The sequence below is a fragment of the Paenibacillus sp. WLX2291 genome, assembly GCF_046603665.1.
Classification (GTDB): Bacteria; Bacillota; Bacilli; order Paenibacillales; family Paenibacillaceae; genus Saccharibacillus.
Genome location: NZ_CP176755.1, coordinates 5,401,885 through 5,459,555 on the forward strand (window position 1 = coordinate 5,401,885; position 57,671 = coordinate 5,459,555).

The 57,671-nt window shown below is 47.0% G+C and carries 51 protein-coding genes (1 of these 51 running past the window's edge); 33 read left to right on the plus strand and 18 right to left on the minus strand.

Going from position 1 to position 57,671, the window contains the following annotated elements:
• Positions 1–437 precede the first annotated feature (437 nt).
• The 5 genes from ACDE64_RS23080 (at position 438) to ACDE64_RS23100 (ending at position 4,429) form a co-directional block, all read left to right on the plus strand.
• Positions 438–1,247: a sulfite exporter TauE/SafE family protein gene (locus ACDE64_RS23080; RefSeq protein ID WP_411348463.1), complete on the plus strand. Its 810-nt coding sequence runs from the start codon at positions 438–440 to the stop codon at positions 1,245–1,247.
• Positions 1,248–1,370: 123 nt separating this feature from the next.
• Entirely contained in the window at positions 1,371–2,213 is an 843-nt protein-coding gene (gene nudC / locus ACDE64_RS23085; protein WP_411348464.1) for an NAD(+) diphosphatase, read from the plus strand.
• A 122-nt stretch (positions 2,214–2,335) separates the two neighbouring features.
• Complete coding sequence (locus tag ACDE64_RS23090) at positions 2,336–2,515, plus strand: hypothetical protein (RefSeq protein ID WP_411348465.1); 180 nt, start codon at positions 2,336–2,338, stop codon at positions 2,513–2,515.
• A 383-nt stretch (positions 2,516–2,898) separates the two neighbouring features.
• Positions 2,899–3,342, plus strand: coding sequence for a hypothetical protein (locus ACDE64_RS23095; RefSeq protein WP_411348466.1), 444 nt, complete (start codon positions 2,899–2,901; stop codon positions 3,340–3,342).
• A gap of 334 nt (positions 3,343–3,676) precedes the next feature.
• Positions 3,677–4,429 carry a hypothetical protein gene (locus tag ACDE64_RS23100; protein ID WP_411348467.1) on the plus strand — a complete coding sequence of 251 codons (753 nt, stop codon included), beginning with the start codon at positions 3,677–3,679 and terminating at the stop codon, positions 4,427–4,429.
• Positions 4,430–4,599: 170 nt separating this feature from the next.
• On the opposite strand, the gene ACDE64_RS23105 is transcribed toward ACDE64_RS23100, so the two are convergent.
• The 3 genes from ACDE64_RS23105 to ACDE64_RS23115 all read right to left on the minus strand — a co-directional run bounded on the left by ACDE64_RS23105 (position 4,600) and on the right by ACDE64_RS23115 (position 5,776).
• Positions 4,600–4,962 (minus strand): hypothetical protein, encoded by a 363-nt coding sequence (locus ACDE64_RS23105; RefSeq protein WP_411348468.1) that lies wholly within the window; start codon positions 4,960–4,962, stop codon positions 4,600–4,602.
• Positions 4,963–5,234: 272 nt separating this feature from the next.
• Entirely contained in the window at positions 5,235–5,480 is a 246-nt protein-coding gene (locus tag ACDE64_RS23110) for a hypothetical protein (RefSeq protein WP_411348469.1), read from the minus strand.
• A gap of 56 nt (positions 5,481–5,536) precedes the next feature.
• On the minus strand, positions 5,537–5,776 hold the full coding sequence (locus tag ACDE64_RS23115) for a hypothetical protein (RefSeq protein ID WP_411348470.1): 240 nt from the start codon (positions 5,774–5,776) through the stop codon (positions 5,537–5,539).
• Between the two features lie 213 nt (positions 5,777–5,989).
• On the opposite strand from ACDE64_RS23115, the gene ACDE64_RS23120 reads away from it, so the two are divergent.
• Positions 5,990–6,235, plus strand: a complete 246-nt coding sequence (locus ACDE64_RS23120) for a hypothetical protein (protein WP_411348471.1) — start codon at positions 5,990–5,992, stop codon at positions 6,233–6,235.
• A 9-nt stretch (positions 6,236–6,244) separates the two neighbouring features.
• Complete coding sequence (locus ACDE64_RS23125) at positions 6,245–6,715, plus strand: IS982 family transposase (protein ID WP_411350381.1); 471 nt, start codon at positions 6,245–6,247, stop codon at positions 6,713–6,715.
• 707 nt (positions 6,716–7,422) lie between these two features.
• Here the strand turns inward: ACDE64_RS23125 and ACDE64_RS23130 are convergent.
• Positions 7,423–8,064, minus strand: a complete 642-nt coding sequence (locus ACDE64_RS23130) for a FusB/FusC family EF-G-binding protein (protein ID WP_411348472.1) — start codon at positions 8,062–8,064, stop codon at positions 7,423–7,425.
• A 604-nt stretch (positions 8,065–8,668) separates the two neighbouring features.
• On the opposite strand from ACDE64_RS23130, the gene ACDE64_RS23135 reads away from it, so the two are divergent.
• The gene (locus ACDE64_RS23135) at positions 8,669–8,974 is read left to right on the plus strand and encodes a hypothetical protein (RefSeq protein WP_411348473.1); all 306 of its coding nucleotides are present in this window, start codon (positions 8,669–8,671) and stop codon (positions 8,972–8,974) included.
• A gap of 64 nt (positions 8,975–9,038) precedes the next feature.
• Here ACDE64_RS23135 and ACDE64_RS23140 read toward each other — a convergent pair whose 3' ends face one another.
• Together ACDE64_RS23140 and ACDE64_RS23145 are read right to left on the minus strand one after the other, a co-directional pair.
• Positions 9,039–9,530, minus strand: coding sequence for a hypothetical protein (locus ACDE64_RS23140; RefSeq protein WP_411348474.1), 492 nt, complete (start codon positions 9,528–9,530; stop codon positions 9,039–9,041).
• A gap of 575 nt (positions 9,531–10,105) precedes the next feature.
• Complete coding sequence (locus ACDE64_RS23145; RefSeq protein WP_411348475.1) at positions 10,106–11,137, minus strand: hypothetical protein; 1,032 nt, start codon at positions 11,135–11,137, stop codon at positions 10,106–10,108.
• A gap of 464 nt (positions 11,138–11,601) precedes the next feature.
• On the opposite strand from ACDE64_RS23145, the gene ACDE64_RS23150 reads away from it, so the two are divergent.
• From ACDE64_RS23150 to ACDE64_RS23205, 12 genes are all read left to right on the plus strand, one after another.
• Positions 11,602–13,779 (plus strand): NAD-dependent epimerase/dehydratase family protein, encoded by a 2,178-nt coding sequence (locus ACDE64_RS23150; protein ID WP_411348476.1) that lies wholly within the window; start codon positions 11,602–11,604, stop codon positions 13,777–13,779.
• Positions 13,772–14,671 (plus strand): hypothetical protein, encoded by a 900-nt coding sequence (locus ACDE64_RS23155; protein ID WP_411348477.1) that lies wholly within the window; start codon positions 13,772–13,774, stop codon positions 14,669–14,671. Before ACDE64_RS23150 ends, ACDE64_RS23155 begins: the two co-directional genes overlap by 8 nt.
• A gap of 3 nt (positions 14,672–14,674) precedes the next feature.
• Positions 14,675–16,534, plus strand: a complete 1,860-nt coding sequence (locus ACDE64_RS23160; RefSeq protein ID WP_411348478.1) for a DUF2194 domain-containing protein — start codon at positions 14,675–14,677, stop codon at positions 16,532–16,534.
• A complete protein-coding gene (pelF, locus tag ACDE64_RS23165; RefSeq protein ID WP_411348479.1) occupies positions 16,531–17,970 on the plus strand; it encodes a GT4 family glycosyltransferase PelF in 1,440 nt (479 codons plus the stop codon). Before ACDE64_RS23160 ends, pelF begins: the two co-directional genes overlap by 4 nt.
• A complete protein-coding gene (pelG, locus tag ACDE64_RS23170; protein WP_411348480.1) occupies positions 17,946–19,367 on the plus strand; it encodes an exopolysaccharide Pel transporter PelG in 1,422 nt (473 codons plus the stop codon). Before pelF ends, pelG begins: the two co-directional genes overlap by 25 nt.
• 15 nt (positions 19,368–19,382) lie before the next feature.
• Positions 19,383–21,089 (plus strand): CotH kinase family protein, encoded by a 1,707-nt coding sequence (locus tag ACDE64_RS23175; protein ID WP_411348481.1) that lies wholly within the window; start codon positions 19,383–19,385, stop codon positions 21,087–21,089.
• Positions 21,079–22,779, plus strand: coding sequence for a CotH kinase family protein (locus tag ACDE64_RS23180; RefSeq protein ID WP_411348482.1), 1,701 nt, complete (start codon positions 21,079–21,081; stop codon positions 22,777–22,779). Before ACDE64_RS23175 ends, ACDE64_RS23180 begins: the two co-directional genes overlap by 11 nt.
• A 21-nt stretch (positions 22,780–22,800) precedes the next feature.
• Positions 22,801–23,508 carry a polyphosphate polymerase domain-containing protein gene (locus ACDE64_RS23185; protein ID WP_411348483.1) on the plus strand — a complete coding sequence of 236 codons (708 nt, stop codon included), beginning with the start codon at positions 22,801–22,803 and terminating at the stop codon, positions 23,506–23,508.
• A gap of 26 nt (positions 23,509–23,534) precedes the next feature.
• Positions 23,535–24,218 (plus strand): DUF4956 domain-containing protein, encoded by a 684-nt coding sequence (locus ACDE64_RS23190; protein WP_411348484.1) that lies wholly within the window; start codon positions 23,535–23,537, stop codon positions 24,216–24,218.
• Between the two features lie 236 nt (positions 24,219–24,454).
• Complete coding sequence (locus ACDE64_RS23195; RefSeq protein WP_411348485.1) at positions 24,455–24,820, plus strand: XRE family transcriptional regulator; 366 nt, start codon at positions 24,455–24,457, stop codon at positions 24,818–24,820.
• A gap of 17 nt (positions 24,821–24,837) precedes the next feature.
• Positions 24,838–25,656 (plus strand): hypothetical protein, encoded by an 819-nt coding sequence (locus tag ACDE64_RS23200; RefSeq protein WP_411348486.1) that lies wholly within the window; start codon positions 24,838–24,840, stop codon positions 25,654–25,656.
• Positions 25,649–26,488, plus strand: a complete 840-nt coding sequence (locus ACDE64_RS23205) for a hypothetical protein (protein WP_411348487.1) — start codon at positions 25,649–25,651, stop codon at positions 26,486–26,488. Before ACDE64_RS23200 ends, ACDE64_RS23205 begins: the two co-directional genes overlap by 8 nt.
• A 13-nt stretch (positions 26,489–26,501) precedes the next feature.
• On the opposite strand, the gene ACDE64_RS23210 is transcribed toward ACDE64_RS23205, so the two are convergent.
• Positions 26,502–27,410, minus strand: coding sequence for a helix-turn-helix domain-containing protein (locus ACDE64_RS23210; protein ID WP_411348488.1), 909 nt, complete (start codon positions 27,408–27,410; stop codon positions 26,502–26,504).
• A gap of 130 nt (positions 27,411–27,540) precedes the next feature.
• Here ACDE64_RS23210 and ACDE64_RS23215 point away from each other — a divergent pair, with 130 nt between their 5' ends.
• Both ACDE64_RS23215 and ACDE64_RS23220 read left to right on the plus strand, forming a co-directional pair.
• The gene (locus tag ACDE64_RS23215) at positions 27,541–29,583 is read left to right on the plus strand and encodes a beta-galactosidase (RefSeq protein ID WP_411348489.1); all 2,043 of its coding nucleotides are present in this window, start codon (positions 27,541–27,543) and stop codon (positions 29,581–29,583) included.
• Between the two features lie 103 nt (positions 29,584–29,686).
• Positions 29,687–31,075, plus strand: a complete 1,389-nt coding sequence (locus tag ACDE64_RS23220; protein ID WP_411348490.1) for an MFS transporter — start codon at positions 29,687–29,689, stop codon at positions 31,073–31,075.
• Between the two features lie 241 nt (positions 31,076–31,316).
• Here ACDE64_RS23220 and ACDE64_RS23225 read toward each other — a convergent pair whose 3' ends face one another.
• On the minus strand, positions 31,317–31,904 hold the full coding sequence (locus tag ACDE64_RS23225; RefSeq protein ID WP_411348491.1) for an NAD(P)H-dependent oxidoreductase: 588 nt from the start codon (positions 31,902–31,904) through the stop codon (positions 31,317–31,319).
• A 124-nt stretch (positions 31,905–32,028) separates the two neighbouring features.
• Here ACDE64_RS23225 and ACDE64_RS23230 point away from each other — a divergent pair, with 124 nt between their 5' ends.
• Complete coding sequence (locus tag ACDE64_RS23230; protein WP_411348492.1) at positions 32,029–32,457, plus strand: MarR family winged helix-turn-helix transcriptional regulator; 429 nt, start codon at positions 32,029–32,031, stop codon at positions 32,455–32,457.
• 333 nt (positions 32,458–32,790) lie between these two features.
• On the opposite strand, the gene ACDE64_RS23235 is transcribed toward ACDE64_RS23230, so the two are convergent.
• Positions 32,791–33,813 carry an SDR family oxidoreductase gene (locus ACDE64_RS23235; protein WP_411348493.1) on the minus strand — a complete coding sequence of 341 codons (1,023 nt, stop codon included), beginning with the start codon at positions 33,811–33,813 and terminating at the stop codon, positions 32,791–32,793.
• 260 nt (positions 33,814–34,073) lie between these two features.
• Between ACDE64_RS23235 and lepB the strand changes: the two genes are divergently transcribed.
• Positions 34,074–34,733, plus strand: a complete 660-nt coding sequence (gene lepB, locus ACDE64_RS23240) for a signal peptidase I (protein ID WP_411348494.1) — start codon at positions 34,074–34,076, stop codon at positions 34,731–34,733.
• Positions 34,734–35,105: 372 nt separating this feature from the next.
• Here the strand turns inward: lepB and ACDE64_RS23245 are convergent, their stop codons facing one another.
• Positions 35,106–36,182 (minus strand): LLM class flavin-dependent oxidoreductase, encoded by a 1,077-nt coding sequence (locus tag ACDE64_RS23245; RefSeq protein ID WP_411348495.1) that lies wholly within the window; start codon positions 36,180–36,182, stop codon positions 35,106–35,108.
• Positions 36,183–36,491: 309 nt separating this feature from the next.
• Positions 36,492–36,839: a zinc ribbon domain-containing protein YjdM gene (locus ACDE64_RS23250; protein WP_411344413.1), complete on the minus strand. Its 348-nt coding sequence runs from the start codon at positions 36,837–36,839 to the stop codon at positions 36,492–36,494.
• A gap of 206 nt (positions 36,840–37,045) precedes the next feature.
• Here ACDE64_RS23250 and ACDE64_RS23255 point away from each other — a divergent pair, with 206 nt between their 5' ends.
• Positions 37,046–37,981, plus strand: coding sequence for a prenyltransferase (locus tag ACDE64_RS23255; RefSeq protein WP_411348496.1), 936 nt, complete (start codon positions 37,046–37,048; stop codon positions 37,979–37,981).
• Positions 37,982–38,179: 198 nt separating this feature from the next.
• On the opposite strand, the gene ACDE64_RS23260 is transcribed toward ACDE64_RS23255, so the two are convergent.
• Together ACDE64_RS23260 and ACDE64_RS23265 are read right to left on the minus strand one after the other, a co-directional pair.
• Positions 38,180–39,205 (minus strand): Gfo/Idh/MocA family protein, encoded by a 1,026-nt coding sequence (locus ACDE64_RS23260; protein ID WP_411348497.1) that lies wholly within the window; start codon positions 39,203–39,205, stop codon positions 38,180–38,182.
• Positions 39,206–39,468: 263 nt separating this feature from the next.
• On the minus strand, positions 39,469–40,707 hold the full coding sequence (locus ACDE64_RS23265; RefSeq protein WP_411348498.1) for a type II asparaginase: 1,239 nt from the start codon (positions 40,705–40,707) through the stop codon (positions 39,469–39,471).
• A gap of 598 nt (positions 40,708–41,305) precedes the next feature.
• On the opposite strand from ACDE64_RS23265, the gene ACDE64_RS23270 reads away from it, so the two are divergent.
• Entirely contained in the window at positions 41,306–42,952 is a 1,647-nt protein-coding gene (locus ACDE64_RS23270) for a glycoside hydrolase (protein ID WP_411348499.1), read from the plus strand.
• A 219-nt stretch (positions 42,953–43,171) separates the two neighbouring features.
• Here ACDE64_RS23270 and ACDE64_RS23275 read toward each other — a convergent pair whose 3' ends face one another.
• The 4 genes from ACDE64_RS23275 to ACDE64_RS23290 all read right to left on the minus strand — a co-directional run bounded on the left by ACDE64_RS23275 (position 43,172) and on the right by ACDE64_RS23290 (position 48,883).
• Positions 43,172–44,725, minus strand: coding sequence for a methyl-accepting chemotaxis protein (locus ACDE64_RS23275; protein ID WP_411348500.1), 1,554 nt, complete (start codon positions 44,723–44,725; stop codon positions 43,172–43,174).
• A 183-nt stretch (positions 44,726–44,908) separates the two neighbouring features.
• Positions 44,909–47,245 (minus strand): carbohydrate-binding domain-containing protein, encoded by a 2,337-nt coding sequence (locus ACDE64_RS23280; protein ID WP_411348501.1) that lies wholly within the window; start codon positions 47,243–47,245, stop codon positions 44,909–44,911.
• A 137-nt stretch (positions 47,246–47,382) separates the two neighbouring features.
• Positions 47,383–48,075, minus strand: a complete 693-nt coding sequence (locus ACDE64_RS23285) for a DUF4956 domain-containing protein (protein WP_411348502.1) — start codon at positions 48,073–48,075, stop codon at positions 47,383–47,385.
• Positions 48,068–48,883, minus strand: a complete 816-nt coding sequence (locus ACDE64_RS23290) for a polyphosphate polymerase domain-containing protein (RefSeq protein WP_411348503.1) — start codon at positions 48,881–48,883, stop codon at positions 48,068–48,070. Before ACDE64_RS23290 ends, ACDE64_RS23285 begins: the two co-directional genes overlap by 8 nt.
• A gap of 495 nt (positions 48,884–49,378) precedes the next feature.
• Between ACDE64_RS23290 and ACDE64_RS23295 the strand changes: the two genes are divergently transcribed.
• Together ACDE64_RS23295 and ACDE64_RS23300 are read left to right on the plus strand one after the other, a co-directional pair.
• Entirely contained in the window at positions 49,379–49,870 is a 492-nt protein-coding gene (locus ACDE64_RS23295; protein ID WP_411348504.1) for a hypothetical protein, read from the plus strand.
• 13 nt (positions 49,871–49,883) lie between these two features.
• A complete protein-coding gene (locus ACDE64_RS23300) occupies positions 49,884–50,099 on the plus strand; it encodes a hypothetical protein (RefSeq protein ID WP_411348505.1) in 216 nt (71 codons plus the stop codon).
• Positions 50,100–50,327: 228 nt separating this feature from the next.
• Here ACDE64_RS23300 and spo0A read toward each other — a convergent pair whose 3' ends face one another.
• Complete coding sequence (spo0A, locus tag ACDE64_RS23305; RefSeq protein ID WP_411348506.1) at positions 50,328–51,164, minus strand: sporulation transcription factor Spo0A; 837 nt, start codon at positions 51,162–51,164, stop codon at positions 50,328–50,330.
• A 549-nt stretch (positions 51,165–51,713) separates the two neighbouring features.
• On the opposite strand from spo0A, the gene ACDE64_RS23310 reads away from it, so the two are divergent.
• From ACDE64_RS23310 to ACDE64_RS23330, 5 genes are all read left to right on the plus strand, one after another.
• Positions 51,714–52,391, plus strand: a complete 678-nt coding sequence (locus tag ACDE64_RS23310) for a response regulator transcription factor (protein WP_411348507.1) — start codon at positions 51,714–51,716, stop codon at positions 52,389–52,391.
• Positions 52,391–53,872 carry a sensor histidine kinase gene (locus ACDE64_RS23315; RefSeq protein WP_411348508.1) on the plus strand — a complete coding sequence of 494 codons (1,482 nt, stop codon included), beginning with the start codon at positions 52,391–52,393 and terminating at the stop codon, positions 53,870–53,872. Before ACDE64_RS23310 ends, ACDE64_RS23315 begins: the two co-directional genes overlap by 1 nt.
• A gap of 249 nt (positions 53,873–54,121) precedes the next feature.
• Positions 54,122–55,015, plus strand: a complete 894-nt coding sequence (locus ACDE64_RS23320; protein WP_411344427.1) for a diacylglycerol/lipid kinase family protein — start codon at positions 54,122–54,124, stop codon at positions 55,013–55,015.
• An 852-nt stretch (positions 55,016–55,867) separates the two neighbouring features.
• Positions 55,868–57,472, plus strand: a complete 1,605-nt coding sequence (locus tag ACDE64_RS23325; RefSeq protein WP_411348509.1) for an acyl CoA:acetate/3-ketoacid CoA transferase — start codon at positions 55,868–55,870, stop codon at positions 57,470–57,472.
• A gap of 123 nt (positions 57,473–57,595) precedes the next feature.
• Positions 57,596–57,671, plus strand: partial view of an OFA family MFS transporter gene (locus ACDE64_RS23330; RefSeq protein ID WP_411348510.1) — the beginning only. It continues 1,172 nt past the right edge of the window; the window shows 76 of its 1,248 coding nt (coding positions 1–76); it begins with the start codon at positions 57,596–57,598; the stop codon falls past the right edge of the window.

Genomic DNA, 57,671 nt, shown 5'->3' on the forward strand with positions numbered 1-57,671 from the left:
TGAGCGGCATGTAATCATAGCGCCATGAAGCTATACAACTACGCAGTCATGGAGCTATATAGCTACGTAGTTATGGATTTGGACATATATGGATATGTAAATGCTATACAGTTGTAGCTTCACAGAATGGTAGAGTGTTGGAAAGTCATAGTCACACGGTTAATGACTTGAGTAGCTACACTACATTGTGAATAGTGACTATCAGATAGTAATAAGCTAGCGATGTCAACAGGATCAAGGACGCTTATAGACAAGGCGGCTGTGATCCTGTTTTATTTTGTATCAGAATATACCAACCAATTATGCCAAAGCAAACATATGTTGCATACAGCAAAGTATTTTCATTTAGTGATATACTTGGTACAGATTGTCTGAACACGGATCATGCATTGGTACACAACATGTATAGACGGTACACGATAGAAAGGAACTCTACTATGGATACGACTTTGCTTTTGGAACACATTCTGCTGCTGGCGGTCGGGATGCTCGCTTCGATCTGTGGAGCGGTTGCCGGGCTGGGCGGCGGGTTTATTATTGTGCCGGTATTGGCGTTTCTGTATGTCATTCCGGTAGCGAATATTTCCGGTACGTCGATGGCGGTACTGTTCGTCAGCGCAATCTCCAGCACCCTCGCCTATGCTCGTCAGCGTAAAATCGACTACCGCAGCGGCATCGCCTTTTCGATTGCGATGATTCCAGGTTCGATTCTTGGTGCATGGACGACAAGCGTCGTTGGGAGCCGCGTGTTTTTTGTAGCACTTGGTATATTTCTCATGATTATGGCGGTGATGATCAACTTCAAGCCGACGCAGAGCAGAGACGGATTTTTGCGTCCGACGGTTACGCATCGGCTGACTGACAACACTGGTAGTGTACATGAATATTCATTTAATCTATGGTTTGGCTGCGGGGTTGCGTTCTTTGTCGGCTTTCTATCTAGCTTGTTCGGTATCGGCGGCGGCTCGGTGATGGTGCCAACGATGATTCTGTTTCTGACATTTCCACCACATATCGCGACTGCCACCTCAATGTTCTCGATTTTGCTATCGTCGTTTGTTGGTACGGTATCGCACGTAGCACTCGGACATGTGATGTGGGATCAATTCCTCTGGCTCGCCATCGGCGCACTGGTCGGCGGACAGATTGGCGCACGGATCGCATCCAAAATCCCTGCCAAAGCCATCGTGCGCGTGCTAGCAGTCTGCCTGTTCGTGGTCGCGATTCGGATGCTGTTCAAAGGGTAAAAAGAAGCTACCGGATGAGCTATGGAACGGTAAAATTATGAGCAAGCATGAAGGACAAACATCCATACATTCTTTCATTCATCATAGTATTCCTATTTTGGGACAGAGAAAGGTTCTGAGCATATGTCATTTGTCAAACAAAGCATCTATACACGCTACATCCCTGCTATGAAGCCTGCCGAGCAGGAGAATGAGACGGGATACTGGTTTATTTTCCGAGGAAATGAGATGCTGGTGCATCAGCAAAATGAACAGCTTGCCGTTCCAGTTGCCAAAGGGCTGGAGCAATACAAGCTAGAGCCGCTGCGTTCACTCTATCTCGGCTCGATTGAGCAGGCTTCGTGTTACACTGCTGAAGTTAGCAAAGATATACAAGCGCCGGAAGCTATGGCATTCATCCCGCTGTTCGGTCTGTTTGAACAGATCGATCAGGATCTGTTTCATGTCGCTGGACGTGCGGTGCAGATGCTCGGCTGGGATGCGACGCATCAGTTTTGCGGACGATGCGGTACGGCGCTCGAACATGCAGAGCATGAACGCAGCAAAGTTTGCCCGAACTGCGGTCTGAGTCAGTATCCACGCATCTCCCCGGCAGTCATCACGCTGATCACCAAAGGCGACAAGCTACTGCTGGCGCGCGCCGGACATTTCCCCGGGAATATGTATGGTCTGATCGCTGGTTTTGTTGAGGCGGGCGAAACGTTGGAGGATTGTGTACAGCGTGAGACGATGGAGGAAATCGGCATCAAGGTGAAAAATATTCGCTACTTCGACAGCCAACCGTGGCCGTTCCCGCATTCGCTAATGGTCGGTTATATCGCCGAATACGACAGCGGCGAGATTCAAGTCGATGGCGAGGAGATTGTGCATGCAGATTGGTTCGACCCGCATGATCTGCCGAATATTCCACCGCTAATCAGCATCGCGCGCAAGATGATTGACTGGTATGTGGAGCAGCAGAAATAAACGTTTTTACGTATTCACTAGTGAGGTTTATATGTGCTATAATCTTTGTATACAATCCTTGTACAGTTTGTAAAGTAAGTAAAAAATTTCAGTTTCATATATCATGAAGGGGAGTAACTTAAATGCGCGATAACATTTTACCTTTCAAACCTATAGAAAAAACCATCAAAATAAAACAGCCTGTCTCAAAATCTTCTTTTGATCGTTTTGATTGGATTACAGAAGAAGATTGGAAAGAGATTAATGAAGTTGATCAACGTGGAAGATATTCACATAGTACAGATGATGATCAGGAGGTTTAACAAAATTGACTGAACTCATCCATTTTTTTGAACGTAAAAATTGGCCTACCATAGGAGCCAATGATCACCTTCATAAAAATAAATTTGAAAATTCGATAAGACGAATCGTCCGACGCGTCTTATCGAATTTTCAAATTTAACGTTCCTTCACTATGCTTACCACTGAAGTATTTAACTTTTCCGAGCTTTGAAAAGCTATTTGCAGAATTAGAAGTTTGGGCAAAAAAGTTGAAGAAGACGAGCACTAGAATGCATTTACTGAGTAAATGCGTAAGAAACTTAAAAGATTGTTTGAAATCTAGGGGTAAGTCGCGTGGCAGAAAAAGTATTAAATAGTTTATTCGCACAGACTTGCAAACTCAAGAATAAGGAGCTGGCTGATAATGAGTAGTGAACTTTCAGTAAATCTTGCATTTGCGTTGAACCAAGAGGGTCAAGAAGAAATTACAGACATCAAAGAATTCATTCGTATTATCGAAGAATCCAGCGACAAAAAGGTTATAGAAAAAGGATATGATGATAGAGATATTGAGCTAGATGTCGGCGGCAAAATCGTGAGGCTTGTGTACGAAAATGACATCTGGCAAGCCGCATCTACTGACGAAGAAATTCAACGAGAAGTTGATGAGATGCAGGCAGCCGGGCTTACAGGTTTAGAAGACTTAGAGGATAACGAACCCATTGATTATTTCAACACAGACGAAAAAGATGATCACGAAGATGAAGATGAAGACTTCACCACTACTCTCTATCCAAACGAAGAGAGCAGAGAAGAACGATACGAACTCCTAAACAAGGATATTGAAAAGTTCAGAGACCGGAATTGATTTGATCAGGGCCGCCCATATGGCGGCTTTTTACATAGGATGGGCAGGGTGTACGAGAGATCGATAAGCATTCACTTGGCTAGGCATTACGAGGCATCTGGAAACACTTCTGAGTATAGTCAGTCGGAACAAAAAAGTTTTAAAAATTAACATGCTTATAACATTAATTATACGTTTTTTGTTAGGGTTTCGATTAGTTTTATCAGCTTTTCTGCTGATTTTATACCTTCCGGATCATTATAATGAGGTAATTTAAAGAAAATAATGGAAACCCACTACTAGTTAGCGACGTATAAATGAACAGATACCGACTAATTACGTGAAAGGGCACATTATGTTCGCAAAAATCAAATCATTTCTATCAAAGATCGGAAAAAAGCTGATCTCTCAGACCGGAATCAATATTATTACAGTTATACTCTCGCTTACCGCTCTGTTTTTGCCCCCAATATTAGATAATATCAAATCACAAGAAAAAATGCAGTTGTATACTTTCCAATCAGAAGCCTCATACAAGTTTCAAATTACAGAGAGCCAAGAATTTTTTACGGTACCTTGGCAATTTAAAGTATTATTAGCCAATACAAGTTCAAATGTAATAACATTAGTTAACTTCGATAACGCTGCTACCGAAGGCAAGAAAGAAGACAGAGGGGGTAAAAACCTAGTAACGGATGTAGGATTTTTGTCTGAAAAAAACGAAAAAGTTGAATTGCCTATTATATTGCAGCCTGGCGAAGGAATTGTTTTAAAGAAAATTGAAAGGCTAGCTCTGCCTCGTGAGTTGATTGAGCCAATCAATAACGTTTACATGAGTGAGAATGGAAAGAGCATCTTCAATCAAGATTTAACATACTATGACTTGCTTTATTACTCTGTAAAAGCTAAACAAGACGTCTTCAATAATGAGTTGACTGGCACGGCTATCAGAGACGAAATCGGAGTTAAAGATGTTACTTTTGGCTTCGAAGGCGGATCGATATTCCCTAAATGGCAGCCAGAATTCATGTACACTTTCACTAGTGCTAAAAATAAAAACTTCAAAGTTGAAGTCACACCTTATATGAAAGAAGAACCTTCAAACTAATTGAAGGTTCTATCCTATTTAATCTGCTATTCATAATGACGTATAATGCTCCTGCATTTACGAGACTCGACGTATGGTGAGTGTCTAGCGCATGCCGAACCTAGGGCGTATGCCCGCAGTGTGAATATATTGTTATACGTAGTTGCATGCTTCACGAATAACTCTCAATACTATATTTTATTTATCATTCTAATATATGAATAACTGCATAGTTTTGCGATTATTGAAATTGTATTATCTTCAATTGCCTTACCAAGAACGTCAAACTGCGATAGTGTCTTGGTGTCAATTACTTTGCAACAAATTATATCAGCACCAATAGTTCTTATCTCTTTCCAACAACTTATTATTTCTTCGTATGTTTCTCCTAAAATGTATGGATCTTCAATTCTAACTAAATCTCCCTTTCTAATAAATCGAAGATCAAGAGGACTAGAAAGTTTTCTAATTTCGATTTCTCCATCTGTACGAGTAAATTCTACGGTATTAATACTTTGATGTTCTTTATCATTTTGATCAATTTCTGAACGCACGATTTTAACACCTCTTTAAATAATTATTGTGTAATTGCGTATAATTCTTCATTCCCAAACTTCGTACAACTTAAACTTTTCAAGTTATTCACGAACTTCTATTTTTCTTATATTAATTATATGCCTAGTTACATCAAAGTTTCATCTTTATGCAGCTCCCGATTATATCCAAAAATGGTTGAATAGCTTTCCTATTTGGAGAGCTATCCAACTTATAACAAATATTTCTTATTAACTATTCATCTTAACTTGAATCTGCTTTATCTGTTTCTTCATTGTTTCCTCTGATTTAAAAGAGCTTTTGCTATTTCATTACGATTCATACCTTTTTCTTTCAAATCATATACTTGTCGTTCTATTGGAGTTAGAACATATCTTAGTTTTCTTTCTTTTTTCAACTCCGAAATTAGAATATGAAATATACCCGGATGTATGCTTACTTGTTTGAGTTGGGCAGCGCGTATCGCATCAGGGAGATCCATATACAATAATTTTTTAATTATAGTTAATAGTTCCATTATCAAAAGCTTCTAACACAATATCTTTATCATCCAGATCAGTGATCATAATAATATTATTTAATCCTAACTTCTTCAGGCTCACACGCTGCTTTAAATCCGTCGCAGCAATTCGGAGTAAGTATAACATCTATTAAAGCTACAGCAACTTTTTGTTCTTTATAAGATGCAATTGCTTCTTTGTAGCTTCTAGCACAGTGAACTATTTTAATGTCATTATGTTTTTCGGGGTACTCTTTTATGCAATCCATCCAAATGGGATCGTCTTCAACGAGCATTAAATTAATATAATCCATTGTATAAACGTCCCCTTATGTCATATTCTATTTTATGAACATATTATTTCCATTGATTTTCTTTTGTACCTTATCTCACCCTTCACTTTGAATGTAATTCAAAAAAATAGGATGTTATTAATTTTATTTTACCAATGGTTACTGAATTTTATATTCTAACCCGTGGTGCTAGTTGAAAAATAAAAATAGCCTTTGCCCAGGAAAACGTCTAAAATGAAAGTGACCAAACCCCATTTTGTAAGGTGGATTCCTGTGCAAAGACATCTTTATTGTACACAAAAACTGCGCTCGGTACAAAACCAATTTGTCGCTATTTTGAAAAAAGTTCAGCAGGAATTGCAAGCTTTTGCTCCGTTTCTGACACGAAAAAACTATCATCTACTTCAGCAAAGCGATGCTCGTATCCTGACACTTCATCTGCTGGGAAAAGCGCTAGGATTCACCTCCGAACGTGCCTAGCATCGCTTTATCCAAGGGAATGTAGGTTCTGTTGTCGAACGTTCTCGGTATAATCGGCGATGCCGAGATCTTCGCTTCGCACTCAAGTGGTTGCGCAAGCGACTCTATTCGCCAAAGTTTGGCAGCCCCTACTCGATCATTGACAGCCTTCCTCTTCCCTTATGCCAACCGGTTCGTTTCACAAGAGTGCGATGCTTTCGAGGTTTAGCTGACGTTGGCTATTGTGCTTCAAAACAGAGTCATTACTATGGATTCAATCTACACCTGCAAATCGATTCATTCGGTTTCGTCCAAAGTTACGTCTTGTCGACTGCTTCGGTTCACGATGTACAGGTGGTAGAAGAGTTGTTTCGCCAGGCGCCTTCTGCTGCCCTCGTTCTTGGAGACAAAGGGTACCTCAGTCACTCTTTACATGTTCGTTTGGAGCAAAACGTTGGTACTCTCCTTTGTGTGCCCACTCGTTCGAACAGCAAAAAATAACGGTGGGCGCCAGCCTTTACACGCTGGATGCGACGCAAACGCAAACAAATTGAAACGGTATTTTCCATTTTATTGACTCGTTTTGCTCTTTCTTCGATTCGTTCGAAGAGTCCATCCGGATTTGTAGATGGACCTTTTGCTAGCCTATACGCTTTGGAAAATAGGAGTCATTCAAGATTAATTGTAACTAGCACCACGGGTTATGAATATATTTATGTTGCTCCAATTATAAGTGTTCATCCTGAAAAAGATCATCATAAGAAATGGTATCAACGTATGGTTGCGGACTCTCACCCTACTAATATATACATTCCACGCGAAGATAGGTAAGAACGTTATATTTCACTAGCACAGATAACCAGTATACATAAAGGTTCATTACTTCGGAATGTAAATGAGATCATAACTCATGACCGTCTCAAATTATTAAGCAGTAATTTAAATTTCATTCTGGATCTTGGACTAATACAGCCTCAAGAAGCTGATCAGTTTATCGAAGAAACAGGTACAGACTAACCTATATTTTATTACAATCAATAAAGGCTGCTTTACCGGCATTTCATTACAATGCGCGGAAGCAGCCTTTATTAATTATTTTAATTTTTACTATCGAATTACTTTCATAGCTGGTTACTCTACAAATTGTATAGAACCCCTTGCTTATCTGCTATTTCCGTCTTCGCATCACCACTACTACCCGCCCAATCTCAGCGCTCAACTTTCAGCAGGAACTTCTCCAACGCTTCTGTATTAGTGATGCTATGATTACACGTCTCGTCATCCATGCAGACGTATTGCCCGACGGAAGACAGATTGTCCGGTGAGTGGGCTTTCATTTTCACATTGAAAAAGCCCAGCTCCTGATTGCGATTGCAGAACATGCAGAAGCCTCGTTTGTTCGTCGGCGTGATCTGTCCTTCGGTTGCGATCAGACGATCTTCATGCGGATAGACGATAAACAGCCGATTGGCGGCAATATCGATCCAGCGTAGATACGTCGTGCGAGTTAGATCCACTGCGGACATCTCTGGCGCTTTCAGCTTTTTCGCTTTGGGAAACAGCTTTTGAATCTGCTTGGGCGTTACTTCAGGAAACGGAATGACGTGAGATTCCAGCGAATCAAGATAGTTCTGGATATCCTCTGTCTGCTGATACGTTCCTAGCAATTCCAGCAAAGACTTCTGCTCCGTTGTCAGTGAATCGAATGTCGCGATGATCTTCTGCACCGCACTGTATTTGACCGTCTCCAGCACTTGCCGATCTGCAATCCCTCGCATCGTTTTGATCAGAAAATCCGCTTGTTTATGAATAAAGTTCAATTGATGATTGTGAATGAATGGTGTTTGCATCGCTTTCAGCCCCTTATATGATTTGGTTCAAGCATAAGGTGCAAAGCCTGCGGGCATTTCCGTGTTGCCTATTCAGGGCGATGAGTCTTATCTCTTCGCGCCCCGCACAAAGTCCACCCTGTTCAGGCTTCGCGCAAGGCCTCTCTAGCTAACGAGCAATCCGGTGCGAATCCAAATGCCACGGTAGAACCCCCTATCATTGTGAGTATACGGGAAGTATACCAGTGTGATGGGATCAGGGCAAATGTAGCTTCATTTATAACAAACATTTTAATAAAGAAACTTATTATCTATTTATACGTAAAAAGTTGAAGCTAACATATTCTCTTAGGGGGAATTTGATTTGTTTAATGCATGGAGTATAGGAATATTAATTTTACATATACTAGTAATGATCTATGTTTATCTTTTTAAAGAAGAGAAATTTATATGTGAAAAGCCCTGATTTTTTCTAAAAATAATTAAAACTTTACTAAAATTAAAAAAAGAAGGAAATGGATATTTTTATTTTGAATACGAAGATTATATACTATAATGAGCATAGAAAGAGAAAATCTAATTTCTGATTATACTTCCGACATCAATCATATGGGGGAGATATTGAATGAAAAAAAATGGAGATCATTACTATCGTATTGTTAGATCACATATGTATATTTTTTTTCCAGAAGATGACGATAATCCAAATCGAGTACAAGTTACTGATTTAACAGCAGCTCCATTTTCTTACGAGAATCGCGTGCACTATCATCAAAATCAAAAAGCTTATCATTGTGCTAATCTTCAAGCGTTTGAATCGTTTGTTCCCCAAGTAGATTACGAAATTGAAGTTGCTGCATTTTCAATGGAGTTAGAACCCTTTCTGCATTTTATGCAAATTGCAAATGAGAATAATCCTAAATTAAGTTGAATACATGTCATTGAGGCAAAAAAGCCTTGACCTTCATATTATTTCTATGAAGATCAAGGCTTTTTTAGTTGATTCTGAAAGCTACATTGCAGTTGGGAACCACATAAAATGTTTCACCAAGTGTAGAAATAGCTTGTCCAGTTAAAACAGCATCATAATGACCTTGACCAAGTCTACCAACACCTATCGTATTTGAAACGGAACTTCCAGGTGTACCAAGTCCTGATAGTGGAAAACTCGTTACATAGCCACCTCTCAAATCGTAAATTTCAATCTCTCCAACAAATGTATAAGGCAATATGGAACGAGGATGTACTTCCCAACGAAGTCCTCCAGCAATGTAATCCAGCCTTGCAAATCCTCCATTTGCTGTACAGGTGGTTTGAGGAGTGATCGACTTAGCGGAATTTGGAAGGCTACATTGAAGTTCTACCTTAGATGAGTATGTATTACTTGAAACATTGTTATCAGAAGCTGAAGCGAAAGAAGAATTGAAGATACTAAAAACAGTGAGAACCAACATCAAACAAGAAAAATATAGAGTTTTCTTTTTCATTAGTTATACTACCTCACTTTCTATGATTTTCTAATATAATACATTAAATGGGATTATAAGTATATGATAAATTATGACTAAATTCCCTGTTAGCAGAATCTAAAATTTTTATTACTAAAATATACAAGTAAAATTTAAATAATGTTAGCGACAATATTATAATATAATTGTAAATAAGTGTAATAATAGGTAGTATAAATGAAATTAAAATACATATGTATGGGTTGGTATTTCGTTGGTTTAACAAAAATACAGATCTCGTCAAAAATGTTTATTTCATAGTCATATTTCTTAGTATTCATCCAATGATTTGTATTTTCTTCCCGTCATATTTGTAATTTTTTTACAAATAATCATTGATAACTTCTTTTTATTAATTTACTTGTTTATCGTCTTTTAAAGTACTTGTATTGAAGCCATTAAAAAATTTAGGATTTATTCTTTATCTAATACTATTTACTTGGAAAATCCGACTTCATTTCAATAAAGATCAAAAAACAAGCCCTCTTTTGTAAAAAGAGGGCTTGTTTTTTGATCTAAATATTAATTATATTGTACCAATATATATTCTTTACTCAATACTGCGCTCCACTCGGAAACGTGTACTTATTCATCCCTTTTACCGACAGCAACCGGAACCCTTCCCGGCTGAAATCCTGACCATTACGCGCCATCTCGTACTTCGGTGTCTTCGTGTAATAATCCATATAATTCAACATATAAGGATACGTGCGCACCACGTCTGCATTCGGCTTGGACGAACTGTAATGAGTCGGTGAGACACCGTATCCGTCCAGCGAGAATACGCCCGCTGCTGCTTCGTTCATTTTGAAAAATTGATTCAGCACGGTATCCGTACTCGCCTGATAATCGATACTGCTCACGCTCAGCAGACGTACACCCAGCACGCGGCGATACATGAGCGACTTGTCCATCTTTTGCTGAAATTCTTCCATATATGCACTAGGCAGGCTACTTCCGTTCAGATTGGCAGGCAGGATAAAGCTCTCCAGCAAATACAGATCGCTGCTGGTGATACGCGTCTTCGTGCCGGTTGGATTGAAGTCAGCGTTCTTCGTGCTGCTCATCACATCCTCAGGATGCCACGCGTTAATAAATGCCGCCATGCTCTGTCCATGTACCGCATCCACCGCTTCATTCAGCCGCGCGCGGGACACACCGTAGTCGTAACCCGCATCATCCAAGAATACGCCGTATACCCCTGCATCCTTCCACAATCCGATCCGCTGTTTGATCATATCCATGCTCAGATTGTCAGTACCATCGGTCACGCCCAGATCGACATAGCCAAAGATCTGAATGCTCGGATGAATCTGCTTGATCCGTTCGATGATCTGTAGCGTTGTCACATGATTCTCATGCTCCGGCAGCTCCAGACGGTCGCCTAGCACCAGTACATCATATTGGGCAAGTGTTTGTGCCGCTTCTTCCGGGCTGGCAGCATCGTTGATGGACTCAGGAATGCCGTAATAGATTAGCAGCTTCGGACCGGGTGTTGTGTTTGCCTGCGCGGACGCGCTATTTGTGGTGCACAATACCGTTACCAGTGCCAGCACACACAGTGCCAGACGATGATAGGTTCTCATCTTCTCTTTCTCCTTTGATGCGCTGAATTTATGAAAACTACTAATTCCCATATCATCCAGTTCGCATACCGTTTTCTTATCCACTGTATACACCATATCCCATCCAACATAACACAATTTCCATAAAAGTAAACGCCATTTCCAGAATGTTCATTCGCTCTCATCTAACAGGTCCTGGTTCTCTCGAATCATCTATTTTACGTATTTACGCAATTGTTAAAAAAGCTTTAAATCATTGCCAAATAAAGCTTTTTCCCACTCGTAAACTCGCATCCACGTATTCAAATTTTAAAAAACTATGTGATGTAAAATTTTACTCAAATAATATTACTCAAATGTAATAAAATAGTTGTCAAGGTTGCTAACTTACATATAAAATAACAAAACCAATTCCAATTTTATTCGAACGATTGGTCGTACTATTTTCATGATAAGCTTTTCATTTTACTCAAGGAGGAGTTCCCTTGCATGTTCTGATCACAGGCGGATACGGATTTATTGGCTCGTTTGTGGCGGAGCGTTTTCACAAAGAAGGACACCAGGTGTATATTATCGACAATCTGGCTTCCGGTCGGAAAGAGAACGTGACCGTCCCGCACAAATTTTACAATCTCGGTGTAGAGGATGAACGCTGTGACGAGATTTTTCACAGCATCAAGCCGGACATTGTCGTCCATCTGGCGGCACAGGTCGATGTAGCGGTATCGATGCGCGAACCACGACAGGATGCGCAAACTAACATTCTCGGTCTGGTCAACATGCTGGAGATGTCCAGCAAATACAATGTCTCCAAATTCATCTTTGCGTCCTCGGCTGCTGTCTACGGTATGAACGAACAGGTGCCGCTAACTGAATTAATGAACACGGAACCGCTATCACCCTACGGCATCAACAAGCTGCTCGGCGAAGTATATTGCAGCAAATGGAATGACATTTACCAGCTCCCTACGCTCTGCTTCCGCTTCTCTAACGTGTACGGACCACGACAGGGAACGATTGGCGAAGGCGGCGTTGTCTCCATCTACATGCAGCAACTCATGAATCAGCGCGATTTGAATGTATTCGGCGATGGGGAGCAGACGCGTGACTTTATCTATGTGGAGGATGTGGTGGATGGCATTTACCGCGGTGCGATTGGCGAACATACGGGCATCTATAACCTGTCCACCAATACAGAGACAAGTCTGAATGAGCTGATCGGCATTTTGGAGCAGCTGGAGCAGGTACAAGATGTGCATTATCTGGACGCACGCAGCGGTGACATTTACCGTTCGTCACTGGACAATACTCAGATCAAAAAGGATCTGGACTGGCTGCCGCTCTACTCCATTCGCGAAGGCATGGAGAAAACGCACGCCTGGTTCCGCGACCATCATACTCCGGTTGCTGCCGATAGACAGGCAGAGCAACCACAGGGCTATCGTCACTGGTTTGCCTTGCTTCGACCGTATGCAGAGAACTTGCTCGCTTTTGCCCTGATTGTGTTCTTAACCCGCTACGGCTCGCACTGGTCGATCTCAGCGGATATTGATTTTAAGCTTGTTTACATACTTGTACTTGGTGTTGTGTATGGAGCCAGACAGTCGGTCATCTCGGCAGTGCTCTCGTCAGGGCTGTTCTTTTACGAAGCGCTAGCCAACGGGCGTGACTGGCAAAGCATGCTATATGATCCAGAAGCGTTGTTTATGCTAGCGATCTATCTGTTCTTCGGGTTAGTGGTCGGCTTCGTATCCGACAAGCACAAGCGCGAATCGGTATACATCCACAATGAACTGGCTGCGGAGAAGGAACGCTATACCTTTTTGAGTCATATTTATCGTGATACACGCAAGATCAAGGAAGAATTGCAGCGGCAACTGATTGGCAGCAAGGACAGCATCGGACGCATATATACGATTACGCGTAAGCTGGAAAGTCTGGAATCGGAAGAAGTCATCACCGCCTCGATGGATGTGCTGGAAAATCTGCTCGATACCCGCCATATCTCTATCTATTCGGTAAATGAAAGCAATCATATGCGCCTGCTGGTGCAGTCGCGCCAAGCTGGATTTATGTTACCGAAAACGATTCATCTCGATGACGAACCTCATTTTCGTCAAGTGATCGATACCCGTAACATGTGGATCAACAAGGATATGGAGCCGAACATTCCGATGTATAGTATGCCCGTTGTGCATGATGATCAGGTGATTGCGCTGATCTCACTGCATGAACCATCATTTGAACATTTGAATATGAGTTATGAGAATCGCTTCAAGGTGAGTGTCGATATGATCTCCGCCTCGCTGGCACGCGCATTCCGGTATGAAGGCGCGACTCGTCAGGATCGGTATGTGGACGATCTGCCGATCTTGAAAGAAGCTGCGTTTGCCCAGCTGCTACGCACGCGTGAAGAAGCGCGCAAGCTGCATAATAGCGACTATAGCCTGCTCATTTTGCAGCGGGAACAGCGTACCTTTAACGAATTGGTCATGCTGGTGGATAGCATCAAGCGCGATTCGGATCATCTCGGCATGCTGAATGGATTGCCCGTGCTGCTGTTGTCTCATGCAACGATCGCGGAAGCACAGCTCGTCATTCAGCGTTTGCATCAGTACGGTGTCAGCGCCGATTTGCAGATGGAGGAAGCGCTCTATGCTTAGTGTACTGCTGGTCTATTACATCCTCGCCGTCCTGTACAGCGTTGTACGCTACCGATTCCGGCAGCAATTGGGCGAGGATACCGCTGGCTCTATCACATTCGTTCTGCTGCTACCGCTGTTCGGTTTGCCATTATCCCTACTGCGCGACGGGCTACGTTCTGGCTATTTGCGCTTGTCGCGCTCTACCGGTCATCTGCTGGATGAAGTGCAGGACACTCATCATGTACGTGTATTTCGCAGTCTGGATGTGCGCAAGGAGAGCAATCTGGTGCCGCTGGAGGAAGCGTTGCTCGTCAACGATCTGTCCAGCCGCCGCCGTCTGATGCTTGATTTTCTGAAGGACGATCCCGGTGCAATGATGCCTCTATTGGAACAGGCAGTCAGCAACGAGGATACGGAAACGTCCCACTACGCTGTGACCGCTGTTGTCGAGATCAAGCGCAAGCTGACGCTTGGCATCCAGCACTGGTCGGTGCGCTATGGTAGCGGCGAGCATACGCCGGAAGTATTGACCGAATACGCGGAAGTGATTCGGCAGTACATACACAGCGGATTCATGGACAGTCCGACACGCCGCTCGCATCTGTCTACCTATGCTTCTTTGCTTGGTGAGTTGATTGAGATGGATCATGCAGATGAAGAGGTATTTCAGGCGAAGATCGACAGTGAATTGCAATTGCAGCGTCATGATGAAGCGCTGCGTTATCAAGTGCTGTTCCATACCAGATTCCCGCATAGCGAGCTGCCTTATCTGGCAGCGTTGAAGCTATATTACGAATTGCAGATGAAGGACGCGTTCTTCGATACGCTGCAATCGCTCAAACAATCTCCAGTGAAAGTATCCCATACGGGCCTGAATGTGATTCGGTACTGGTCGGAAAAAGGTGCGTAATCTATGAAATCATCATTTAAACTCAGTACTCAGGTGTATGTCATGCTCGCCTTTATGTTGGTCATGGCGCTAGGGATTCAGGCAACCCGCTCAGACGCCATTCTGCAATTAAAGGGAGCGCAGAACCATGTCTCCAATCTGTCGCAGCTCAAGCAGGACGAAACGAATGCACTCACAGCCGCTCAAGTTACAACACTACCGCAAGAACGGCGTATGCTGGTGCTGTTCGACGACACCGATCCAGCCAGCACCAAGATTCGTAACAACGCCGATCATATGCTCACCTATATGAAAATCAATCACGATCTGGTGAATGTCAGTACCTTTTCCGGGGAAACGTCCAAGTATAGCGGCGTGATCCTCACCATGTCGAGTCTGGGCAAACTGCCAGATAACCGCTGGATCGATAGCTATGTACATAATGGCGGCAGTCTTCTGCTCACCTCTATGCCGCAGCTGGATCAAGATCTGTACCAATATTACCGCAAAATGGGCATCATTGAGCTGGGCGGCTATCTGACCTCTACCGGCTTGGAGCTGACTAGCAATGTGCTACTAAATGACAAAAATGCGCATTACAGCGCCGCATTGATCCAAAATGGCTCTGTGCGTGTGCGTCTTGGCAAAGATAGCATCGTACACGCCGTCAGTGACGAGCATGTACCGCTACTATGGGAAACGCCGTATGGCAAAGGACGCTTCGTCGTCTTTAACGGCTCTATGTTTCAGGAGAAAACAAGTCGCGGTCTGTTGTCCGGCGCGATGACGCTGATGAACCGGGATGTGATCTACCCGGTACTCAATGTGGCGCTAATGTATATCGATGACTTCCCTGCTCCGATTCCGGCGGGAACAAACGATAAAGTGTACAAGGAATATCACCGCAATACCGTTCGTTTTTACAAAGATATCTGGTGGCCGGATATGCTGAAAATCATGGCAGAGCATAACTTCAAGCTTACTGGTGTCGTTATCCAGACGTACAACAATCAGGTGAAGCCGCCATTCGGGCAATATACCGATGCGGACAGTCTGAATCTGACTCTGTTCGGTCGCGAGCTAATCAAACAGGGCGGAGAAATTGGTATTCACGGGTACAATCACCAGTCGCTAACGACCCAATCCCGTATCTCCGACAGCTTCGGTTATAACGTTTGGCCTGACCAGAAAAGTATGGCGGACTCGATTGCGACCGTAGCATCGTTTATCCACCAATCGTTCAGCAATTACAAATTAACGACCTATGTACCGCCCTCCAATGCGCTGGATCAGGATGGACGCGAAGCGCTGAAGCGTGCATGGCCTGATCTGAAGACGATCTCGTCCGTGTACAGCGAAGACCCGGAGAACCGTTCCTATGTACAAGAATTTGAAGTGTCGGCAGATGGTATCGCTGAATTGCCGCGCATTTCGTCCGGCTTTATGACCGACGAGTTCAATGACTGGGCGACCGCCAATGCGATGACTTCGCTCGGCGTCTTTTCCCACTTTGTGCATCCTGATGATATTTTGGACCCGGATCGCAGTCATGCGTATAACTGGGAACAGATGCGTGATATGTTTGATAAATTTATCGACCAGTCGACTGCTCGCTATCCGTGGTTACGTCCCATGACCGCATCGGAAGCGACGGCAGAGCTGCAACGGTATCAGGTAAGCGAACCGCATTTTGTATATGGAAGCAATGAAATTGACGGCTATATTAACCACTACACGGCAGGCTCGCTGTATTATGTACTGCGCACTGACCGCAAGATTACGTCGCAGACCAACTGCCGGGTCACACGAATCGATGACGAATCGTATCTGGTGGAAGTGAATGCTGATACGTTCAAGCTCGGCTTGGGAGGGAATGCACAATGAGAATTTGTATCGTAGCGGAAGGTTCGTATCCGTATGTAACTGGCGGTGTGTCCAGTTGGATTCACTCGCTGGCACGCAATATGCCAGAGCATGAATTTGTCATTTATGCGATTGCAGCTGAGCGCAAGCAGCAAGGCAAATTCAAATACACCCTGCCGGACAACATCGTGGAAGTCCGTGAGATTTTCCTTGATGAATATATGCAGCTGGATGGTGAATGGGGGCATCAGCTACGGCTGCATGCACATCAACGGCAGGCGATTACGTCGCTAATCTCCGGTGAAGGGGAGCTGGACTGGCGCCAGATCTTCGATGTGCTATGTGATCGCAAGCTGGGCAATCCGGCTAATTTCCTCATGAGCCGCGATTTCTTCGATATTATGAGCAAGCTGTGTGAGGAGAAGTATGAACAGCTGCCATTCACCGAGATGTTCTGGACGGTGCGCTCGATGATTCTACCACTGCTATTAACAGTGCAAAAGCCGCTACCGGAGGCGGATGTGTACCATGCCGTCTCTACCGGATATGCAGGCGTGCTCGCAAGTCTCGGCAAATATTTGTACAACAAGCCTGTGCTGCTGACCGAGCACGGCATCTACTCGCGTGAGCGTGAGGAAGAGATTATCAAGGCGGATTGGGTAGACGGTTATTTCAAAGATATTTGGATTCGATACTTCTATACCCTCTCCACCTGTGCGTATCAGTATGCAGACGAAGTGATTACATTGTTCGGGCGCAACCGCGAGATTCAGATCGAACTAGGCTGTGACGAGGAGAAAATCAGTATCGTTCCTAACGGTGTTACATCCAGCGATTATGTGAATCTGCCAATGAAGCCCGCAGGTGAGCCGATCTATATTGGCGGCATCGTGCGCGTCGTACCGATCAAGGACATCAAGACGATGATTCAGAGCTTCCAGATTGTGAAGCGTCAGGTGCCGCAGGCGAAATTTTTCATTATGGGACCGTATGAAGAAGACCCTGATTATTATGAGGAATGTCGGTTGATGGTAGAGCTGCTGAAGATTGACGATGTGATCTTCACCGGTAGCATCAATGTCAAAGAATATATTGGACAGATGGATATTCTCGTACTGACCAGCATCAGCGAAGGACAACCACTCGCTGTGCTGGAAGGGCTCGCAGCCGGCAAACCGATGGTTACGACCGACGTCGGTAGCTGCAAGGAGCTGATCTACGGCAATCATGACGACTTCGGCATAGCTGGAAGCGTCGTGCCTGTCATGAGCTATGAGCGCATTGGCGATGCGATCGTCCAGCTGTGCAAAAGCGAAGAGCAACGTCTACAAATGGGCGAAAATGGACGCAAGCGCGTCAGCAACCTGTATACGAATCACAACTTTATTTCCAGCTATCAACAGCTGTATCAGACGTATGGAGGAGTACAATCATGGCCGGTATCGGTTTCGAATTAAAAAAGCTGTTTGATAAAAACGGACTGGTCAACAAGGCAAAAGCCTACACCTACTCCTCGCTGATTACGATTGGGCCGATGCTGCTCTGTATCGTGATGGTGGCGGTGTTCAACTGGATGATGCGGCAGGCGGGCGTGGACTTTTTGAATGTGGAATTGTTCCAAAGCTCGGTTATTTACGCGTTTATTTTCTCCTATATTATGAGCAGCATGATGACGATGTATCTGACGCGGGTCAGCTCGGACTTTCTAAATGAAGGGTATCACAATGCGCTGCTGCCCTCACTATATGGCAGTATTCAGATTACGCTAATTGCCGGTGCAATTCCGGCATTGATCTTTCTGATCGTCACGCCGTTGCCGCTGTCGGTGAAGACCGGATTGTTTCTGCTGTTCATGCTGCTCATCATGATCTGGAATCAGGTTGTGTATGTATCAGCGATGAAAAATTTCCGCCGCATCGTGGGTGCCTTTGCCTGCGGAGCGGTCGTGTCGATCGGCGCACTATCGATCATTCTCTATCTGACGCCGCTGCGCACGGCTTCGTCGGCGCTGTTCTCGTTTGACTCTGGATTTCTAGTGACAGCGGGCATGCTGATGGTGCAGATTGAGCGGTATTTCAAGCCAGGCAAAACGGTATCGAACTTCTCGTTTCTCGCCTTTTTGCGACGCTATCCGTCGCTCATTGTTATCGGTATTCTGAATGCGGTCGGCTTGTTTGCGCACCAGTTTATCCAGTGGTTCGGGCCGTCAGGCGTTGTGATCAGCGATGCGTTTCTGATGGCGCCGCAGTATGATGTGGCGGTATTTTGCGCCTTTTTGTCGGCGGTTCCGACGTTGATCGTCTTCGTCGTCTCGCTTGAAACGAGCTTTTATCCCAAATTCCGCAATTATTACGACTATATTCTGTCCAAAGGCTCGATTATGGACATCAACCGGGCGCGGACGGAGATGTATCAGGTGTTGGGGCAGCAGTTTACGCTGATGATGGGCATTCAGATGATTTTCTCGATTATTTCTATCGCCCTTGGCATCCGCTTCCTGCCGCTAATGGGCTTTACGTCCACGCAGATCGATCTGTTCAATCTGCTGGTGATCGGCTATTTTGCCTATATTATTTATAATGTCGTGTCACTTGTGCTGCTGTACTTTGACGATCGCAAAGGGGTGCTGTGGCTAGCGATTGCGTTTCTCGGCATGAACACGGGCTTCACCGCGATCTCGGTATGGCTGAACGATCAAGGCTTTTCATTTTTTGCGGCATCGTTTCTTACACTGCTGCTGGCGCTGGCACGCATTATCCATGTGCTGAACCATATCAATTACTACACATTCAGCGCTCAACCACTGGTCGCGCGCCAGACCGAGAATCGCTTCGGCCCGCTGCTGAAGCGCTAGCAAGAGGAGGACGTCATGAAGATGTATATCAAAGCTTCGGTGCTGCTAACCGGTGTGCTAGGCATGGTCATTATCGCGGGCTGTCAACATGAGACACCGCTGCCTGCCATCGCTACCAACACCGGCACAGCCGAAGCGGCAGCCACTTATCATCCGCGGCTGGAGGACAATGTGACCGTCTACAAGGGCGATACACAGGATACGGCGATCGACTTTTACCTAACGATTACGAAGGACAATCTGACCGCCGAATCGCCGCAAAGCTGGAACGGTCTGAATGAGATTACACTGCCGGAACATAACACCGCTGACAAAGGTGTCAATGCCATCATTCAAGAGGGCAATAGCAAAGGCCCGACGCAGGGCAAATTCGGCTATGACATCAAACAGCCGAACGCCTTCGTCAAGCTACGTGGTAAATCGACGCTCAGCTCGCACCAAAAAGCATATAAAATCAGCCTGTACAAGGACGCTGGCGAATGGCGCAGTCAGTCTACGATCAATCTGGTGAAAAGCGCCTATGATTTTAGCCGGATGCGCAATAAGCTCAGCTATGATCTGTTTCAGGGCATACCGGACTTCACCAGTCTACGCACGCAGTATGTGCATCTGCATGTCAAAGATCTGACTGCGGCAAGCACATCGTCGTCATGGCAAGATTACGGACTGTACACGCAGGTAGAGCAGCCGAACCGCAGCTTCCTGAAATCGCATGGGCTTGATCCGAACGGACAATTGTACAAGGCGTCCAATTTTGAATTTTACCGATATCCAGATCAACTCAAGCTGACAAGTGACCCTGCCTACAAGCAAACAAGCTTTGAATCGGTGCTGGAAATTAAGGGCAATTCCGATCATACCAAGCTGCTCAAGATGCTGGACGATCTGAACGATACGACGCAGGATTTTGATACGGTTTTTGACAAATATTTTGACCGTGATAACTTCCTCACATGGATGGCGATCAATATTCTGACCGACAATATCGATACCCAGACGCAGAACTTCATGCTGTATTCGCCGCTCAATTCCAACACATGGTACTTCCTGCCGTGGGACTATGACGGCGCATGGGGCTTTTACGATGACGATACAGCGCGGCGCGCTCCGTGGAAAGCTGGTCTGGCGAACTACTGGGGCAGTCAGTTGCAAAATCGCTTTTTCAAAAACCCGGACAATGTGCAGGCGTTGCAAGACAAGATCAAGCAGTTACAATCCGTCTTCAATCGTACCAATACCGAAAAGCATGTGGATATGTATCGCAACATCACCGAATCGTTTGTGTATACAATGCCCGACCTTGGCAATCTGCCAGAGCCAATTGAGAATTACAAGCACGAGGTCGATCATCTGATGGACATTCCCGAGGAATCGGTAGCACGGTTTGAAAAGATGCTGCAATACCCGATGCCATTCTTCATGGGCGATGTACAGCAGACCGGTGAACAGCTAACATTCCGCTGGGACAACTCATACGATTTGCAGGCAGACGATATTACATACCGCTTCCTCATCTCCCGCTCGCCCAATCTGACCAATCCGCTGCAACGTCAGGCTGCGCTCAAAGCCAACGAAGTGAACGTCAGCGGGCTGACGCCGGGGCGTTATTATTGGAGCGTGACAGCAGTAGACAGTCAGCAGCATGAGATGCCCGCCTTTGACATTTATGAGGATTTGGACAATGTGAATCATTACGGGGTGCGTGAATTTTATGTCAAATAAACCGTGGTCAAGGCTTAGCGTGCTGGCACTGCTGCTTCTGCTGACTGGTTGTAGTATCCCATCTGGGTGGATGCCGTGGGATCTGCACGACAACCGGAGCGACCGGCAGCAAAGTGCCTACGCAGCGGGCAAGCTGGCAGACAACAGCGCCGTCTATGACAGCGATCCGCAGGATGTGATCACGAATCTGTACGTAACGATTATGCATCAGAATCTGGATCGCAAAACTCCGTACAGCTGGCGCGATCTGAACGGCATCAACCAACCACAAGACGATGACGGACGCTCGCTGGATGCTATTTTCCAAGAGGGCGACGATACTGGTCCCGTGCATGGCATGTTCGGCTATTCGGATTATCAGGTGAATAGTTCTATCTCGCTGCGCGGCACAGATTCGGTCAAATCGGCGCAGAAATCGTATAAGATCAAGCTGAACGGACAGGCTGGCGCGTGGCGCGATCAATCCACCATCAATCTGGTCAAATCCGTCGGTGATCTGACGCGGCTGCGCAACAAGCTAAGCTTCGACTATATCCGCTCCTTGCCAGATATGGTAAGTATGCGTACTAGCTTCGTCCGTCTGCATGTCAAAGACCTATCGCGTGACGATGCGGTCGATGAATTTACAGATTACGGATTGTATACGCAGATTGAACAGCCAAACAAGGCGTTTCTACGGGCGCATGGGCTGGATTCCAGTGGTTCCCTGTATAAGGCGGAGAACTTTACTTTTGACCGCAGCCCGAACACGCTGAAGCTAGAGGACGATCCTGCCTTTGACAAATCCAAGTTTCAGGATGTGCTACAAATCAAGGGTAGCCGGGATCACCAGAAATTACTGAATATGCTGGACGAGCTGAACGGCGCTACAGCTGAGCAGTGGGACGCCGTGTTTCACCAGCATTTTGACGAGAATAATTTCTTGACGTGGCTCGCGACCAATATTCTCATGGATCAGAGCAATGCTGCTTCGGACAATTACCTGCTCTACTCACCGACCGAATCGGACAAATGGTTCTTCATCCCGTGGGATTACGACGATGCGTGGGGACGTACACCGACTAAGGAACTCGCACCGTGGCAGCATGGTCTTGCCGCTTATTGGCAAAACCGCCTCGTGCAGCAGTATTTTCATGAACCAGGGCATGTACAGCAATTGCAGGATAAGCTAGACGAACTACGCAAGATCATCACCCCGGAGCAAACAAAGCAAACAATCGCCGCCTATCGCAAAGTGATCGATCCCGTACTGGAGCAATCCGGCGATCCCGGTTATCTGCCCGGTACACTGTATGATCGCAATGCCGAGTTGCAGACATTGCCGGATATGAGTGAGCAGAGTGCGAAGGCATTTGTCCAAGGCTTGCAAGCGCCGATGCCATTTTCCCTGCATGAACCGCAGACGCGTAATGGCGCGCTTCACTTGAGCTGGGATGCTTCCTACGATTTACAGCATGAACCGCTAACATACAAGCTCACTATCTCTCGCAGTCCGGCGATGAGTCAGCCACTCATACAGATCGACAACGGATCGAATACCGAAGCAGAGGTGGAATCACTGGAAAGCGGACGCTACTTCTGGACGGTCACGGCTACGGACAAGAGCGGTCATACTGCCATACCGTACGATGTCTACACAGATATTGACGACATCGTGTACTACGGAGTGCGCCAATGGTATGTGCAATAAGCAGGAAAGGGGACAATACACTTGCGCTTTGACAACAAACGTCTTCGGCATGAGCTGAAGTATTATATCGCACCAAACGAATACGAAGGATTACGCCGCCGCGTAGCAACCGTGATGCGGCTGGATCGCAATTCTACCGATAGGGATGGCTATCATATCCGCAGTCTGTATTTTGACAATATTCAGGAAACCGCGCTGTTTGATAAAAACAACGGTGCCTTTCGCCGCAAAAAGTACCGCATCCGCATCTACAACAAAAGCGATGCCGTCATCAAGCTGGAACGCAAAAGCAAATACAACGAATTCACCGCCAAAGAATCAGCAACGATCACCCGCGAACAATTCGACTGTATCATGCACGGAGATACCGGCTTTCTGCTGGATTCCGGCAATCTGCTGATGCGCGACTTTTACTACGATATGCTGCACGGTCAGCTCAAACCAGCAGTCGTGGTCGATTATGTGCGCGAAGCTTACATTTACCCGGTGAGCGATGTGCGCATTACATTCGACAAATATCTGTGTGCGGGTGTGCAGTCTTTTGACATTTTCGATCCAGATCTGGTGACGATGGAATCCGTCGACGGTCCACGCCAGATTCTCGAAGTGAAGTACAACCAATTTCTGCCGGATTTTATTAAGCATCTGGTGCAATTATCCTCGCACAACCGCTCCACCATCTCCAAATATGTACTGTGCAAGGAACGACAAAAAGTGTTTACAGGCTGACGCCAGCCTGAAGGGGGATAACCATAATGAATGAAACAACGAATTTTAGCGATGTGATCAAAAAAAGCTTTCTCCAACTCGATTCGTTCAATCAGGTTTCGTTTATCGAGATGTTCTGGAGCCTTCTGATCGCCTTCGGTCTGGGGATGCTGATCTACTGGGTGTATCGCAAATGCTATCGCGGTGTCGTATACAGCCATAATTACAACGTCTCGTTTGTCCTGATGACGATCATCACGGCACTGATCATTATGACCATCAGCAGCAATATCGTGCTATCGCTTGGTATGGTCGGCGCGCTCAGTATCGTGCGTTTCCGTACCGCCGTGAAGGACCCGATGGACATCATGTTCATGTTCTGGTCGATCTCCGCCGGGATCGCTACGGGTGCGACACTATACGCCTTTGCCATCGTCGGCTCGATTGTAATCACGCTCGTCATCTTCTTCATGGCACGCCGTCAGAACAGCGATGCACCGTATTTGCTCGTGATTCATTTCGACGATGAAGCTGCCGAGCCAGTGAAGATTGCACTACGCAAGCTGAAATACGTACTCAAGTCCAAAACCGTACGCAAACATGTGACCGAGATGACGGTCGAGATTCGTCTGAAAGACCCGGATGATACGCAGTTTATTAATGAGCTGTCGAATGTGAACGGGGTGTCGGATGTAGTGCTGGTGAGTTATAACGGGGATTATGCACAGTGAGGATTGATGCAGGTGAATCCATGCCTGTTGTAGATGCAATATGTTAAGGAATGATTAGAAATAAGATTGGCTCGCTGGATACACTGTATAGTAATTAAGTAAGGCTGTTGGAAGGCACGGGAGGTAATGCCCTGAACTTCGACAGCCTTTTTTACATTTTGTAAAAATAATTTTTACTATCATAAAAATATAAATGATATACTTTTACTATACTTAAAAGAGGAGGTGTTTTACCAATGACAGATTTCTTCTCTCATCAGCAGCACATTGCTCAAAATCTGACTGCCTTTATCCGTCTGAAAGGATATTCCAAATTGTCCTTTTCCAAGTTGACAGGAATCTCTCGTCCCACTGTAGATCAAATTCTAAAAAGTGAAAGTCCCAATCCGACCCTCTACAATCAGCAGATTGCCAAAATCACGCAGACGTTTCAGCTACCTGATGATTATTTGTTGCGAAATCAGCCGGAACTACTACCGACTTCCCATTCTCCATACGCTTTTTCAGATCATGCAAAAGGAAGCGAGCGAACCCCGGAAGCTAAAGAACTGCTGGAAGGATTGGATCATATCCTTGATCTCTATTCGATGTATATCAAGTAAGGAGGTGTCTACATGCTATGCGAATAACTAGCGAGAATCTGGATGTAACGATTCAACGCAATCAGCAAATTGCCCGCCAAGTGGAGCAGCATATTCAATATATAGAGACTCGCATTATCAAATGGAAATACCTGCCGGTTGAGCAGCAAGCATTGGAGATTCTAAAGGAACATCATCTCATCGAACTGCCCATTCCCGATGAAGATTGGGGCGGCGCTATTCGCACATTTGCCAATGGTCGTATCGTTCCAATTATCAATACTGCACAACCGCGTGTGTATCAGTATTTTATTTACTGGCATGAAGTTTTTCATGTGACTGAATATGAAGAAATGCAGCAGCATACGAAGGATTATGCTATTTTTACCGAATTTGATCTTAACGAACGCAAAGCCGATTATTTTGCCAGTCAAATGATTTTCGGACAATCTGATCTATACGATTATTATCATTCGCTTCAATATGATGACTTTCATGTCAATATCGCACATTGCATCAAATCGTTCAAAGCGCCGTACAAAGCCGTTCTTATTCAGTTGTATCAAAGCGCTAGCCAACAGCGTAATGAGTCATTAAAAGCTATAATCAAAGCCAATTTTGATACACGACTTACAACTGAACAATGGTCACATCTGTTTCAGCAATATTCTTTGGACGACAGTTTGATTAAACCGTCCTTCGTACTGAATCTATCACCAATCAAGTCCGCCATTCAGACGGAAATTAAGCAACATCCCGACGTAGCAATGTATAGAGAAAATCTGGATTATGTAAAGCAATGGGAAGCAACGTATACGATCATCCAGCGGAAACTAAAGGAGCAGTCCAATGGGTAATTACAGCCAAATCAATACCATATTGAGAAATGCTACGCATGCCAAAATTCTACTATTGGATAACAACAATCTGCAATTTTACTATCAATATGAAGATATACTGCCTAAGTCTGAAATGTTTGCACCATATGATCTCGTGCTTATTCCGGGATGGGTGCAAGCAGAATATGCTCATCATGCGAGAAAATCGAACTATATATCGAATATACCAGTCCCAACTTATGTTATTGATGAGTTTGAAGATTATCTGCCTCTGTTGGAATACAATGATCTAAAATTATTAGCGCTGTTCCGACTTAGTTCTGTCCATTCGGAAGCACTCCAATTTTTTGGACGGTATCGCCATCTTCATGCCGAAGAATTGCCAGATGACTGGCTGGAGCAATTTTATGATCATGGTTTCACTACAAAACAGACGAACACACGTATCACCAAGAAAAATGCGGGCGAAGTTTCGCTGGTCACTTTATGCTTTTGCTTGTTGCATCACTACCACACGCAAATTCAACATCTCACAATTGCTTCGACAGACTTTGGCATTATAAAGATCAAAGATAGAGTGTTACAAGAATCGCAATACGCTCCCTTTTATGGCTGCTTTTCCGCGCATCCACCGATTTCTTTTTTGAGCACCGATGTATCCATCTATCGCGCGGTGAAACAAGGAACGCTGGCGATACAGGATATCCCGCGTCTTCGACCTAATCCCAAGTCTGCCCAATACATACAGCATCATGCGGATCATACTTCAACCCTTCATAGTCATGTGCTCACGTTAGATCAGTTTATGGTCATATGCAATGACACGGACAACTATACTTTTATTTTTTAGATCATTCCTTCCCTTACAGTAAAGCTTGACTCTCCCCTGCCCGATACTCTAGCGGGGATACGCCTGTCCAGCGCTTGAACTGGCGGCTAAAGTGGGACGCATTTTTGTATCCCAATCGTTTGCTGATGGACTGGATCGACAGCTCGGGCTTTTTGATCAATGCTCGGGCTTCTTTTAGTTTGAGCTGGGACAGGTAATGACGCGGGGAGCAGCCGTATACTTTTTTGAACACTTCATAACCGTACCCCGGACTCAGCCCGACCGATTGAATGATGCGTTCAATATGCAGCCCTTCATCGTCCGGCTCATTGTATTCGGGATGCAGCACCTGCTGCTTGAACGATGTTTTGATCATTTCGGCGATTTCTTTGGCATATTTGGAGCTGTTGATGCTCGCCGGATGAACCGGAGCGCCGCTCTGCTCCATCATCTTGTCCAGCAGAATGAGCAGCTCGGACAGCACGATCTGCACTTCCATTTTCGTACGGAACGAATACGGTGTGTCGTGATTAATCATATGCACCCATCGCTTCAGTATCCGCTGTAATTCGCCATTATACTCCTGATCCTGACGGTAAATGAGATCGCACTTCTGCACCATATTCATAATAAACGGCGCATCATCAATATCAAAATGGGCGCAAAAATACGTCATCCCTTCCGCATGGGTACACTGAATCTCATGGTGAAATCCCGGTGGGATGATTAGAATATCGCCTTTTCCCAGTTCATATGTATCCTGTTCAATGCATGTACGTTGTCCACCTTCCAGCACCCAGATAATCTCAAACGCCAGATGCAGATTGGATGGCACATACCAGCCATGCTCCACTTTCTGGGTATGGGCGCCGAAAAAACTAATATTCCAATCCAATACTGGAAGACGCTGGGCATTATGCAGTAGCGGGTTATATTCGCTCATCTTCATCACCTTTGTTTTGGGTAAATTGTTCCCCGGGATTGACTATATCCATTTTACATCATATTCCACATAATGAATAACAGAGCTGTAAATAAGCGCTTACATATTTTCCAGAGGAGGAATTGCACGCATGCCTTATACCCCGAACAAACTATATTACGGCGTCGCCTATTATGATGAATATATGCCCTATGATCGGTTGGAGGAAGACATCGCGCTCATGAAGGAAGCAGGCATCAATCTGGTGCGAATCGCTGAAAGTACATGGAGCACGCATGAACCGCAGGATGGTGTATTCGACTTCAGTTCAGTAGATCGCGTATTAGAAGCAATGCACAACGCCGGCATTGATGTGATCGTCGGCACGCCTACTTACGCCGTCCCAACATGGCTGGTCAAAGCCTATCCTGAAGTGCTGGCAACGACCAAGAACGGTCCGGGTCGCTACGGCGCGCGTCAGATTATGGATATCACCAGCCCAGTCTATTTGCGGTATGCCGAGCGCATCATCCGTAAGCTAATATCCCGTGTAGCGGATCATCCGGCGGTGATCGGGTTTCAGGTGGATAACGAGACGAAGCATTACGGCACAGTCGGACACAATGTGCAGACGATGTTTGTCAAACATATGAAGCAGCGATTTGCTCATGATCTGGATCAGCTCAATCATGTATATGGGCTGGATTATTGGAGCAATCGCATCAACAGCTGGGAAGACTTCCCGTCGGTTGTTGGCACGATTAATGGCAGTCTGGGTGCGGAATTCTCACGGTTTCAACGACAGCTCGTGACGGATTTCCTGAGCTGGCAGGTAGAGCTGGTACGTGAATATGCGCGGGACGACCAGTTTGTGACGCATAACTTTGACTTTGAATGGCGCGGCTATTCGCATGGGATTCAGCCGGATGTGAACCATTTTGAAGCGTCCAAGTCGCTGGATATTGTCGGCACCGACATTTACCATCCAAGCCAAGGATCACTGACGGGTAACGAGATTTCCTTTGCCGGGGATGTGATTCGCTCCACCAAGAACAAGCCGTATTTTGTACTGGAAACGGAAGCGCAGGCGTTCAAGCAGTGGGTTCCGTATCCGGGTCAATTGCGTATGCAGGCGTACAGTCATATCGCATCCGGTGCGGTGATGGTGGAATACTGGCACTGGCATTCCATTCACAACTCGGCGGAAACGTATTGGAAAGGATTGCTCAGCCACGATCTGAAGCCGAATCCGGTCTACAACGAAGCGAAGATCATCGGTAGCGAATTTGCCCGTTTGTCGGATAAGTTGACTGGGCTGCGCAAGCATCATCGCGTCGCTATGCTGATCAGTAACGAAAGCCTGACCGCGCTGGACTGGTTTCCATTCGCCGGACGCGCCTTTAGCGGCAATACACCGTACAACTACAACGACGTATTCCGCTTGCTGTACGATCAGCTGTACCGCTTGAATATCGGCGTGGATATTCTCAACCCGGAAAATGGTCAGCCAGAGGATTACGATCTGGTGATCGTACCGCCGCTGTATACAGTGAGCGACGATTATTTGCATCGTCTGAACCGATATGTAGCAAATGGCGGGCATATCGTGTACGCGTTCAAATCCGGGTTTGCCAACGAGCATATCCAAGTCCGCACCGTCTCGCAGCCGGGCATCATTAGCGAAGCATGCGGCGCGTCGTACCAGCTGTTTGTGGAGCCGGAAGGCACCACGCTCACCAGTGATATTTTACCGTTGGACGGGTTACATACCGAAGTCCGCGAATGGATGGAATTGCTCGTACCGGAAGGCGCAGAGGTGCTTGCCCGTTATGAACATCCACACTGGGGACAATATGCGGCTATTACTCGCAACCGTCATGGCAAAGGCAGTGCGACGTATATCGGATGCTTTACGACACCAGAGGTCATTCGTGCCACGCTGGAGCATATTGTGCGTGATATCGGATTGTGGGGCGACGATCAGGAGCTGCATTTCCCGGCGGTGGTCAAGCATAGCGTCAATGAAGCCGGACAGCAGGTGCATTTCTATTTCAACTATTCGGATGAGCCGCTCACCATTCCTTATCCATATGGTAACGGAACCTCCTTGCTGGATGAGCAATCTATTAGCGGCGGAGATGAATTGAAGCTGGAACGCTGGGGCACAGTCATCATTGAGGAAGATGTACAGTAAATCAATAGATATGTTGCCAAACATTACAGCGGGCTGTGTAACGACGATAGAAGGATATGCAGCCCGCTGTCACGTTGGCTTACTTTGAAAAGGAGTGTTGAGTATGGGAGTTATGGCAGAGCAGGCACCAGTGGAGTCAAATGGTTCCGCTGAAAAGATTTCGTTTCGCGAGCGATTCGGGTACGGGATTGGCGATCTGGCGACCAATCTGATCTATGCGTCGATGGCATCGTTTTTGACTTTCTTTTATACCGATACGGTCGGCATCTCTGCCGGGGTGATCGGCACGATTATGCTGCTGGCGCGTGTGCTCGATGCAGTGCTTGATCTGGTGATGGGTGTAGCGGTCGACAAGACGCGTTCCCGACATGGTAAGGCACGCTCATGGATTCTGTGGACGTCGGTGCCATTTGGATTGTCTGCGATTCTGCTCGTAACGGTGCCGGATATTGGGTATACGGGCAAGATTGTATATATCATCGTTACCTATTTGCTTATGAATATTGTATTTACTGCATCTAACATCCCATATGGAACACTCGTATCATTGATTACACGCGATCCATATGAACGCTCGGTGCTGGCGATCTTTCGCAATTTTCTGGCGACGATCGGTTCGACGACAGTCGGCGTAGTGACGCTGCCGATGATTGCCTTTTTCGGTAATACTCAGCTGGCATGGATCATTACCTTTTCGATCTACGGTGTGGTGGCAATTGCACTATTTTACTGGAACTTCTTCCATACGAGAGAACGCGTCAAACCAGCTGCGTCTGAGCAACAGACGTTCAAGCTGTCGCTCTGGGTACAGGCAGTGCTGCAAAATAAATACTGGCTCATGATCTTCCTGTTCCTTCTGCTGCAATTCACTCTGCTCAGCCTGAATCAAGGCGTTAACGTCTATTATGCCAACTATATTCTCGGCGATCCTGATTATGTAAGCGCATTAACGCTGGCGCTGTCCATTCCTTCCCTCCTTGGACTGTTCATCATCGCACCCGTCATCAAAAAGATCGGCAAACGCAATACCGCCCTCATCGGACTCAGCTTATCGCTTATCGGAACACTGATCGTCTTCATTGATCCGACGAATGTAGGGCTGGTCATCTTTGCCACTGTTGTCAAAGGGCTTGGCGGTGCGCCAGTCGGTGCGACCATGTTCGCCTTTCTCGCGGATACGATTGATTACGGCGAATGGGTCAGCGGCGTACGCGCCGAAGGTGTACTGTTCAGCGCAGGCAGTCTAGGGCAAAAGATCGGCATGGGCGTCGGCACCGCACTGCTCGGCTGGTTTCTGAGTATCGGCGGTTATGTAGGCGGCGCAGCAACCCAGTCCGCCGGTGCGCTGCATATGATCCAGATTATCTTTATCGTGATGCCCGCCATTATCGTGGTGCTGGAAATTATCGTCATGCTGCTGTACAAGCTGGATCGCGAGTATCCAACTATCATGGAACAACTGGCAAAAGGCAAGATGCGTGGGGAAAAATAATCGTCATATGGAAGAACTGTTAAACTGAAATGATACTCTATCATCTATCACAGTTTCTTAGGAACGGCATGACGAAACCATTGCATGAGACAGAACGGCGTGACGACATGACGACCAAATGAACATGGTTCCAAACCGAATGAAGGCAGCATGAACAGGTGTCGCCAATAGCACTTCACTACGTAGCTATTGTCCTACGATCAATTAACAGCATATGACAACGTATTGTAGCATTCCTTTCTCAGACGGTGCGGAAATAGCGATATACCTTGTCCAGCTTCTGCGCATGACGCCCTTTCTTACTTTCCATATTGCCGAATTCAAAAAATTTCACTTTGCGAATGCCGATGTAGTTAAACAACGCACGCTTCATCAGCAGTCGATGCGCATTGCCTAGCCAGTATTGCAAATACCCAGTCGGTCCCTGCATCGTGGACACGCAGACGACAGATTTGCCTTTTAACAAGCCTTCCGGCAGCAGATCACCAGCTTTGCGATATTGAAAAGCAAAACCTGACGCCATCATACGATCAATGAATCCAAGCAGCATCGCTGGCGGACGTCCCCACCAGATCGGATACACAAACACAATTTGATCCGCCCAGCGTATTTGCTCACGGTAATGATCCAGCTCCGGGTCAATGTGCATATCGCGGCGACGCTTATGCTCGTTAAAGATCAGCGCTGGGTTGAACTGGTCGGCGTACAGATCAATCGTGCGAATCTCGTCCACCGCAACATTTTCCTGACTGCCGCGAACGACCTGCTGCATCATCGCATAACAGAGACTGTCGTGATTTGGATGCGTGTAAATGATCAGTGTTTTCATATGTTTTACTCCTTTTAGTTATCATTTGATAAATAAAATATAGCAAAGCATTCATTTACTTGTCAAATGATAATTGTTTTATGATAACCTCTCTGGTATGTTGGTGAAAGAAAGAGGTGATCGTATGCAGGATTCTACACTGTTTCGCCAGTTTATCGGCTTCGTCACATCGGTGCATCACGCCACTGCCGACATGTCCTCCGGCATCCGGCTAGATAACATCACGCCGATTCAATATAAAATACTGGAATATCTCGCCGTCAGCCAGCCACAAACGCCCAGTGCAATTAGCGATTGCATGCAGATGTCCATGCCTAATACAAGCCGCGAACTGCGCAAGCTGATTGAAAAAGGATTATGCGAAAAGCTATCCGATCCCAATGATCGCCGCAAACAACTGTTTCGCCTCACCACCGATGGAACAGAGATGATCAACGGTATATTTGCTCAGATTGAAGTGAAGTTCAACGAGCGGATCCAAGGGCTGGATACGCAGGAGCAGCAGGAATTGGAGCAGGCATTGCAGCTGTTGCAGCGAAAGGTATTTTATTGAGTTGGTTTGATATAGGAATGACAATGTACGAGAGCAACAAAAGCCGTCCTTCTGCTGCGTGACAGCGTAGATGGACGGCTTTGTAGTATACAGCGGATTACATGACGGCGATTGATAGCAATCTATCGTCGTCGCTTCATTTTTGAAGAGGAATAGGAATTGGTGGCAAATCGTGCTTCGTATCAACTGTATATTACAGTACCATTTTGCTTGCTTCGACTTGCGTTATATCGGGCGAAAGGATACATCCATTATCCTGAAAATAAAAAACAGCCATCCGCATACATACGGATAGCTGTTCCTAGCGCTCAACTGTCGCTCATACCAGTAACCTTAATTGCCCTTCTTCACCGTAACAATCGCCTGTTCCAATGCCGCAATCACTCGGTCCGTCCAATCATCGAATGCGGGATCTTCCTTTTGCAGCTCTGGATGGTCCAAAATATACTGCACCGCACGCTTCAACCCTTGATCCGCACGAATCGTAGCGGTGAAGCCCGGCACCAGCCGTTTCAGCTTACTGTTGTCAAATACGACGGTATGCGCTTTGTCACCGAGCAGACCGCCGCGATAATCCTCATCGCTGCACGCATCGAGGAATTCGGATGAGACATGTACTGCCTTCAGCTCCACGCCAAGTGCGGACGCGATAATCTCATGAATCTGGTTCCAAGTCACTGACTCGTCCGACATGATGTTCACCGCTTCACCAATCGCATGAATATTGCCCATCAGCCCGATAAAGCCTTTGGCAAAATCGTCGCTATGCGTGAGCGTCCAGAGCGATGTGCCATCCCCGTGAATAATGACTGGCTTGCCTTCCAGCAACCGCCGTGCCAGTTGCCAGCTGGATTGACTGCCATGCACGCCGACCGGCAGCGAACGGTCGCTGTATGTATGGCTCGGTCGCACAATCGTCACGGGGAATCCCTGCTCCCGGTACTGCTTCATCAGATAATCTTCGCAGGCAATCTTGTTACGCGAATATTCCCAGTACGGATTGGATAATGGCGTTCCCTCATTGATCCGGTAATCCGACAATGGCTTCTGATAGGCCGAAGCCGAGCTAATAAATATAAACTGTTTGGTTTTCCCCGCAAACAGACGATAATCCCGTTCCACCTGATCCGGTGTAAACGCGATAAAGTCTGCCACCACATCAAATTCCAAATCTTCAATCAATCCTGCCACATGCTGCTCGTCGTTGATATCGCCTTGTAGCAGATGTGCGCCGTCTGGTAATCCGTTGTTACGATTCCCCCGATTAAGCAAATACAATTCATGCCCTTGCTCCAACAACTGTGCAGAAATCGATTCACTGATCGTGCCTGTACCTCCAATAAATAGCGCTTTCATGTTTGCACCTCCAACGTAATGGATCGGTCTGGGCTTACCTTTTAACGATAGCACTCCTGTACCGCCGTTACAAATGATTCCTCATGTTCCGATACAGTACACAAGGATGTCTCAAAATTGGGACTTTACTTCATATTCAATGATCATATATGTTAACAGGGAACACTTACTCCGCTAACATCGATAGAAATCATGGTTACGGAGAGATACGGGCAATCCTTCACGGGATCGAGCCTGCCAGTCGAGAAAGGGGATTTTGCATGAACAGCCAGACACCGGCGGATAGCGCGCCAAAGGAAAAAACACCGGGCGCCGCCAGAGAATTCAAACAATGGGCCATTATGCTAGTCGTGGTCGTATTGGTTGCACTGCTTGTACGCACATTGTTGTTTGCATCGTTTGAGGTACAAGGACAATCGATGGAACCGAATTTTCATACAAATGAGCGCATTATCGTCAACAAGCTTGTGTACGATTTTCACCAGCCTCAACCGGGTGATGTGATCGTGTTAAAAGTACCATCCAAAAATCGCGATTTTATTAAACGCGTAATCGCGGTCGGCGGAGACAAAGTGAGCGTTGAAGGCGACACCGTAACTGTGAATGGCACCAAACTGGATGAACCATACATTGCTGCTCCAGTAGCACATGCCCAGCAGCAAGGCAACTCCTACAACATCAATAACTTTCCAACAACAGAAATTCCAGATGGTACGGTGCCGGATGGTTATCTGTTCGTCATGGGCGACAATCGTTCCAACAGCGAAGACAGCCGCATGATCGGATACATCCCCGTGAGCGATGTGATCGGGCGCGCCGACGTGATCTTCTGGCCCGCCGTCGATATGCAGCTGGTTAAATCGGGCGAAGCGACTCGCGTCGTGAATGCTTCGTCAACAGAGGATGGTACGAGTAAGTAACAGAATTTTCCTGTGTGCGGACTGCCATGATTGTGCTAAACGCACGCCTATATGCAGCAAGTTCTATAAGCGCCAATTTGGCGCTTTTTTTTATAAAATGATGTTGGACATACTTTGACTCAAATGACCAGATCATGTGCAGTGCTTGTCCTTCCTGAAATGTGGCTGACTTTGGGCAGCTTGGCACACCTACCATACGAATGATTTTTCCAACAAAAAAAGAGCAGCTCATGGCTGCCCTTTTCTATCTATTCACACAAACTATTCATACAGGAGCGTGTACGAAATACCCTTGGTAAACTGTACCTAATCAAGTGTATATCTACCTGCATGCAGTTGAGCTGGCTACGAACGTACTGCTACTATGCTAATTTACGCCTGTTTGCCAGGCTGATTACCTGTTTCCGCTTCCCAGCGTGCAATTTCCTCACGGACAATCGGTGCGACTTCTTTGCCGAGCAGTTCCACCGCACGGAGTACATCGTCGTGATCGGACATCGTGCCAACCGGCGTATGCAGCATGAAGCGAGTAATGCCGACATTTTTGCGCAGATGGATGATCTTCTTCGCTACCGTGTCCACGTCACCGACATACAGCGCACCTTCAAAGCTGCGCGCTGCGTCAAAGGAAGCACGCGTATACGCTCCCCAGCCGCGCTCGCGTCCAAGCTGGCTCATTGCCGCTTGTGTGGATGGGAAGAATTTGTCGGCTGCGATCTCGTTACTGTCCGCGATAAAGCCGTGCGAGTGCGATGCGACCGACAGCTTGGATGCGTCGTGTCCAGCATGTGCTGCGGCTTTGTAATACAGCTCCACCAGCGGAGCGAATTGGGTCGGACGACCACCGATGATCGCCAAGACGAGCGGCAGACCGAGCAACCCGGCACGTACAACGGATTCACTATTGCCACCGCTGCCGATCCATACTGGCAACGGGTCTTGCACTGGACGTGGATAGACACCGCGACCTTCGATCGCCGGACGATGACCACCACTCCAGTTTACAATTTCCGAATCGCGAATTTGCAGCAGCAGCTCCAGCTTCTCGTCAAACAGCGCGTCATAGTCGTCCAGATTATAGCCAAACAGCGGAAAAGATTCGATAAACGAGCCGCGCCCTGCCATAATCTCCGCACGCCCGTTGGAGATCGCATCCAGTGTGGAGAACTCCTGAAATACCCGTACCGGATCGGCAGAGGACAGTACCGTTACTGCGCTAGTCAGACGAATATTCTTTGTTTGCGAAGCGGCTGCTGCCAAAATGACTGCTGGCGCGGATGCCGCGTAATCAGCGCGATGATGCTCGCCCACGCCGAAGATATCCAGACCGACTTGATCTGCCAGCACAATCTCGTCCACGACCTGACGAATGCGCTCTGCATGACTGATGACTTTGCCGGTTTCTGTATCGGCGGTTGTTTCGACGAATGTACTAATGCCTATTTCCATGAGTAAAAATCCTCCTTGAAGTTATCTATCTGCCATAACGACGTCCACTATATACATAAACGATGTGCTGGTATCTCGTGTATCCATCACACATCCACATTCAAAATATCTTTATTTCGAAATATTATTTATCTTTATTTAAAACTATTTTCGAGGCGATTGCAAGTGTTTGTTAGTAAACACCCTCTATCATAATGCAAAAAGCCTGCTCTATGCTCATCAGAGCACAGTAGCAGGCTTTGTTTATGTGTACCAAGCAGCGAGATACGCAATCTAATCATGCGACATGAAACTTGGTACATTCAGCAATTAGGCTTTTTTCACAAACTCCGATTTCAGCTTCATCGCGCCGAAGCCGTCGATTTTGCAGTCGATGTTGTGGTCGCCTTCTTCGATCAGGCGGATGCTTTTGACGCGTGTGCCGATCTTCAGTACAGATGAGCTGCCTTTGACCTTGAGGTCTTTGATAACTGTTACGCTATCGCCGTCTTGCAACAGATTACCGTTAGCATCGCGTACGACAAACGCTTCTTCCGCTCCATTTGACTCGCCACCCGGCGTCCATTCATGTCCGCATTCCGGGCATACGAGCAGTCCCGTGCCGTCCTCATATGTGTACGCGGAGTTACATTCCGGGCAGTTTGGCAATTCATTCATAGTTCACTTCTCCATTCATGGTTTTCATGCGCCTATTTTCCCACACACTTTATCATCTGGCAATGTCGGATATTTCCATTCAAATTGTAGATATTTTCGGAAAAGTAGCAATAATTTCCTGAATTGAGTACAGATCTGGTTATAGGCAGGTACACAGGTGGTATACATGAAAGACTGATAAAACGAGCGACGAAAGGAAGGATGGCATGAGCCATTATATTTTACACGTATTCACGCTACGCAATGTCATGCGTTTGCTGCGTCCGATTGCGGTGCTATGTTCCAGTGTGGCGATTATTTTCTCCGGCGTTTTTCCGCTGCTGGCATATGAAGGCGTTTCCGTAATAAATATCGTTATAATCGCAATTGTGCTGCTGGTCGGATGCATTCTGATCCATGGCATTCTGACACATGCGCTCAACGATTATACCGATTATCTGTCGGGCACGGATCAGCTTAGTCCAGCCATGCTATCTGGCGGTAGTCGTGTCATTCAGGAAGGTCGCATTACGCCAGGAATACTGTATCGGTTCGGTCTGTGGCTGATGGGCATCTTATTGGTAGCAGATGTGATCCTGCTGCTGACTGGACAATATCGGCTGGCGATTCTACTGCTGGTCGGCATCTGGGGTGCAGCGTCGTATTCGTTACCTGCACTGCGACTCAGCTATTATCCGCTTGCCGGTGAATGGATCAGTACCTTTCCGTCAGCGCTGTTTCTCGGTCTGGGCGGAGCATGGCTGGCTACCGGCAGTTTCCCACTCTGGTCCGTGCAAAATGCGATCATTAATGCGCTCTACTGTATCGCTTGGGTGATGGTGCATCATATTCCCGATCTGGATGCCGACCGCCAAGCTTCGCCAGTCAAACGTACCAGTGTCGTCTGGTCTGCGGATCGCTGGGGCATAGAATTCAGCCGAGTGCCTGCCTTGGTGTATATGGTGCTAATCGCCCTGTGCGGTATTTGGCTCGCAATCAGCGGACGTTATATCGCAGCAGTCGGTATCGGCATCATCGTTCTGCTATCGATCTGGTGGATCTGGACAATGGACGTGCAGCAACCTGATTCCGTCACCGCCTGTGAGAAGAAACTGCTATTGCTCGCTATCGCCGGAGCAGTGCTGCTGGGCATTTTCGTCTAAGTAGGTATGGTTATGTAATGGTTATTTGTATGTAATAGGTATGTAGAATGTACATTGACGAATATCTTTAGCGAACAAATACCGTATTGGATCATATTTCACAATCGACAAGACCATACGCAACAGCCTGCAACGGAATAATCGCAGGCTTTGCTCACGTATGCTGTTTCGATTAACACATATTGTGTAGATCGTCGTCTATTGCTCTCGCTGAATGTACAGCGGACGCACATCCACTTCGCCCTCAGACGACGGATGACGTAGCGCTTCCAGCACCACCTGTGCATGATACCCATCGTAAAAGTTATAGATCTGCCCCGGCTGACCTTGCAGCAGATTCACAACCTGCCCGAAAATCGGCAATCGACTGTCTTCCGCCGGTATCGACGGTTCTACCGATTGCGGCTCCTGACCGACTTCGTTCCAATACAGCTGCTGCCAGTTTTCCAGTGCAATATCGCCCTGCTCGCCATGCACTAGCAGCGATACGCGCTCCTGCTCTGCTTGCCCGCTATGCCCAGACAGACGTATGCGCAGTCCATTATCTAGCGTCAGCGTCGCTTTCACTTCTTGTTCGCACTGCTGCGGATCGTCTGGATAGATCACATGGCTCTGCACATGCGTAATCTCGCCAAAGATCTGCTGAATCATATGAACCCAGTGCACGCCCACCTCCAAAATAAACCCACCTTGATGACGCGTGGAGATCCAGCTGTTCTGCTGCCATGCACGCGGCCACTGCGGAAAATGCAGCAACAATTCCAACTCCCGAATCTCGCCGATCTTCCCTTCCTTCACCCATTTGCCCACTTGTAATACAGCAGGCTCCTGTGGAAAGGAGAAATGCACCGCATGCAGCTTGCCCGACTCTGATGCACATTCCAGCAGAGCACGCGCTTCATCCAGACTGTTCGCCAGCGGCTTTTCACAAAAGACAGCAATGCCTCGCTCAAATGCCGCTAGTGCCGCATCATAATGAAAAGCAGGCGGTACGGCGATATACACCAGATCCGGCTTGATCTCGTCCAACATACGGATGTATTCTGCCGCTTCGTATTCACGCGCGCCCGTTTCTGCCACCGCGCGGCTACGCTTGTCACCATCCGCATCACAGACGGCAACTACCTCCGCTTGCTGCGCATAACGTGGCAACCATGTATACACCAATCTCTCGCCCATGTTACCCAGCCCGGTAACGGCAATACGAATTTTGCTCATCATCATTCTCCTGTTCGTTTCCTATTATGAAGTTCCATTGTATGACTATAATATAGCCCTAAGAAAAGGTACCATACTGCATTCATCTTAGCATTTCTAGTGTATGTTGGTCACAAGGATGCAGTCAAAAAGCCGCTCTCGCATGAGAACGGCTTAGAGATGTAACAGAAGCAAAATGCTAACTGCCTTGATAGAAAGCGCACTGAGCGGAGTACTTCATATTCATGAACGAGTATTGAATATCCGTTACTCAGTACTTATCTAAATACTCAGTACTCATCGAAGAAGGTCTGAATCTGCTTCGCATCCTTCGTTTGTGTCAGCGCCAGCATGAGCAGAATGCGTGCTTTTTGCGGGTTCAGCGAGTCGGATGAGATCATACCGTTCTGATCATCCTCGTCGGAATGCGTAACAACGCCACTGCCGGTGCGAGTAGAACGAACAACTGCTACGCCAGAAGCGGCAGCTTTGATCGCGCCTGCCTTGGACAGGCTGGATAGTGAACCATTGCCGCTACCTGCGACAACGATGCCTTTGGCACCTGCCGCTACGGCTGCATCGTACAGATAACTCCCATTATTCTGATATTCGTACAAAATATCCACCTGCGGCAATTCCGTCAGATCGGTAATATCGAATACCGAATCGGCAGTATGCTTGCGAGTTGGCTCATTATAAAAGTAGACCTTGCCGCCGGATACGACACCTAAGTAGCCTTGCTCCGTCGATTTGAATGTATCCGTGCCAGTCGTGTTCGTTTTGGTAATATAACGTGCTGCACCGATGCGATCATTTAGCTCAATTAGCACGCCTTTGCCACTAGCTTGCGGGGTACCGGCGATTTTGACAGCATTGTACAAATTAAAGGAACCGTCCGCGCTGATTGCTGTTGCGGGACGCATCGCTCCTACGACCACGACGGGCTTATTGCTTTTTACAACCAGATCGAGGAAATACGCCGTTTCTTCCAATGTATCCGTACCATGCGTCACGACCACTCCATCCACATCGTCAGAAGCTAGCAATTCATTGATCCGTTTGGCAAGCTTGAGCAGTACTGCATTGTCTACATCCGGGCTGCCGACATTAGCAATCTGTTCGCCGCTCACATTGGCAATCTCCTTCATCTCCGGTACGGCGTTAATGAGCGTATCGATGCCGAGCGCACCCGCCTGATAGCCGGTCACATCGGTATTGGATGCGGATGATCCAGCAATTGTGCCGCCAGTCGCCAGTATTTTGATATTCGGCAGGTCGCTCGCGACAGGAGTAGTTGCTGTCGCTGTTGCCGAGACAGATGTACTGCTTGCCTTCGCTGTCGTTGTACCTGTGGACGCGGATGTGACTTTGGCTGTACCAGATGCTGCGGATACTGCTGTCTTGCTCACTGTAGTAGAAGGAGCAGAAGATGTTGCCGCTGCCGCCGATTCCAGTGTTACTGGCAGCACCAGCGCCGTTACCAGTACAAATGCCCCTATATTCCGTGTCCAGCTGTTCCATTTGATCATTCATATTCCTCCTTCAGGATGTTGGTTTAGTATGGTAGACCTGTATATGCGCTATGCTACGTATGTATAAACATTCATTGGAACTAGCGAATATACGCAGTACATATTCTATATATCCGAACAAAAGGATGTATCTCCACCTTCAATATCGACTTTTATAACAAAACCGCCTTCGATATGTTAGTTTAATTTACATAAAATATCTGTTTCGAGGTAAAGTATAATAAAATCTCTACTTTTACGTCAAGTAAATTTACATAAATATAAATGATCGTGCATATTATACAAATTAGATTTTGGGATTTCAGGTATATTTTCCTTTTATGTATATTTGTTTTTCCTGCAAAATAGCTATACCCATCTCATCCAAATTTCGTTATAATATCCAACTGTAAGCGTATACAATATCGTATTTCGCTTGTTTTCCGTATTCTTTCATGTTGCATGATGTTCAGTTCGCTATTGCTCTATCGCCAGTTTTTGCTTGCTCACGGCATATCTCGTAGCGTGCGTATTAAGCGTATGTCGAACCTGACTGCAATGGCGCAGCTGAACGTCCTATCATCAAATGGAGTACATACTATGAGGAGGAATCAAAATGACGATTTTGCCTACGATTTGCCGTCGTTGGACGGGCTGGAGTGTGTTCCCTTTATCTGTACTACTGCTGACAAGTAGCTGGTCGGGAGGGGTTGCCCATGCACAGGATACCACTGTCAACCCAACCGCTTCGACGCAAGCCACAGTCCAAACGATCCATATCAATGGACAACAGCATTACCAGCACATTGACGGTTTTGGTGCATCTGGTGCGTGGAGTATGGATCATATCGGCTCCGAATGGTCAGACAAAAATAAAAACCGGATCGCCGATCTGCTATTTTCACAAGATAAGGGCATCGGGCTATCGATCTGGCGCTTCAATATCGGAGCAGGCAGCACCGTCACCGATCAGGATATTATTAGCGATCCGTGGCGCCGCGCTGACAGCTTCAAATCCGCTGCCAATCAGCCATACGACTGGTCGAAGCAGGCAGGGCAGCAATGGTTTCTCAAAGCTGCCAAGCAGCGCGGCGTTAGTCAGACCGTCGCTTTTGTAAACAGCCCGCCGGTATGGATGACCAAAAATGGACACGGACAGCCAGATGATTCTGTGGGCAGCACCAACCTGAAGCCAGATGCGGTGAAGGATTACGCCGTGTTCCTCGCGGATGTACTGGAGCATTTTGACAAGCAAAAGCTGGGCTTCAACTATATTAGCCCTATCAACGAACCGACTTGGGACTGGAACAAAGCCGGGCAGGAAGGCAATCGCTACAATATCGATGATATTCGCAATGTGCTAACCGCTCTGCACACCGAGCTACAAAAGCGCGGACTGCATACCGAGATCGATGCAATCGAAGCGGTCGAATACTTGTCTCTGCTGGATAACGATCAGTACGCCGCCTTCACTGGTAAAGCGGGCAGCACGTACACTAGCGGCAATGCAAGCGGCAAATATCCGGGCAAATACAGCGAATATATCAAGGAACTGCTGGGCGATCCAACAACTGCCAAGATCATCGGTAACAAGATCAGCGCCCACGCCTACTGGTCGGATCAGTCCAACCCCGGCGACGACCGACTGGTTCGTCTGCGCGAACTAGTACGCGACAACCTGAACCGATATGGACAAAATCTTACATTCTGGATGTCCGAATATTGCATCCTCGGTGATCGCGGTCCCGGACGAGACCTCACGATGAAGACCGCACTGGATGTAGCAAAAGTCGTGCATTACGATATGGTGACTACGCAGGCGTCTGCATGGCAATGGTGGCTCGCCGTATCCAAAGAAGATTACAAGGACGGTCTGATCTACACCGATTACCAAAACCCAGGCGATGAACAGTCCATTTTACCGTCCAAAACGCTATGGGCGCTAGGCAACTATAGCCGCTTCGTTCGTCCCGGTGCAGAACGCATCGGTCTGGATGGTGCCAACAATCCAGATGGTCTGATGGGATCAGCGTATTACCACAGCAAAGACAAACAGCTATCTGTCGTGTTCGTCAACAGCAGCACCACCGCGCAAACGGTACAGCTGAATATTAGCAATCTGCCGGGCGGCAAACAGGTGAAGCAACTCACACCATATATCACGTCGGATACGCAAGATTTGCAGCGCCAATCCGCTGTACCAGTGACACAGAGCTATACAATTCCTGCACGCTCAGTCGTTACACTGGTTGCCAGCAAGTAAGCATCGTCCCAATCAAGTAGAGATGCCGAGATTGACTATATCCTTGAGCAATGAAACCGAACGATGGATACGCAGGATCGGCAAGCAAAATGAAACGCTATAAGGACACAGGATAGACGTTATTAGCACAATCGTGAGTATGAAACGAACGCCAACTACACCGATTAGTAACTAAAAACAGCCCGCACAAAAGATTGCTTTTGTGCGGGCTGTTGCGGTTTATGTAGCAGAGTTCTTCGCATCCTGCTGCAATTCCAGCGTAATATCGATACCGACTACACCAATCGGCGCATGGTGTTCGTCCACAATGGCAGCAGCAATCGTTAGACATGGATGTTTGGTAATCGCGGAAATGTAAACCGCCGATACATACACCTCGCCATCCATTGCTTGTTTGAACCACTCACGACTTTTGGCATTTAACAAGCCCGCCTTCGGACGCGAAAAGATAAACGAGCCATCCATCGCATTTGACCAGATTGCTTCAATATGGCGCTCGCGTTCCATATAACCGGATAGCAGCATCTCATGCTGACGTTCATCGCTGGACACGTCCGCCAATTGTACCGTTGCCTGTTGCAAAATGTGCTTATACCGCTCTACATCGACAGCGGCATACTCGCTATTGTGCTCCATACGGAACGTTTCCACGGTGCCTGCCAATTCAGTCGAAGCAGCCAGCATCTCGTCGCCAATACGTGCCAGACGATTGACTTGCTCCCGTTGCTGCTGAATATGACCGAACATAGCTTCCATCGCCTGAGTCGTATGTTCCACCAGCGTTGCCGCCTCGGTCAGCGTATGTACACCTTCGGTCATGCGTACCTTTTGCTGCTGACCGAGTCCATCCGTTTGACGTGCTGAACCGGAAACGCCGCTAATGCGCGTCTCTAGTCGTTTCATCTGCTCCTGCATACGACGCATCTCGCCTACACCTTGCTCGACTGCCGTGCGGCTAGATTGCATTGATTCACTTACCTGATTCACGCCCGTTACAATCGCATTCAGCGTAGATGCCGAGCGTCCCACTGCTTCTCCGCTCTGCTCAGCAAGCTTGCGAATCTGCTGCGCAACTACAGCAAAGCCTCGACCTTCGTCCCCAGCACGTGCCGCTTCAATTGACGCATTCAGCGCCAATAGCGACGTCTGATCTACAACTTCGCGGATGAATACGTTGACTGCACCGATATCCGACATATGCCGAATCAGCTCTTCTAATCGTTCGTCAATCTGTCCATTCAGCCGATGAATATCTTCCATCGCCCGATCTGCCGACGTCAATGCACCTGACAATTCAGTAGCGGCGGCTCCGGCATCACCTGTTTCCTCATTCATACTTGCCGTCTGGGAAGCCATCTGATCTGAATCATGCGCTGCTTCTTCCAGCAATGCTGCCGCTTCACGGGTACGACTCGACGCCTCGGCGCTTTTCTGTTCCAGCTCCTGCTCGATCTGACCGGACAATTCCGTCACATTCGTTAGCGTTTGCACGGATGTGCGTACTTCATCGACTACAGCGAGTAGCCGATCCGATACGACCTGCGATTCAAATAAAAAGCTGCGCAAGGTTTGCTCACGCTCGGCTTCTTGCGCTGGCAACTCCGTATCGACAGGATTGCGCAACGCCCGTACCACTGCCACTACCGCCGCCACGATAGCGATAGTCAGCATAATAGCAGATAGTACCGATTGCGAAGGGATCATCCATAATATGAGTGCAGCAGCAGCTCCAATCAGCGGCAGCAGGATATCCAATAAACGGCTTGTTTTCATTTTGCCCACGTCCTCCCAGAATCGCTTATGTAACGTTTTCTAACAATTATACTTGGATGCATATTTTTTCACAATCATGTATAAATGTATTTTATTATTCATTATGAATAGCTTCAATACGATCTATAACAAGAAAAGGCAGCCTGATGGCTGCCTTTCGAGTAGGAATGATACGAAGCGGGATTAAGAGTTAGATTCGGTTGTGCTATCTGTACCTGTTGTGCTACTTGTGCTATCAGTAGTTCCTTGTTGTTGTCCAGGTCTGCCGCCACCGCCGCCCATGCCACCCATACCGCTGTTCGGGTTGCTAGTGGATACGCCAGATTCGCTCAGCCATGTTACGTTGCTGGAGATATCGAAGCTAACAACTTCGGTACCACCGCTGTACGTGCCGTCAGTGTACAGACCGTCTGTTGCTGTGCCTGTAGAAGAACCGCCGCTGTACAGAGTGTAGCTACCGTCTTTCAGATCTGGGGAGCTAACAACAACATATTGGTAATCTTTATCCGGTGCAAAGGTCAGGATGTCGTTGCCATCGCTGTCTTGCAGGTGAACCAGTGTACCTGCTGCTTGTGTTGTGGAGTAGCTCATCGCTACCGAGTATTGTGTCGAGCCATCGGAAGTAGATTGCGCCATACCGGAGCTGCCCGAAGCAACCAGGAAGCCGCCAGTCATTTCAAATGTACCGTCATAGTCGAGTGTACCGTTGCCGTTAGATGTTGGACCGTTCACGACTACAGTACCACCAGACATCGTGATCGAGCCATTCGCATCCAGACCATCGCCGTCTGCGTCTACATACAGTGTACCGCCAGTGATGTTGATCAGCGCGTTGCCTGCTGCTTCTGGACCGCCACCGCCGCCACCAGGACTGCCTGCGGTTTGTGTCGCTGTTGCTGTATCCGTTGTCGAAGCATTCGCTGTTGTTGCACTCGCTGTATCGGTTGTTGTCGAAGCTGTTGTTACTGCTGCATCTGTGGCGTCTGTGCTAGCTGTTACGACCGAAGTATCGGTGCTAGCTGCCGCTGTTTCGTCCGCTGTTGTTGCATCAGTAGTAGTTGTGTCGCCTTCAGATGCATTCACACCGTCATCGCTTGCTACGACATGCGTTTCGCCGCCGGATACTGCGATCGTTGTGCCTTCCAGACCTTCATAGCTTTTCGTAATGTTGACTGTACCGTCAGTGATGCTCAGTGTGGATTCAGCGTGTACGCCGTCATCGCCAGTTGCCAGTGTTAGGTCGCCGCCATTGATCGTTACGCTGCCGTTACTGTGCACACTGTCGTCTTTGGCATCTACATTGAATGTACCACCATTGATGACCAGATCGGTTCCGGCTTTCAGTGCTTTGGCACTGTCAGATGTTGTATCTTCTGTCGTCGTTGTCGTATCAGTCGATGTGCTGGCTGCTGCTGCCGATGTGTTGGTATTACTGGATGATGTTGTATCGGTGCTGCTTGGCGCTGTACCAGTTGGAGGTGTTCCACCGCCGCCCATTCCACCACCCATGCCGCCACCCGGCATTTCTTCGGTGTGTGCTTCAGCATTGGCACTGCCGCCGCCAGTTGTGATGTTGTACGTACCGCCATCGGTGACAAGCACGGTTTCGGCTTGGATGCCGTCATTTTCAGCAGTGATAGTAAAGGTACCATCGGTGATAGCAACAAAGCCTTTGTCTGTATCTTCATCATTGGTCGATTTGATACCGTCGCCGCCTGCGTCGATGGTAAATGTACCGTTCTCGACTGCAACCATATCCTTACCAACGATACCGTCGTCTTCCGCTTTGATGTTGAATGTACCGGAGACGATTTTCAGATCGTCTTTGCTTGTAATACCGTCTTTGTAGTTGGCATTGATGTTCAGTGTACCGGTGCCATTGATCGTCAGATCGGCTTTACTGAACAGCGCTGCGCTTGGCTCATCGGTAGAGCTGTCGGCGAACACATAGTCGGAACCGTCCGTCAGTGTATTTTCAGTGCCTTCTTGCAGCGTCAGAATGACGTTGTCGGCTTCTTGGATGTAGATCGGTGCGCTGTCGCTGTCAGTAATATTCACGCCATTCAGTACGATATGCACATCGCCTTCATCCGTGCTATTGACGATAATCTGTCCGTCTGTCAGTTCGCCGCTGATCACATACGTACCGGCTGTCGTGATCGTTACAGTGCCATCGGACACTTCGGCGCCATCGCCAGTTACGGAAGCGCTGCTGCCGCTCAGTGTAATCATAGTGGAGCTATCTTCGCTCCAGTCAGTCGTATGATCGGAATCTTTGAATGTCACCAGATCGGCACTTGTTGTCGTTACTGGTGTTGTTACAGTCGATGTACTAATCTGGGTTGCTGACGATGTGGTCAATGCGTTCGTCGTTGCACTGGTTGCACCAGTTGATGTGCTGCATGCCGCCAAGATGGATGCGGACAAGATCAATGCGGAAAAGACGGACGTTGCTTTTTTGGCGATACTCTTTTTGTTCTTCGTGGATGGGGAAGTCGGTTGTTTGGTTACTTTTCTCATGATAAATCTTCCTTTCGGGATCGTTTTATGTGAATCGCTCATATTCAGGGGCGTCATGGTCAAGGTTGTGATGATGCTCCGGCAGGTGAAGTGTAGATCTCACTTGGAGATATGCAACTGCCGGAGTTTGCAGATGCTTAATATTCGTTGACAGGTGTTGGGCTCATCGTCAGGGACAGATCCAGATTGCCGTTGCGGCAGCGGATTTCGTCCAAGAATTCCTTTTGATTCGTTGTTGGCTTCATGGTGACGAGATACACAAGTTCGTACAGACTGCCTAACTCGGTCGTTCTGATTTTTTTCAGGTCATATTGAACGTCAAATTTGTTAAATACTTCGTTAAAGGCTTCTTCATAGCCTAGGTTTTCAGGGATGGTCACTTTCAGCATGCGTTGCTCGGTTTTCTTACGACCGAAGTTGAAGCGGTTCAGCAGAAGCATCAGTACGCACAGGATCAGGGTGAACAGTACCGCGTAACCGTAGTATCCGGTACCGACTGCAAGACCGGCTGCCATTGTGAACAGGACGTATGCGATGTCTTTGGGATCGCCAGGTGCACTGCGGAAACGGATGATCGAGAAGGCACCGGCGAGACTGAATGCTCTAGCGATGTTGCTGCCGATCAGCAGGATGATGATGGCGACGATGACGGGAAGCAGTACCATCGTTAAGGTGAAGCTTTGGGAAAAACCGGCTTTGTTCGTTTTCATATACGTCAGGCTGATGATACCGCCGAGGATGATTGAGATGAGAATCGTGATCAGCGCGCCGCTCAGTGTGAGGTCGGTCGTGCTGGTGCTTAATGTGCTGTTAAACAAACTGTCAAGCATAGAGGATCGTCTCCTTTTCGGTAGGGATAGTGATGACTGGTTCGTTGACCGGAACCAGCTGCGGTTGAAGAGTTGGCAAGATTGGTGTCGGTTGGTTGCGATTTTTGATCATTTTCTTGTATTCATTGCCGTATTTGGAAAAGCCGGTGCGGTATAGCCCGTGCTTACCGAGTAGTTTGGATAACCAGAGTGGAACGGTGTTTTCCGCTTTGACTTCCATCAGCCATTGATCCGGCTCCATCAGTTGTTCACCGTAATCGCCCTGCTCCAGCTTCAGATCGTAGCGTCGGCAGCGGATATTGGTGTCGAAGGTGATCCGTAGATCGCGGCTTTCTTTGCTGAACAATGCTTTGCGGTCGTAAGAGAGATACAACCTTGGCGCCAGATCGTACAGTCGTAGGAAGTAGCTGATTTCGTTCACGACTTGCTTGTTCATGTAATCTTGAAGTTCAGGAGCAACACCGGTGCGTACAAATTCGTATGCTTCATCCAGCCGCAGCGCCGTGCGCCGTTTGTTGACCAGCCCGGTAAATTTCTTTTTGATCTCCAGGTATACTTTGGCGTTGGCATCCGGTACACCGTAAGCACGAAGGCGAAGCTTTTCTTTGTACTTCGGTTTGGATAAGCTTTCGCGGATGAGTGTGTTACTCGGTGTGTCGTAGTAGATGTTGCTGATGCTGTAAAAGTCGTGCTGCTTGTTGTAAGCGTCCAGTTCCATGTATTCCAGCAGGTCGGCGTACAACTCGTTAAATTTGGCAGTGTTCATCAGGTATTTGCTTTCGTAGCGGTTAAACACTTCAATAGCCATGTTCATCATTTCCTCTCGTATGTGTGATGCGACGTGCTCTATGTTTTGAACCGTTTGTCGTTTGTTTTGACTGTGTGTCTGTTGCTTATGTTTGTATCTTACGGTGGGAACCTTTAGTGAATCTTAAATGTTTTACATTGCGATAATAAATTTACAAATATCTGCATTTTGATTGTAAAGGGGGGATGGTTGAAATTTTTCTCTCATTAATAGCGGGGAAAATGATGCAGTAGGATGTAGTAGATAGTTAATAAGAAAAACTTGTTTTTGTGTGAGAATGTACGTGGTGAAGCTGAAATTGGGGGTAGGAATTTCAGGTTTCGTTTTAAAAGATTTAAGTTTTGGCGGGGAATGATAGGTACTAAAGTATTCGAAATATATAAACAACATAGAATTATAAGATCATCATATATATAATAAATACTGAAATTTCTTCTAAAATTCAGGGGGGGTTCTTAGTAATTTGGTATAATAGTTAGAGGGGAGAAAAGCTGTATGCCTCATTGGCATTTAAAAGATCGTCAGGGTGTGTATACTATTGCTGTATTTAAAAAAATGGCGTTAAATGAAGCTATCTCTCTACGTAAATTAGGCTGGGAGCCGGCTTTTGATTGGAGCAATTATTGTAATAAACGTTCACTATCCCAAGCATATAAGTTGATTGTGCCAGGAAATCGTATGATAGAGGGCGCTGTTTCTTATCATTTAGACGAAGGATTTGCATTTATTTCTCTTTTAGAAAGTGCTCTTTCAAATAGATATGGTAATCCTAACCGAATATATGTTAATGTGGCGGATGTTTTGATTGGTGAAGTTTGTCGCCAAAGTATTGAATCAGGGTTTGAAGGGTATGTATCTTTAGTGTCTAAGTCTGAAAAAATTAGCTATTATGTAGATCGCATTGGTGCCCATCAAATGGGTGGTACGACAAGAATGTACATAGATTCTATTGCCGCAAATAGACTGATAGAATTATACTATTATTAAAGGAGATGATCATATGGCAAAAGATATTCGGATCATAACCGATGGCGTTACAAAAACAGTTCATATAAAAACAAACAATAAAAGTATGCTGAACGCTTCAACTACGCTCAAATCAACGCTGGGACTTCGATCTTCTCACTCTGATGTTTATGCTGTTCCGCCATCCGATGATGAAATGAAAGAAATTCGATCGTTTATGCGCGAAGTCATTTCTAAACAACGTAGTTAATATTGATATATTGCGAGACTGTCCATTGGGCAGTCTTTTTTGTAATATAGGTACGTCTTCATTTGTTCGTGATTTACTATGTATCGCATTGTGTATCGGTCTAGGGATGGATGAGCAATCACTTTTTATGTTGCAGCATAAAAAACACTACTCCTTTATTGAGTTGGGAGTAGTGTCGGATGGATGGTTATGTGGATTGTCATTTGGACTGTGACATGCGGTAGTGCATCAAGTGTTCGACATGCTGTGATCCCAGCGCAATCGTTCCGCAATCAGCGCGATGAATTCGCTGTTCGTTGGTTTGTTGCGGGTAGCATGGACTTCGTAGCCGAATAGGTTGTTGATGCTGTCCATGTTGCCGCGTGCCCATGCAACTTCGATGGCGTGGCGGATGGCGCGTTCGACTCGTGGTGGGGTGGTGTCGTATGTTTCGGCGATTTGTGGGTATAGGATCTTCGTCATCGAGCCGAGAATGCCGGGATTCTGGTGAATGAGTGCGATCGCTTCGCGCAGAAATTTATAGCCTTTGATATGCGGTGGGACGCCGATTTCATTCATAATCACAGTGATATCAATCTCCAGATTACGTACGTTACCGGGCGACACGGCGGTAGACATCGATGAACGGATCGCTGGCGTTGCTGGTCGGGATGATGCGGCAGGCGCTGCGACTTCTTTGCCATTTCCCTGAATCAGCTGGCGAATACGGTTCATCAGCATATCCAGATCAAACGGCTTCACGATATAATAAGAAGCCCCTAGCTCTACAGCGCGCTGGGTAATATTCTCCTGCCCAAACGCAGTCAGCATGATGATCTTCGGCAGCGGTTTGCCTTTCCAATCCTGCAATCGCTCCAGCACACCAAGTCCGTCCAGATGCGGCATAATAATATCCAGAATTAGCACGTCCGGCAGTTGCGGCATCATATGAAGCATACGTAATACTTCCTCTCCGTGTGCAGCCACGCCCGCCATCTGCATATCCTCCTGCTGGGAGATGTAGTCCGACAACATGTACGTAAATTCCCGGTTATCGTCAGCAATCAAAACTTGAATGTTCGTCATTGTATATTCTCCTCTCTGCGCATGTCGTGTTCCGTCCCCCGTATATAATCATGCGTAAATACATTGTTACTAGATGAAATTGTTGTATGCGATACCGATGAACCTGCTTTTTGAAGCACATCAGGTGATAGAATTGCCATCGTTTTGCCTAACGTATGTGTTGCTGGGGAACAGACTTGCTCTGAATTTGCAATAATCAGACCACTACTTATTTACTATATTAGTTCTTTTGACTCATAAAAGAAAGTGTTAATTTCCAGAAAGTGCTATCCGCACTAATTTGGACCATACATTTGCGGATATATGTTCGGATATTCCCTTGTACCAACAAGTAGGATTTGATTCACCAACAAGCTACAACCTGTGATACTCTGGTAATAATCTGATCCACATCCAATTGATCAGAACAGCGTCGTCCGTATTGGAAATGAGCAGGCTTCCCCGTTCTATTAAGGTTCGCTAAAGCTTACGACGCTATACTAAACACAACAATCCACCTGTACCCGGCGATACAGCGCCGGAATATTCATAGATGAAGGAGAATCTCCAATGAGAATACTGATCGTAGAAGATGAGCTGCATCTGGCGGAAGCATTGATGCAGATTTTGAAAAAGCATAACTATTCGGTGGACGCCGTGCATGACGGGCGTACCGGGCTAGACTATGCGCAGAGCGGCATTTATGATCTGCTGCTGCTCGATATTATGATGCCAGAAATGGATGGCATGAGCGTACTCAAAACACTGCGCAATCAAGGCGATTCTACACCTGTCATTCTGCTAACTGCCAAAGGCGAGATTTCCGATAAAGTGACCGGGCTAGATTATGGCGCTGATGATTATATCGCCAAACCGTTCTCATCCGAAGAACTGATGGCGCGTATTCGTGCTGCTCTGCGTCGCAAAGGCGAAGTGCCACCAGACGATTCGCAGCGCTATGGCGATCTGGAGCTGAATGCTGCCAATCTCAAGCTGACGGTAGGCGGTAAAGAAATGAAGCTGAATTTGAAAGAAACGGAGTTATTAGAGCTGCTCATCGTGCGCAAGCAATCGATCACATCCAAAGAGCAGATTATTGAGAAGCTATGGGGCTTTGATTCTGAGGCGGAGCATAACAATGTGGAAGTGTATGTATCCTTCCTGCGCAAAAAGCTGAATTTCCTGCATTCTACTACCAAGATCAGCACGATCCGCAATGTGGGCTATGTACTTGAGGTGAGCGAGTAATGTTCAAACAACTGCGCAATCGGTTTTTGATTCTGAATCTGGCGACGATCTCGATTCTGATGATCGTCGCGTTCGTTTCCATTTATACGATCACGTATCGAAATGTACAAAATGATGTGCAGCAGGAAATCAACCGCATTTCCGAAACGTACATGCATCCCGGCAACGGTCAGGGTCCGCCCGGCTCGCAAAACAATGGTGGTACCTCCAATTCCACCTCAACGTCGAGCGATGATACATCCAGTACAGACAGCGGTACATCAACCACCACGGCTAGCCTGACGACAAGTACCGAAACCCAAAATACAAGCGCCGCTGTCATCTCTACTACCGCTGACACATCCAGTACTACAGCAAATGCAGCAGCCTCGGACGATACGACAACGACAGCCGCCACTGCTAGTCAAAGTGCCGTTACTACATCCAACGGGAACATGATGAACGGTACGCCAGAACGTGCGGTTGCATTTATGATTGAGACGGATAGTAAGGGCAGCGTGATCAACCAGAAATCACAGGTCGATATCGACAGTAGTGTCTATACGAGCGCATTGCAGGAAGCGCTGGATCATGCTGGGCAGCGCGGACAGTTTACGCTGGACGGCAGCACATGGACATTTATCCGGCAACCGCTGAATGACGGATTTCTGTATACGTTTCTCGATATTACCGCCCGGCAGGAAATTCTGACCAATCTGGTGTATACTTTTGTCGCGGTTGGTGTCGTTATGCTGGTTCTGCTCTTTTTCACCAGTCGTTACTTCGCGAATCGTTCGATTCAGCCAGTGCGTGAAGCATTTGAGAAGCAGAAGCAATTTATCGCCGACGCTTCCCATGAGCTGAAGACCCCACTCGCGGTCATTAACACCAATACGGATGTACTGCTTGCCAATCCTGACGATACGATTCGTGACCAGTCCAAATGGCTGCATTATATCAAAGGCGAAACCGAGCGCATGGCGCGGCTCACCGGCGATCTGCTGTATTTGACTGAAATGGAAAATACGCGCACTCCGATGGTATACACTCCCTTCGATCTGAGCGATACGGTCGAAAATATTATCCTGACGATGGAAGCTGTCATTTTCGAGAAAAATCTGACACTGGATTACGAGATTATGCCCGGTCTGATGGTCGAGGGCAGTAGCCAACAGATGCATCAGGTGACTATGATTCTGCTCGATAACGCGATCAAATATTGCAACAAAAACGGCAGTATCCACCTGACGCTGCAACGTCAGGGCAGCCAGATCGCACTAGCGGTAACAAACACGGGGGATGGCATCGCTGCCGAACATCTGCCCCGCATCTTCGACCGCTTTTATCGTACCGATACATCGCGTGCGCGGCAGTTGGGTGGTCATGGATTGGGACTTGCTATCGCCAAATCGATCGTCGAGCAGCATAAAGGGCGGATCGAAGTTACTAGCACTGTCGGTCAATCCACTACGTTCTCGGTATATTTGCAGGCGCAATCGTGAGTGGATAGTCGATTACCCACTATTCCGATCACTCGTAATATTTTTACAAAAAGGCTCTGCTGGAATCGACAGCAGAGTCTTTATTTTGGGGTATATAATACATGCAATGATGTAGCAGATCATCCTATTACCCTTTTGACACATGCGATACGTTGAGATTTTGATCGCTTTCGCATTTCATATAACGTCTTGTACATCATCTTATGTCTATTTCCAACATCCATTTCACAATAGAAAGGAACATTATCCGTGAAGCGAGCTATGGTTATTATCAATCCGTCCTCCGGTAAGGAGCAGGCACAAGAATATGTAGAAAAAGTCGAGCAATTGCTGCGCGACGAAGCTGGATATGATGTCGTCATCAACGAAACTGCCAAAGAGCTGGATGCGACCAAATATTGTGCTTCCGCGTGCGCAGACTGCTTTGACCTGGTTGTGTCGATTGGCGGCGACGGTACGCTGCATGAGACGATTAACGGGCTGCTGGATCAACAGCACCGTCCACAGCTAGGTGTGATTCCACTCGGAACGGTAAATGACTTTGCGCGTGCATTGAATATTCCGCTTCAGACAGATGAGGCGATTCGCACCTTGCTGTCATCCAATACACGTAAGGTCGATATGGCGCGACTGAATGATCAGCTGTTCGCGAATGTCGTAGCTGCCGGTTCTATGGCGGAATCACTATCATCCGTTAGCTCGGAAGACAAGTCCAAGCTCGGCGCACTGGCTTATTTCCGTGAAGGGTTCCGTGAGCTGGTTGGAGGTTCTGCTTCACCGCTAGTCATCGAGTATGACGGACAGACGTGGTCAGGCGAATCGCCGCTGTTCATCGCTACGCTGACCAATTCGGTTGGCGGCTTTGAGAAGATTGCTCCAGATGCAGAGGTCGATGACGGCTTGCTGCATGGTTTTATTATTCATAACCTGAATCTGTTCAATACGCTGGCGGTAGGCACTTCCTTACTGCTGGGCAATTTGAAGGATCATCAGGACGTGACTTATTTTACCGCGCGTCAGATTACCGTCAGCTCGACAGAGCCGGTACGTACGAATGTCGATGGTGAAGAAGGTCCGACACTGCCAATTCATATGCACATTTTGCCAGCGCATGTGGACGTCATTGTGCCAGAGACAGTGTAATCGTAGCCGTACACTGAGGTCAGGTATAAGGAATGGATATTGTAGCATTTTCCAGACTGTCCATATTCTAATGTAGTAAAAACACCAAATACATAGCCTGATCGGACATGCAAAATTTTTTTCAGAATTTTTGCGCGGATGATCAGGCTATTTGGGTTGAATGGATGTTCAAGCTTAGGAATTTGAGCTGCCTTTCGCTCATTCGATAGCTATACGGTGGACGATAGGCTGGATATTCACTTTGGGTGTCGTATTTTTGCGACTATTGCTGTTGGAATCACTTGGTTTGTATGCTGGATCGTTATCATATCGCGATTTTGCCAGTTAGTTCTATATATCATGACAATCATGACATATGCAGTAGGTTTGATGTTCAATATTTTGGTAGGAAGATGTGCCGTTACATGTTCATCTTCTTATCTACTATTACTATTTGTATGCTTGTACGCTATATGTTCCTGCCGAACGTATGTACATAGGGGCATTTCCTCTTCAATCTTCTCGCTATTTCTACTATCTATTCGCAATTTTGCAACACGTTTGTACTTCATTTAGTATGCTTCCCCACCCTGTTGACGACTAATCTATCTGGTATTATGATTCAAGTGAAAATATTCACAAATACTTCTGATTCATTCCGACAGAAGGCATTCACATCTCTCTATAAGTGAATATTTTCACAAAATATCTTATGAACTTTACTGGATTTTGAATAGTTCTATTGTTGTTCCATTGTTCTTGTAATGATGTCGTCCAATCTAATGTACCTCTTTTATTGATGCATCGGATTCTGTATGTACACTACATGCTTGCCGTCTCGTATTTCTTATTTTATCCAAGGAGTGAATGATCATGTCCAAAGTTATTTCTGCTGTTGAAGCTGCTGCCCTGATTCCTGATGGGGCGACTGTCGCCGCGAGCGGGTTCGGATTATCCTGCTGGGCGGAAGAGATGGGTATTTCCATCGAAGAACGATTTCTACAATCTGGTCATCCGCGTAATCTGACTGTGATCCATGCCAGTGCGGTTGGCGACCGTCGGGACAAAGGCATGAGCCATTTCGGACACGAAGGTCTGGTCAAACGCTGGATCGGCGGCATCGCAATTGCCTCCCCTGCGATGGCAAAGCTGATCGAAGACAATAAATGCGAAGCGTACAATCTGCCGCAAGGCGTCATTACCCAACTGTTCCGCGAGATCGCCGCCAAGCGTCCCGGCGTCATTACTAAGGTCGGTATGGAAACGTTCGTCGATCCCCGTGTCGAAGGTGGCAAAATGTCGCCGCGTACTACGGAAGAACTCGTCAAAGTCATCGAACTGGAAGGCGAAGAATGGCTCTTTTACAAAACGTTCCCGATTCAGGTTGCTCTGATCCGCGGTACGGTAGCCGACGAGAACGGCAATCTCACTCTTGAAAAAGAAGGTCTGCATATGGAAGTGCTGCCGATTGCGCAGGCGGTGCGCAACTCCGGCGGCATCGTCATCGCACAGGTCGAAGCAGTTGCCAAAAACGGCACGCTGCATCCAAAAGATATCAAAGTACCCGGCATTCTGATCGACCATCTCGTAATCTCGCAACCACAGAACCATTTCCAAACCGAGAATACGCAGTACAATCCTGCATTTGCCGGGCATATCAAAGTACCGATGGAATCTATGGAGCACATCCCGCTGGATGAACGCAAAATTATCTCCCGCCGCTCCGCTGCCGAGCTCGTACCGAATACCGTCCTCAATCTGGGCGTCGGCATTCCGGTGTGCGTCGCTACGGTAGCCGCTGAGGAACAGGCGAGTGACCAGCTGATTCTGACGACCGAAGCTGGTTCGATCGGCGGTGTGCCAGCAGGCATCAAGGATTTCGGACATGCGTACAACTCCGAAGCGATCGTCAATCACGATGCTCAGTTCGACTTTTACGATGGTGGCGGAATTGACTTGTCGGTATTAGGGCTGGCACAGACGGATGAGCATGGCAACGTGAACGTTAGTAAATTTGGTACACGTGTTGCCGGTTGCGGCGGCTTTATCAACATTTCCCAATCTGCCAAAAAGCTAGTCTTCGCTGGAACGTTCACTGCTGGCGGCTTGCAAATCGCCGTAGAAGACGGACAATTGCGCATTCTCCAAGAAGGCAAAGCGAAAAAGTTCCTCAAACAGGTGCAGCAGATTACATTCAGCGGTTCGTATGCTGCCAAAGTGAACCAGCCTGTCGTGTACGTAACCGAACGCGCAGTATTCGAATTGCAAAATGGTCATATGACCCTGATCGAGATTGCACCCGGCATCGATCTGCAAACGCAAGTTCTGGATCAGATGGAATTCGTACCTGTCATTTCACCAGATCTGAAAGTGATGGACGACGGCATCTTCCGCGAACACTGGGGCAAATTGCGCGGGATTATCGAGCAGAACGGCACACCGACAACAGCCGCTGAACCGGTTGGCAGTGCTATCTAACTTCTGCTCCATTCATATATCGTATTGCAAATACAGGATCATCCAACAAGGAACATACGGTACTCCAAATGATCACCGTTGCGAGGTTGGATCACGATCCTTCGTGCAGAAAGGACTTTACCGATGGAAACTATTCAACTGAATCGCTGGCGGATTCTGATTGCCGCTGTACTGATTAATATTTGCGTCGGCTCCATCT

What these genes read in the sequence shown, in the direction of transcription:
- ACDE64_RS23255 (WP_411348496.1), top strand. Translation starts at nt 37,046, where the DNA reads ATGAGCCATTATATTTTACACGTATTCACGCTACGCAATGTCATGCGT.
- ACDE64_RS23190 (WP_411348484.1), top strand. Translation starts at nt 23,535, where the DNA reads ATGAATGAAACAACGAATTTTAGCGATGTGATCAAAAAAAGCTTTCTC.
- ACDE64_RS23090 (WP_411348465.1), top strand. Translation starts at nt 2,336, where the DNA reads ATGCGCGATAACATTTTACCTTTCAAACCTATAGAAAAAACCATCAAA.
- ACDE64_RS23120 (WP_411348471.1), top strand. Translation starts at nt 5,990, where the DNA reads ATGAAAGTGACCAAACCCCATTTTGTAAGGTGGATTCCTGTGCAAAGA.
- ACDE64_RS23175 (WP_411348481.1), top strand. Translation starts at nt 19,383, where the DNA reads ATGAAGATGTATATCAAAGCTTCGGTGCTGCTAACCGGTGTGCTAGGC.
- ACDE64_RS23275 (WP_411348500.1), bottom strand. Translation starts at nt 44,725, where the DNA reads ATGAAAACAAGCCGTTTATTGGATATCCTGCTGCCGCTGATTGGAGCT.
- ACDE64_RS23225 (WP_411348491.1), bottom strand. Translation starts at nt 31,904, where the DNA reads ATGAAAACACTGATCATTTACACGCATCCAAATCACGACAGTCTCTGT.
- ACDE64_RS23325 (WP_411348509.1), top strand. Translation starts at nt 55,868, where the DNA reads ATGTCCAAAGTTATTTCTGCTGTTGAAGCTGCTGCCCTGATTCCTGAT.
- ACDE64_RS23140 (WP_411348474.1), bottom strand. Translation starts at nt 9,530, where the DNA reads ATGAAAAAGAAAACTCTATATTTTTCTTGTTTGATGTTGGTTCTCACT.
- ACDE64_RS23080 (WP_411348463.1), top strand. Translation starts at nt 438, where the DNA reads ATGGATACGACTTTGCTTTTGGAACACATTCTGCTGCTGGCGGTCGGG.
- ACDE64_RS23280 (WP_411348501.1), bottom strand. Translation starts at nt 47,245, where the DNA reads ATGAGAAAAGTAACCAAACAACCGACTTCCCCATCCACGAAGAACAAA.
- ACDE64_RS23295 (WP_411348504.1), top strand. Translation starts at nt 49,379, where the DNA reads ATGCCTCATTGGCATTTAAAAGATCGTCAGGGTGTGTATACTATTGCT.
- ACDE64_RS23250 (WP_411344413.1), bottom strand. Translation starts at nt 36,839, where the DNA reads ATGAATGAATTGCCAAACTGCCCGGAATGTAACTCCGCGTACACATAT.
- ACDE64_RS23245 (WP_411348495.1), bottom strand. Translation starts at nt 36,182, where the DNA reads ATGGAAATAGGCATTAGTACATTCGTCGAAACAACCGCCGATACAGAA.
- ACDE64_RS23180 (WP_411348482.1), top strand. Translation starts at nt 21,079, where the DNA reads ATGTCAAATAAACCGTGGTCAAGGCTTAGCGTGCTGGCACTGCTGCTT.
- ACDE64_RS23100 (WP_411348467.1), top strand. Translation starts at nt 3,677, where the DNA reads ATGTTCGCAAAAATCAAATCATTTCTATCAAAGATCGGAAAAAAGCTG.
- ACDE64_RS23270 (WP_411348499.1), top strand. Translation starts at nt 41,306, where the DNA reads ATGACGATTTTGCCTACGATTTGCCGTCGTTGGACGGGCTGGAGTGTG.
- ACDE64_RS23310 (WP_411348507.1), top strand. Translation starts at nt 51,714, where the DNA reads ATGAGAATACTGATCGTAGAAGATGAGCTGCATCTGGCGGAAGCATTG.
- ACDE64_RS23130 (WP_411348472.1), bottom strand. Translation starts at nt 8,064, where the DNA reads ATGCAAACACCATTCATTCACAATCATCAATTGAACTTTATTCATAAA.
- ACDE64_RS23155 (WP_411348477.1), top strand. Translation starts at nt 13,772, where the DNA reads ATGCTTAGTGTACTGCTGGTCTATTACATCCTCGCCGTCCTGTACAGC.
- ACDE64_RS23095 (WP_411348466.1), top strand. Translation starts at nt 2,899, where the DNA reads ATGAGTAGTGAACTTTCAGTAAATCTTGCATTTGCGTTGAACCAAGAG.
- ACDE64_RS23265 (WP_411348498.1), bottom strand. Translation starts at nt 40,707, where the DNA reads ATGATCAAATGGAACAGCTGGACACGGAATATAGGGGCATTTGTACTG.
- ACDE64_RS23135 (WP_411348473.1), top strand. Translation starts at nt 8,669, where the DNA reads ATGAAAAAAAATGGAGATCATTACTATCGTATTGTTAGATCACATATG.
- ACDE64_RS23215 (WP_411348489.1), top strand. Translation starts at nt 27,541, where the DNA reads ATGCCTTATACCCCGAACAAACTATATTACGGCGTCGCCTATTATGAT.
- ACDE64_RS23145 (WP_411348475.1), bottom strand. Translation starts at nt 11,137, where the DNA reads ATGAGAACCTATCATCGTCTGGCACTGTGTGTGCTGGCACTGGTAACG.
- pelG (WP_411348480.1), top strand. Translation starts at nt 17,946, where the DNA reads ATGGCCGGTATCGGTTTCGAATTAAAAAAGCTGTTTGATAAAAACGGA.
- ACDE64_RS23290 (WP_411348503.1), bottom strand. Translation starts at nt 48,883, where the DNA reads ATGGCTATTGAAGTGTTTAACCGCTACGAAAGCAAATACCTGATGAAC.
- lepB (WP_411348494.1), top strand. Translation starts at nt 34,074, where the DNA reads ATGAACAGCCAGACACCGGCGGATAGCGCGCCAAAGGAAAAAACACCG.
- ACDE64_RS23315 (WP_411348508.1), top strand. Translation starts at nt 52,391, where the DNA reads ATGTTCAAACAACTGCGCAATCGGTTTTTGATTCTGAATCTGGCGACG.
- ACDE64_RS23195 (WP_411348485.1), top strand. Translation starts at nt 24,455, where the DNA reads ATGACAGATTTCTTCTCTCATCAGCAGCACATTGCTCAAAATCTGACT.
- ACDE64_RS23260 (WP_411348497.1), bottom strand. Translation starts at nt 39,205, where the DNA reads ATGATGATGAGCAAAATTCGTATTGCCGTTACCGGGCTGGGTAACATG.
- nudC (WP_411348464.1), top strand. Translation starts at nt 1,371, where the DNA reads ATGTCATTTGTCAAACAAAGCATCTATACACGCTACATCCCTGCTATG.
- ACDE64_RS23235 (WP_411348493.1), bottom strand. Translation starts at nt 33,813, where the DNA reads ATGAAAGCGCTATTTATTGGAGGTACAGGCACGATCAGTGAATCGATT.
- ACDE64_RS23200 (WP_411348486.1), top strand. Translation starts at nt 24,838, where the DNA reads ATGCGAATAACTAGCGAGAATCTGGATGTAACGATTCAACGCAATCAG.
- ACDE64_RS23160 (WP_411348478.1), top strand. Translation starts at nt 14,675, where the DNA reads ATGAAATCATCATTTAAACTCAGTACTCAGGTGTATGTCATGCTCGCC.
- ACDE64_RS23110 (WP_411348469.1), bottom strand. Translation starts at nt 5,480, where the DNA reads ATGGAACTATTAACTATAATTAAAAAATTATTGTATATGGATCTCCCT.
- ACDE64_RS23300 (WP_411348505.1), top strand. Translation starts at nt 49,884, where the DNA reads ATGGCAAAAGATATTCGGATCATAACCGATGGCGTTACAAAAACAGTT.
- ACDE64_RS23210 (WP_411348488.1), bottom strand. Translation starts at nt 27,410, where the DNA reads ATGAGCGAATATAACCCGCTACTGCATAATGCCCAGCGTCTTCCAGTA.
- ACDE64_RS23205 (WP_411348487.1), top strand. Translation starts at nt 25,649, where the DNA reads ATGGGTAATTACAGCCAAATCAATACCATATTGAGAAATGCTACGCAT.
- spo0A (WP_411348506.1), bottom strand. Translation starts at nt 51,164, where the DNA reads ATGACGAACATTCAAGTTTTGATTGCTGACGATAACCGGGAATTTACG.
- ACDE64_RS23220 (WP_411348490.1), top strand. Translation starts at nt 29,687, where the DNA reads ATGGGAGTTATGGCAGAGCAGGCACCAGTGGAGTCAAATGGTTCCGCT.
- ACDE64_RS23230 (WP_411348492.1), top strand. Translation starts at nt 32,029, where the DNA reads ATGCAGGATTCTACACTGTTTCGCCAGTTTATCGGCTTCGTCACATCG.
- ACDE64_RS23115 (WP_411348470.1), bottom strand. Translation starts at nt 5,776, where the DNA reads ATGGATTATATTAATTTAATGCTCGTTGAAGACGATCCCATTTGGATG.
- pelF (WP_411348479.1), top strand. Translation starts at nt 16,531, where the DNA reads ATGAGAATTTGTATCGTAGCGGAAGGTTCGTATCCGTATGTAACTGGC.
- ACDE64_RS23285 (WP_411348502.1), bottom strand. Translation starts at nt 48,075, where the DNA reads ATGCTTGACAGTTTGTTTAACAGCACATTAAGCACCAGCACGACCGAC.